The 42,682-nt window shown below is 41.8% G+C and carries 35 protein-coding genes and 1 pseudogene; 13 read left to right on the forward strand and 23 right to left on the reverse strand.

Features of this window, described 5'->3' with window-relative positions:
- Positions 1-225, forward strand: a pseudogene (locus tag ABDW33_RS29615) (hypothetical protein); the annotation flags it as partial.
- A gap of 112 nt (positions 226-337) precedes the next feature.
- On the opposite strand, the gene ABDW33_RS29620 reads toward ABDW33_RS29615, so the two are convergent.
- Positions 338-2,095: an ABC transporter ATP-binding protein gene (locus ABDW33_RS29620; protein WP_343693713.1), complete on the reverse strand. Its 1,758-nt coding sequence runs from the start codon at positions 2,093-2,095 to the stop codon at positions 338-340.
- Between the two features lie 231 nt (positions 2,096-2,326).
- On the opposite strand from ABDW33_RS29620, the gene ABDW33_RS29625 reads away from it, so the two are divergent.
- Positions 2,327-4,453 (forward strand): elongation factor G, encoded by a 2,127-nt coding sequence (locus ABDW33_RS29625; RefSeq protein ID WP_343693714.1) that lies wholly within the window; start codon positions 2,327-2,329, stop codon positions 4,451-4,453.
- Between the two features lie 194 nt (positions 4,454-4,647).
- Here the strand turns inward: ABDW33_RS29625 and ABDW33_RS29630 are convergent, their stop codons facing one another.
- The 4 genes from ABDW33_RS29630 to ABDW33_RS29645 form a co-directional block, all read right to left on the reverse strand.
- A complete protein-coding gene (locus ABDW33_RS29630; protein ID WP_343693715.1) occupies positions 4,648-6,285 on the reverse strand; it encodes a RagB/SusD family nutrient uptake outer membrane protein in 1,638 nt (545 codons plus the stop codon).
- A gap of 27 nt (positions 6,286-6,312) precedes the next feature.
- The gene (locus tag ABDW33_RS29635) at positions 6,313-9,375 is read right to left on the reverse strand and encodes a TonB-dependent receptor (protein ID WP_343693716.1); all 3,063 of its coding nucleotides are present in this window, start codon (positions 9,373-9,375) and stop codon (positions 6,313-6,315) included.
- A gap of 532 nt (positions 9,376-9,907) precedes the next feature.
- Positions 9,908-10,477, reverse strand: coding sequence for a Crp/Fnr family transcriptional regulator (locus ABDW33_RS29640; RefSeq protein ID WP_343693717.1), 570 nt, complete (start codon positions 10,475-10,477; stop codon positions 9,908-9,910).
- Positions 10,478-10,499: 22 nt separating this feature from the next.
- The gene (locus ABDW33_RS29645; RefSeq protein WP_343693718.1) at positions 10,500-10,724 is read right to left on the reverse strand and encodes a DUF2798 domain-containing protein; all 225 of its coding nucleotides are present in this window, start codon (positions 10,722-10,724) and stop codon (positions 10,500-10,502) included.
- A 194-nt stretch (positions 10,725-10,918) separates the two neighbouring features.
- Here ABDW33_RS29645 and ABDW33_RS29650 point away from each other — a divergent pair, with 194 nt between their 5' ends.
- Entirely contained in the window at positions 10,919-11,869 is a 951-nt protein-coding gene (locus tag ABDW33_RS29650) for a glycosyl hydrolase (RefSeq protein ID WP_343693719.1), read from the forward strand.
- Positions 11,870-11,915: 46 nt separating this feature from the next.
- Here the strand turns inward: ABDW33_RS29650 and ABDW33_RS29655 are convergent, their stop codons facing one another.
- Entirely contained in the window at positions 11,916-12,185 is a 270-nt protein-coding gene (locus tag ABDW33_RS29655) for a hypothetical protein (protein ID WP_343693720.1), read from the reverse strand.
- Positions 12,186-12,191: 6 nt separating this feature from the next.
- Between ABDW33_RS29655 and ABDW33_RS29660 the strand changes: the two genes are divergently transcribed.
- Together ABDW33_RS29660 and ABDW33_RS29665 are read left to right on the forward strand one after the other, a co-directional pair.
- Positions 12,192-12,722, forward strand: coding sequence for a hypothetical protein (locus ABDW33_RS29660; RefSeq protein ID WP_343693721.1), 531 nt, complete (start codon positions 12,192-12,194; stop codon positions 12,720-12,722).
- Between the two features lie 59 nt (positions 12,723-12,781).
- Entirely contained in the window at positions 12,782-13,192 is a 411-nt protein-coding gene (locus ABDW33_RS29665; RefSeq protein ID WP_343693722.1) for a hypothetical protein, read from the forward strand.
- A gap of 148 nt (positions 13,193-13,340) precedes the next feature.
- On the opposite strand, the gene ABDW33_RS29670 is transcribed toward ABDW33_RS29665, so the two are convergent.
- Entirely contained in the window at positions 13,341-13,850 is a 510-nt protein-coding gene (locus ABDW33_RS29670; RefSeq protein ID WP_343693723.1) for an ATP-binding protein, read from the reverse strand.
- On the opposite strand from ABDW33_RS29670, the gene ABDW33_RS29675 reads away from it, so the two are divergent.
- A complete protein-coding gene (locus ABDW33_RS29675) occupies positions 13,826-14,272 on the forward strand; it encodes a helix-turn-helix transcriptional regulator (protein WP_343693724.1) in 447 nt (148 codons plus the stop codon). The genes ABDW33_RS29670 and ABDW33_RS29675 overlap by 25 nt on opposite strands.
- Positions 14,273-14,594: 322 nt before the next feature.
- Here the strand turns inward: ABDW33_RS29675 and ABDW33_RS29680 are convergent, their stop codons facing one another.
- The gene (locus ABDW33_RS29680; protein WP_343693725.1) at positions 14,595-14,933 is read right to left on the reverse strand and encodes a hypothetical protein; all 339 of its coding nucleotides are present in this window, start codon (positions 14,931-14,933) and stop codon (positions 14,595-14,597) included.
- A 277-nt stretch (positions 14,934-15,210) separates the two neighbouring features.
- Here ABDW33_RS29680 and ABDW33_RS29685 point away from each other — a divergent pair, with 277 nt between their 5' ends.
- Together ABDW33_RS29685 and ABDW33_RS29690 are read left to right on the forward strand one after the other, a co-directional pair.
- Entirely contained in the window at positions 15,211-15,375 is a 165-nt protein-coding gene (locus ABDW33_RS29685) for a hypothetical protein (RefSeq protein WP_343693726.1), read from the forward strand.
- Between the two features lie 216 nt (positions 15,376-15,591).
- Positions 15,592-17,361, forward strand: coding sequence for a hypothetical protein (locus ABDW33_RS29690; RefSeq protein ID WP_343693727.1), 1,770 nt, complete (start codon positions 15,592-15,594; stop codon positions 17,359-17,361).
- Between the two features lie 328 nt (positions 17,362-17,689).
- On the opposite strand, the gene ABDW33_RS29695 is transcribed toward ABDW33_RS29690, so the two are convergent.
- The 4 genes from ABDW33_RS29695 to ABDW33_RS29710 all read right to left on the reverse strand — a co-directional run bounded on the left by ABDW33_RS29695 (position 17,690) and on the right by ABDW33_RS29710 (position 23,065).
- Complete coding sequence (locus ABDW33_RS29695; protein ID WP_343693728.1) at positions 17,690-19,678, reverse strand: AAA family ATPase; 1,989 nt, start codon at positions 19,676-19,678, stop codon at positions 17,690-17,692.
- On the reverse strand, positions 19,668-20,171 hold the full coding sequence (locus tag ABDW33_RS29700; RefSeq protein ID WP_343693729.1) for an ABC-three component system middle component 4: 504 nt from the start codon (positions 20,169-20,171) through the stop codon (positions 19,668-19,670). The genes ABDW33_RS29695 and ABDW33_RS29700 overlap by 11 nt, the downstream gene beginning before the upstream one ends.
- A 1-nt stretch (position 20,172) precedes the next feature.
- Positions 20,173-21,411, reverse strand: a complete 1,239-nt coding sequence (locus ABDW33_RS29705; RefSeq protein ID WP_343693730.1) for an ABC-three component system protein — start codon at positions 21,409-21,411, stop codon at positions 20,173-20,175.
- Between the two features lie 763 nt (positions 21,412-22,174).
- Positions 22,175-23,065 carry a hypothetical protein gene (locus tag ABDW33_RS29710; protein WP_343693731.1) on the reverse strand — a complete coding sequence of 297 codons (891 nt, stop codon included), beginning with the start codon at positions 23,063-23,065 and terminating at the stop codon, positions 22,175-22,177.
- A 353-nt stretch (positions 23,066-23,418) separates the two neighbouring features.
- Between ABDW33_RS29710 and ABDW33_RS29715 the strand changes: the two genes are divergently transcribed.
- Entirely contained in the window at positions 23,419-27,327 is a 3,909-nt protein-coding gene (locus ABDW33_RS29715; RefSeq protein ID WP_343693732.1) for an SEC-C domain-containing protein, read from the forward strand.
- Positions 27,328-27,489: 162 nt separating this feature from the next.
- Here the strand turns inward: ABDW33_RS29715 and ABDW33_RS29720 are convergent, their stop codons facing one another.
- On the reverse strand, positions 27,490-27,699 hold the full coding sequence (locus ABDW33_RS29720) for a hypothetical protein (RefSeq protein WP_343693733.1): 210 nt from the start codon (positions 27,697-27,699) through the stop codon (positions 27,490-27,492).
- Between the two features lie 403 nt (positions 27,700-28,102).
- On the opposite strand from ABDW33_RS29720, the gene ABDW33_RS29725 reads away from it, so the two are divergent.
- Positions 28,103-30,046: a recombinase family protein gene (locus ABDW33_RS29725; protein WP_343693734.1), complete on the forward strand. Its 1,944-nt coding sequence runs from the start codon at positions 28,103-28,105 to the stop codon at positions 30,044-30,046.
- Positions 30,047-30,130: 84 nt separating this feature from the next.
- Here ABDW33_RS29725 and ABDW33_RS29730 read toward each other — a convergent pair whose 3' ends face one another.
- Complete coding sequence (locus ABDW33_RS29730; protein WP_343693735.1) at positions 30,131-31,318, reverse strand: YifB family Mg chelatase-like AAA ATPase; 1,188 nt, start codon at positions 31,316-31,318, stop codon at positions 30,131-30,133.
- Positions 31,319-31,792: 474 nt separating this feature from the next.
- Here ABDW33_RS29730 and ABDW33_RS29735 point away from each other — a divergent pair, with 474 nt between their 5' ends.
- Positions 31,793-32,608, forward strand: a complete 816-nt coding sequence (locus ABDW33_RS29735) for a helix-turn-helix transcriptional regulator (protein WP_343693736.1) — start codon at positions 31,793-31,795, stop codon at positions 32,606-32,608.
- Positions 32,609-32,673: 65 nt separating this feature from the next.
- Positions 32,674-33,168 (forward strand): DUF6265 family protein, encoded by a 495-nt coding sequence (locus tag ABDW33_RS29740; protein ID WP_343693737.1) that lies wholly within the window; start codon positions 32,674-32,676, stop codon positions 33,166-33,168.
- A gap of 79 nt (positions 33,169-33,247) precedes the next feature.
- Here the strand turns inward: ABDW33_RS29740 and ABDW33_RS29745 are convergent, their stop codons facing one another.
- From ABDW33_RS29745 to ubiE, 4 genes are all read right to left on the reverse strand, one after another.
- On the reverse strand, positions 33,248-34,576 hold the full coding sequence (locus tag ABDW33_RS29745) for a DNA mismatch repair protein MutS (RefSeq protein ID WP_343693738.1): 1,329 nt from the start codon (positions 34,574-34,576) through the stop codon (positions 33,248-33,250).
- A 474-nt stretch (positions 34,577-35,050) separates the two neighbouring features.
- The gene (locus ABDW33_RS29750) at positions 35,051-36,397 is read right to left on the reverse strand and encodes a dihydroorotase (protein WP_343693739.1); all 1,347 of its coding nucleotides are present in this window, start codon (positions 36,395-36,397) and stop codon (positions 35,051-35,053) included.
- A 54-nt stretch (positions 36,398-36,451) separates the two neighbouring features.
- On the reverse strand, positions 36,452-37,069 hold the full coding sequence (locus ABDW33_RS29755; RefSeq protein WP_343693740.1) for an outer membrane beta-barrel protein: 618 nt from the start codon (positions 37,067-37,069) through the stop codon (positions 36,452-36,454).
- 59 nt (positions 37,070-37,128) lie between these two features.
- On the reverse strand, positions 37,129-37,863 hold the full coding sequence (gene ubiE / locus ABDW33_RS29760; protein ID WP_343693741.1) for a bifunctional demethylmenaquinone methyltransferase/2-methoxy-6-polyprenyl-1,4-benzoquinol methylase UbiE: 735 nt from the start codon (positions 37,861-37,863) through the stop codon (positions 37,129-37,131).
- Positions 37,864-37,963: 100 nt separating this feature from the next.
- Here ubiE and yihA point away from each other — a divergent pair, with 100 nt between their 5' ends.
- Positions 37,964-38,572, forward strand: coding sequence for a ribosome biogenesis GTP-binding protein YihA/YsxC (gene yihA / locus ABDW33_RS29765; protein WP_343693742.1), 609 nt, complete (start codon positions 37,964-37,966; stop codon positions 38,570-38,572).
- Between the two features lie 335 nt (positions 38,573-38,907).
- Here yihA and ABDW33_RS29770 read toward each other — a convergent pair whose 3' ends face one another.
- The 5 genes from ABDW33_RS29770 to ABDW33_RS29790 all read right to left on the reverse strand — a co-directional run bounded on the left by ABDW33_RS29770 (position 38,908) and on the right by ABDW33_RS29790 (position 42,399).
- Positions 38,908-39,324, reverse strand: a complete 417-nt coding sequence (locus ABDW33_RS29770) for a hypothetical protein (protein WP_343693743.1) — start codon at positions 39,322-39,324, stop codon at positions 38,908-38,910.
- Positions 39,325-39,548: 224 nt separating this feature from the next.
- Positions 39,549-40,022, reverse strand: a complete 474-nt coding sequence (locus ABDW33_RS29775) for a ribonuclease H-like YkuK family protein (RefSeq protein ID WP_146965268.1) — start codon at positions 40,020-40,022, stop codon at positions 39,549-39,551.
- A 183-nt stretch (positions 40,023-40,205) separates the two neighbouring features.
- Positions 40,206-40,574 carry a CoA-binding protein gene (locus tag ABDW33_RS29780; RefSeq protein ID WP_343693744.1) on the reverse strand — a complete coding sequence of 123 codons (369 nt, stop codon included), beginning with the start codon at positions 40,572-40,574 and terminating at the stop codon, positions 40,206-40,208.
- Positions 40,575-40,606: 32 nt separating this feature from the next.
- Positions 40,607-41,578, reverse strand: a complete 972-nt coding sequence (locus ABDW33_RS29785; protein ID WP_343693745.1) for a TIGR01777 family oxidoreductase — start codon at positions 41,576-41,578, stop codon at positions 40,607-40,609.
- A 314-nt stretch (positions 41,579-41,892) separates the two neighbouring features.
- Entirely contained in the window at positions 41,893-42,399 is a 507-nt protein-coding gene (locus ABDW33_RS29790; protein WP_343693746.1) for a MarR family transcriptional regulator, read from the reverse strand.
- Between the last annotated feature and the right edge of the window lie 283 nt (positions 42,400-42,682).

Below are 42,682 nucleotides of genomic sequence, written 5' to 3' on the forward strand. Positions count from 1 at the left end.
GGAGGCGATGGAGCGGCTGAATGGGGAATGTTTGGGGGAGAGAGTGGTGAGCGAGGAGGAGAGGATGGTGTGGCTGGACGGGGAGTGTTTGCGGGAGAAGTTGGTGCGAGAGGAGGAGAGGATGGTGCGGCTGAATGGGGAATGTTTGGGGGAGAGAGTGGTGAGCGAGGAGGAGAGGATGGTGCGGCTGGATGGGGAGTGTTTGGAGGAGAAGGTGGTGAGTGAGGGGAAATCTGCTAAATTGCCTGAAAATCAAAAATTTATACTAAAGAATTTACCTGAAAAAGAAAAGGGGTGTGTTATTACACATCCCCTTTCCACTATAAAAAAGACAAAACTATCTTTCTCCGATCTGCTGCCTCCACATGGCATAATACAGCCCTTTTTCAGCCAGCAGGTCAATATGATTACCAGTTTCAATGATCCTGCCTTTTTCCAGCACAAAGATCTTATCCGCGTGCATAATCGTGGACAACCTATGTGCGATCATCACCGTAATGTGTTCACGGGTAGAGGTAATTTCCCGCACAGTATTCGAAATCGCTTCTTCTGTGATAGAGTCCAATGCAGAAGTGGCTTCATCAAATACCAGCAAACGAGGATGGCGCAGCAATGCACGGGCAATGGAGAGGCGTTGTTTTTCGCCGCCTGATACTTTCATACCTCCTTCGCCGATCATGGTATCCAGTCCGTTTTCACCGCGGGCCAACAGGGTGTCGCAGCTTGCCTGTTTCAGTACACGCAGCATATCTTCATCTGTCGCACGTGGATTTACGAACAGCAGGTTTTCCCTGATTGTTCCGGAGAACAATTGTGTGTCCTGTGTTACGAACCCAATCTGTGAGCGTAATTCTTCAATATCAATCTCGGTACTTTTAATGCCATTGTAGGAGATACTACCTTCAGGAGGATTGTATAAACCTACCAGCAATTTCACCAGGGTGGTTTTACCAGAGCCGGAGGGGCCTACAAAAGCCACTGTTTCGCCTGTTTTTACGGTGAAATTGATCTGATCCAGTGCTTTGGTATTCGCGGTCAGGTGCTGGAATCCTACATTCTCGAAAGTGAGGGATTCGATATCGCTGATCCGGACAGGGTTGTTCGGAGTTTCCTCTACAGGCGTTTCCAGGATACGCTGGAAATTCAGGAGAGATACCTGTGCTTCCCGGTAGGCGAGAATGATATTGCCCAATTCCTGTAGCGGACCGAAGATAAAGAAGGAATACAGCTGTAAGGTAAACAGCTGGCCTACCGTTACGGTATCACCATAAATCAGGTACAATAGCAGGAAGAGAATAGCCTGGCGCAGGAAGTTGACAAAGGTACCCTGGATAAAACTGATACTTCTGATGCTACGCACCTTTTTCAGTTCCAGCATGAGGATCCGGATAGTGGTTGAATTGAGACGACGGATCTCCTGGTGAGTCAACCCAAGGCTTTTTACTAATTCGATGTTACGCAGGGACTCTGTGGTCGCGCCTGCCAGCATGGTAGTTTCCTTTACAATCGTTTTCTGGATGGTCTTGATCTTGCGGCTGAGTACGTTCATCATCCACGCCAGTAACAGGCATCCACCGGTATAAACGAACACCAGGCTTGGGTGTACAGAATAAGCATACACCATGACAAACACCACACCTACCAACGCGACGAAAAGTACATTCACAAAGGCAGTGATAAACTTTTCGCTGTCTGTACGTACTTTCTGTAATACAGCGAGGGTTTCACCGCTACGCTGGTCTTCAAATTGCTGGTAAGGCAGGCGGAGGGAGTGTTTCAGGCCGTCGGTGTAAACACTGGCGCCAAACTTCTGGATGATCACATTGGTGAAATAATCCTGGAAGGCTTTGGCAATGCGGGAGACCATGGCTACACCCATAGAGGCTAGTAGTAACAGAATAACACCGGTAATATAATCGCTTTGAACGCGTGGCAGGCCAGAATCAGTCGTCCTGGGGTGATTCGCGAAGCGGTCAATCAGCTTGCCGAATATATACGGATCAAGCAGGGAAAAGACCTGGTTAATAGTTGCCAGTAATAAAGCCAATCCGATTAACCATTTATATCTTTTCAGATAATGTAAGAACAATTTCATGATGCAAAGAACAATCTAGATCGCAAATATACGATATTATCAATGTTGCAACATCTTTGACTGTGCCACAGGTCATAAAAATTGAGTAACTTACTACTCAAAGAAGGGATTCTATAGCTTATCAAGGGTTATAAATCGACAGCAACGCTTCGGCAGCAGCGCCGCTACGGCCACAATTCACCAAAACGGCTTTCCACGTTTACTTCACAATTTCCTCTTAATTAAATTTTTATGAAGACCTATGATGAGAAACACATCAGGAACATTGTTCTATTAGGAGCAGCGAAAAGCGGTAAAACCACACTTTGTGAAACGATGTTATTCGAAGCCGGCATCATTCCCCGACGAGGCAGGGTCGAGGATGGCAGCACGGTTTCTGATTATCATGAAATAGAGCATGACAGGGGTAGCTCGGTTTACGCCACCTGTATGCACACAGAGTGGCGTGATTACAAGATCAATATCATTGATACCCCGGGACTGGAAGACTTTATCGGGGAAGTAATTGCATCTATCCGCATCTGTGACACTGCACTCCTGTTGCTCAACGCACAGCATGGGGTAGAGATCGGGACTGAACTGATCTGGGATTATGTGGATAAATACCGCAAGCCTACTATCCTGGCTGTAAACCAGCTTGATACAGAACAGGCAAATTTTAACCGTACTGTTGACGAAGCCAGGCGGGTACTGGGGCCTGCTGTTACTGTGATGCAATACCCTGTTAACCAGGGACCGGGTTTTAACAGCGTGATTGACCTGTTGAAGATGACCCTGTACCGGTTCCCGGAAAAAGGAGGGAAGCCTGAAAAACTGCCTATTCCCGACAGTGAAAAAGAGCGGGCCGAAAAGTTACACAATGAGCTGGTTGAAAAAGCGGCTGAAAATGATGATACCCTTATGGAGCAATACTTTGAAAAAGGGAATCTGGATGAGGATGAACTGCGGCAGGGATTGAAGATCGGGATGTTGAAACACGACGTATTTCCTGTGTTTTGTTTATCTGCTTTGAATGATATGGGAAGTGGAAGGCTGATGGGATTTATTGACAATGTAGCGCCATCGGCTGTGGATATGCCTGCAGAAAAAGGTGAGGCAGGCGAAACAATTGTTTGTGATCCGGCGGGTCCTCCGGTGTTGTTTGTATTCAAGACTTTGCTGGAACCGCATATCGGGAAGTTATCGTTTTTTAAGGTGCTGTCGGGGGAAGTGAAGGCGGGAGCTGAGTTGTACAATGAGAAGGGGAACACGGCGGAGCGGTTGAACCAGCTATTCATTGCAGATGGAAAGAACCGTAATAATGTGGATGTACTGCGTACAGGAGATATTGGCTGTACTTTGAAACTGAAAAATACTTTGACGAATCATACATTAGGAGAGAGGGGAGGTGTGCAGGTGGAAGCGATCCGGTTTCCTGCGCCGAATGTGCGGATAGCGATTGAACCTGTGAATAAAGGGGATGATGAGAAGCTCAGCGAGGTATTGGCGGAGATTCATATGGAGGATCCTACGCTGGAAATAGAATATAATCGAGAATTGAAGCAGGTGATCTTGCATGGGCAGGGGGAATTGCACCTGACGCTCACAAAATGGCGGCTGGAGCATATTTATAAAATGCCTATTGTGTTTATTCCGGCAAAGATTCCCTACCGGGAAACGATCCGGCAGGCGGCGCAATCTGCTTACAGGCATAAAAAGCAATCAGGTGGTGCAGGGCAGTTTGCAGAGGTGTATATCAAGATAGAGCCTTATTTTGATGGCATGCCTGCATTTAAGGAATACCCGGTACGTGATACAGAAACGGTTGATTTAAACTGGGGAGGAAAACTGGTATTCAACAACTGTATTGTGGGAGGAGCGATTGATACGCGTTTCCTGCCTTCTATCATGAAAGGGATCATGGAGAAAATGAATGAGGGTCCATTGACGGGGTCTTATGTGAGAGATATCAGGGTAAGTGTGTATGATGGTAAAATGCATCCGGTAGATAGCAATGATATATCATTTAAGATAGCTGGAATGATGGCATTTAAGGATGCTTTCCATCAGGCAGCACCGTTATTGCTGGAGCCGGTATATGATGTGGAAACGATGGTGCCGGATGAGATGGCGGGTGATGTGATGGGAGAGATGCAGAGCAGGCGGAGTGTTATTACCGGCATGGATACAGCAAATGGCTACCAGGTGATAAAGGCGAGAACGCCGCAGGCAGAGTTGGATAAGTTGTATGCCGCATTGCGGAATGTGACGCAGGGGAAGGCGAGGGTGAAGGCGGTGTTTGCGGAGTATGCAGCTGTGCCGGGTGAGTTGCAGAAGAAGTTGATGGAAGCGTATAAGGGGGTAGAACTGGTGGGGTGATTGATGGAAAGGAATGGAAGTGGTGGGAGTAGTGGGCTTCGTGCGGGTATAAAGAAAGCGGACGTATCAGCGAGAAGAATACGTTCAGGGAATTTATGAAACGGTATCTGTTTCCTTGAGGGGATACAAAGCAAAAGAGTCTGTATCAAAGTAGATACAGACTCTTTTTTTCTTAGTCATCAACCTAAACACTATCAATAACCCGGGTTCTGCACCAGGTTAGGATTTAATTTTATTGCATTTGTTGGGATTGGGAATATCCGGTGATTTACATCATGATCCGTTTTGAAACCCCATGAATTTTCAAATTTACCAAAGCGGATCATATCATTTCTGTGCCATGCTTCCATTGCGAACTCCCTGGTTCTTTCGTTGTAAACAGAATCCAAAGTGATATTAGACCATCCCGGGCTGGTGGTACGTTGTGCTCTGAGCTGGTTGACCAGGCTCAGTGCGGTAGCACCATTGGTAGGGCTACCACCGCGGAGGATAGCTTCAGCTTTCGTCATCAGGATATCAGCATATCTGAACACCGGAATATCGTTATTCTGGTTACGGTTAGGAGAAGTAGGATCAGGATAGAACTTGATGTTACGATAACCCATGTTCCATGCTACTTCGTCGTTTCCGCAGTCAAAGAGCTCCGTGCTTTGTCTCAGTATAACATCCGGTGTGATATCTAACTGGTAGGTGTAAGGAGCGTTGTTACCAGCATAGGTAATAGCGTCATAACCTGCATAAGTAGTAGTGATGGTGATAGGTGTACCATCCTGTTTGAATTGTTTACCATGTAGCCATTGGCCATTACGTACGTCATTCGCATCGTAGAAATAGGCGTAGAAAGAAGGTATAGTACTTCTTGGTGCGCCTGGTACAAATGGGATGTGGAAGTAGTTGTAACCTGCACCGGGAGCAACATTACCCATAGAGCGTGGCACATCGTAACGGCTGTTGAGACTTACGCCTCTGAAAGGCCATGAACCATTATTGAAATTCGGATCGTAAGGAACGGCGAAGATAAATTCAGGTGTAGCAGGACCGTTGTTATACTTGAACATATCCAGGTAGTTACCCATTCCGGCTAATGTATACATGTTTGAATTAATGATACTATCGCAGGCGGTGATACAATCATTGTAACGTTGGGTGCCGGTATAATATTCAGCATTCAGGTATAATTTAGCCAGCAGGGCAAATGCCATGAACTTATTGGCTCTGCCGTAGGTAGAGACACCTGTTGCTCTACTGAGGTAGGGCAATGCATTAAGGATTTCTCTTTCGATGAAGCTGAAGGTGACGGTGCGGTCTACGTTAGAATGCGGGGTATAATCACCAGCCACGGTATCGAGGGGAACCCGTCCGTAGTTGTCCATCATCCAGAAGTAAGCCAGTGCCCGCACCATTTTGATTTCAGCGAGGTGCCTGCTTTTGGTAGCGCCTTCACTTTCAGTTTTACCGAGGATGTCGAGGGTCTGGTTGGATACACCAATGATGGTAGAGAGCCATGTCCAGTTACCGTTTACATATCCATTGTCTCTGGTCCAGGTGTGGTAGTGCATCTGCACGTTTTGTCCACCATCGTACCAGTTACCGCCGCGGGCGGGGAAGATGGTTTCATCTGTACTTAAGGAGTTTTGCATTGCCCATTCAACGGCAAAGTTACCTCTCAGCACGACATATACGGGACCGGCTGCGGTAATAAAGGAGGCAGAATCCTGTGGGTAGGTATCTGTGGTCAATTCGGTAGTAATGGGTACGTCTAACTTATGACACGCAAAGCTTGCAGCGACCAGTACTGATGAAAGAAAATATTTTATGATTGAGCGTTTCATACTTCTCATTTGTTTAATTGATAAATATTAGAGGGCCAGGTTTGCGCCGATTAGGAAGGTGCGTGTTTTGGGGTAGAAGTTATTATAGTCTACGCCAGGTGCGATACCTCCCTGATTCACTTCAGGATCTACGCCTTTATATTTAGTAATTACGAAGAGGTTGTTTACAGAAAAGTACAATCTCAGTTTTTTGATAGTAGGATTGATATTTCCGAAAGTATAAGCTAAGGTAGCGTTATCAAATCTCAGGTAGCTACCAGGTTCGATAAAGCGGGAAGAGTATTTGTAAGAGTTAGCATCGCTGGTAGATTCATCTTTTGCATCTTTCAGGATGTTGGAGTACTGTGCAGTAGAGGGACGGAACAGGTCAGCGCGGGTAGCGTTGAAGATCTTGTTGCCATACACACCTCTTACGAACACGTTCAGATCCCAGTGTTTGTATTTAAAGGTGTTTGCCCATCCGTAGAGCAGTTTAGGCTGTGCATTGCCCAGGTAATGGTAGTCGGTACCATTGATCGGAGTTGTGGTGGTAGAACCGTCAGCAGCTACGAATTGTGACATACCGCTGGAGTTTTTACCAGCATATTCGAAGGTAAAGAACTGGCCCAGTGGGTGACCTGTTTTCAATAACTGGAGGCTAGCACCGGATTGGGAAGCACCTTCAGGGTAGGCAACAGCTACTGAGTCACCTCCGGAGAACAGTGGATTTCTCAGGCTGGTGATTTTGTTTTTGTTGCTGGCGAGGTTCAGGGTAGAGTTCCAGGTGAAGTCGTGACCTTCCACGATAGCGGCGGACAGGCTTAACTCAATACCTCTGTTGTTCATGCTACCACCGTTTGCCACGATAGAACCGGTTGGCACCAGTGCAGGGTTTACGGCATAGGACCAGATCATACCGGTGGTGTTTTTGTTATACACTTCCAGTGAACCTGTTAACCTGCTTTTCAGGATAGCGAAGTCCAGACCGATGTTGGTAGTGGCTGTTTTTTCCCATTGCAGGTCAGCATTTTGTGCCTGAGTAGGACCGAATGCGCCGAGGGTGGAACCATTATAGTAGAAGCTACCGTTGCTACCGATGATATATTGAGCGGAGAACGCGCTGAAACCACTTGAGTTACCGGTAACACCGTAGCTGGCCCTGAATTTCAGGTCATTGAACAGTTGTTGGTTTTTCATGAATGGTTCCTGTGAGATGCGCCAGCCGATACCTACAGAAGGGAAGTAACCCCATCTGTAGTTAGCACCGAATACGGAGCTACCATCATGACGGATGGAACCTTGCAGCAAGTATTTTTCTTTGTAGTCGTAGTTCACGCGTGCAAAGTCGGAGATCAGTTTTGTTTCCTGGTATACGCCATCGGAGCCGAGGTTGATTTGTGTAGAGTAAGCGTAAGGATTGCTCAGTGCGAGGTTCCTGAAGCTGGTGTTGTCAACAGCGAAGTTGTAGGTAGTAGTAGAGAAACCGTCACCGATTACGTTGCTCTGCCAGGAGTAACCTGCTACAGCGTTGATGTTATGGTTACCGAAGTGTCTGTTCCAGGTGAGGAAGCTTTCCAGGATTTTATACGTGTTGGTATAAGAAGACCTGGTAGCCTGACCGTTTGTACCGAAGGTTTGCTGACTGTGGCCATATCCGGCTGGATCTGGGTTGTCGTACATTCCATTGTACTTACTGGTGTAGTATTTAGTAAGATATTGACCACCCAGTGTAGATACATTCATGTAAGACGCGCTGATGTCGTATGAGAATCCCCAGGGGAGTTTCACATTAGTCGTAAAGTTGGCAGAGAAGTTATTGTTTTTGGTTACCATTTCGCTGTTGTTCAGCATGGCAACAGGGTTGTAGTAGTTGCTATACTGAAGGTTTTCGAAGTAGGTACCATCCGCGTTTTTCACGGGGGAAACGGGGAGGTAGAGGGCAGATTGCAGGAGGATGGTGTTTCTGTAAGGAACATCCTTTGCGTTGCTGATAGAGTTAGAGATATTCAGTCCGAACTTCACGTTATCGTTCAGTGCATATTGTTCAACGGCCAGTCTGGCGATCATACGTTCCAGGGATGTTTTCTGGATGATACCTTCTTTATTGGCGTAGTTGAGGGTAGCGACATAGTTACTATGTTCGGTACCGCCACTGAAAGCGATATTATGGTTTTGTGAAACGGCGGTTTCTCTTTCGATTTCTTTCTGCCAGTTGGTATGGGCGCCCAGGTCATCGTTGGGAGAGAATCCGGAGCCGTTTTTGGTGAGGAATGCACGGAGTTCGTCGGCGTTCATCACCTTGAGGTTGCTGGAGATTTTTTCGGCGCCTACGTAGCTGTTATAGCTAACGGTGAGGTTACCGGATTTTCCTTTGCGGGTGGTAACGATGATTACACCGGCAGAGGCTCTGTTACCATAGATAGCGGTAGCAGCGGCATCTTTCAGTACTTCGATATTGGTTATATCATCTGGTGCGATGAGGGAGATGTCCATACCGGGCACACCATCTATCACGTAGAAGGGGGTCTGAGAGGAGTTGAGGGTAGAGGTACCGCGAAGAATAACGGCAGCGGGTCTGTTAGGGTCACCGCTGGCGGTAATGTTCAGGCCTGGGACTTTACCCTGGAGGAGTTGTCCGAGGTCGGTAATGGCGCCTCTGTTAAGATCACCGGGCTTCACGGAGGTGATGGCACTGGTGAGTGCTGCTCTCTTTTGTTTACCATAACCTACGATGGCGACATCGTTCAGTTGGGTAGCGCCGGTAGAGAGAACAATGTTTAGGGTAGTATTGTTACCTACTTTAACTTCCTGAGTTTCATATCCGAGGTAGGTGACTACGAGGATATCTTCCGGGGAAGCGTTGATAGTGAATTCTCCTTTTTCGTTGGTTGAAGTTCCTTTCTTGGTAGCTTTTACCATAATGGTTACACCGATCATTGCTTCACCGTTAGCTGTGGTAACCTTACCTTTCACCGGTGGACCAAAGCGTGCATTGGTATTGATGCTCCCAGGTGTGATAGGGAGGGGAGATGCGCTGGCTTGGATCTGAATCCCGGCAGTTAACAATAAGAATGATACCATTCTTACTGTAGTCCCTGGTCTAAACTGCAATCGATTGCAATTTCTGCGAATAGCAGGCAGCTTCATAGTTTTTCCGTGTTTAGGTTTATAAATAGTTGTTTTTTGTGCGCACGACTAAATTTTGGTCTGGCCAGGATACTTATGTATTTAGGCCAATCTGGGTGGTATCCTTGGATACTTTCCAGTTGTAGTCCACATGTTTTTGTTGATAATTTTTATAGGAATTCGTCCCTCCTTGCTGGAATTCTTCAGAGTTATGATGCACATCCACTTCCTTAATTTTTTGCGGCTGTCTCAGGCATTTACCCGCTTCGTCCACTGTTGATTGGTTGTTTTTCTGTTTGTTATAATCTCCTAGATAACTATGGAATTCAGTTTGAAGATAGTGAGAATATTTAAATTCTGCATTTTTTTTTGAAAAAAAAGATTGGGGGTTAGGGGAGGGGTATGGGGGATATAACATGTCTGTTGTAGACTTAATTTCCAGTTTTTTGAAAAGGGAAATAAGGGAGAGAGAGTAATTATTAAATATGTATCCTGCCGGTGACGAAAGGCAGGAATTTTACAATTTTGATTTTAAGCGGCTGAGTGTTTCCTGGGAGATACCGAGATAAGAGGCGACTATTTTGTTGGGTAAGCGTTTTACAACGATGGGATTTTCGTCGAGTAGCTGGCGGTATTTTTTGGTGGCATCCTGTGTAAGGAAGGACATGAGCCTTTTGGTATTATTCACGTAGGCGTATTCGAGGTAATGGCGGTAAAACTTCTCCCATTGCGGGATGCGGGTTAACAAGTGATAGAAATCTTTGTGGGTAATGTAAAGCAGTTCGGCGTGTTCGGTGGCTTGTATAAATTCTTCAGAGGGTTCACCGGTGACGAAGCTAACGAGTGCTGTAGCGAACTGACTTTCGAATGCGAAGTGACGTGTGGCATCCTGTCCATCATCATTAATGAAGAATATCCGTAAACAACCTTTGCCAACGAAGAACATTCGTTGGCTGATCTGCCCGTGTGTGACGAGGTATTCATTTTTCTTTGCTTTCAGGGGTTTGAAAGAAGAAAGAATGATTTTTAGTTCATCATCACTGACGTCAATCTGGTTGTTGATGAAATGTGTAAGTTGTTCGTACATGAAGAATCTTCAGGCGCTTAAGTTAATCTTTTGCTGCTAATTTTTCCGCAATTTTTCGGGCGTTGGGAATGATGAGGAATGCGGCCAGGTAGGCTACGGGCAGCATCACGCTCCATGCTTTCAGGAATTTTACAAACCAGTTTTCACCGAAGCCGTAGTTGCGCATGAGTCCAACGAAGGCCATGATGAGTGTCATTGGAATGACCACAAGGAGGGTGTTGATGTACTTAAAGTGTTTCTTTTTCATATTGAATTTGTTTGACTTGAATGATGGTGTAAAAATGCGATGGTTTGTTCTTGTAAATTTTGATGTAGGTCAATAAAGTTATTATCCTGCTGCTGGTGGGGTGTTTATTTATACTGTCATAATAAGATGTTAATTGTACCGGGCTGTTGCAATAGGATGTTTTCAAGGTGCGTTTAGTACTAAACCATTTAACCATGAGTTATTCGAAATTTGCCAGTGCTGTTCTATTGATGGTAGCATTCATCTCCTGCAAGAAAGCTGATTCACAGGACAATTCTCCGGATACTATACCTGCTACGCCCGCTGCAATGGCCAATGTACCCCTGGTGCCTGCGAGGGGGGCATTGTTGGGGCATTACTATGGTGCAGGCACTATTACTGAAACAGATAACAGTATTGGGAAGCATCCGCAGATTCATCTTTCTTATTATGGTTGGTCGGATCATTGGGCCACTGAAAATGTGACTAAAGAGGATGTCGTACAGGGGCGGATACCTTTGATCAACTGGGAACCGTTCGATGTAAAATTTACAGATATTGTAAGTGGTAAATATGATGACCAGATCAGGCAACAGGCAGATGAAGCAAAGGCAATACAGCATCAGTTTTTTCTTGATTTTGCGGCGGAAATGAATGAGGAAGAGGGATGGGGTGGTCATAATCCGGCACTTTATATCCAGGCATATCGTCATATTCATGATATTTTTGTGCAGCGTGGGGTTACGAATGCGGTGTGGGTATGGTGCCCGAATAATGTGGATTCGCAGGGGGCGCCGACTGCTATGCAATATTATCCGGGTGATCAGTATGTGGATTGGGTAGGGGCTGATGGTTATAACTGGGGGACTTCGGAAGGGGATCATACATGGGAGAGCTTTTATGAGGTGTTCAGGGATATTTATGCGAAGATCACGGTAACGGGTAAACCAGTGATTATAGGAGAGATGGCAGCTGATGAGGTGGGGGGCGATAAAGCGGGATGGATTGCCCAGGTGGTGCCTACGTTAAAGGATAAATTCCCGGCGGTTAAGGCGGTGGTTTGGTTTGATGTGGAGAAGGAGCGTCATTGGCAGATTGGTAGTTCGCAACAGGCGTTGGAGGCTTATCGTAAGTTGGCGAAGGAGGGTTATTTTAATTTGAAGTAGGTTATTCTGGCCTCAGATGAGCGTGCAAAATGTTTGTTGGGATTTTTTATGGTAGTAAAAGGTCAATGTCTTTCTTAACTAGTGGAAGGATTTTTTCACCGAGGCGAAATACTTCTGTGGCATGTTCATCGGGCGTTGTGCCGGTCCATGAAAAATTTTGCCAGGCATTTGTAATTGCTTTTTCCAGATATTTTGGATGTTTCCTGTTGTCAAAACCACCTTTGATGCTGCCATTTAAAAACTCCTTCCAATTTCCAACATATCTGTCAGGCTTTTTATCGAAGAAATGATAATATAGCCAAACTTCAAAGCACATATTACTTTGAGCAACAAACCAGTTCTCATGTTTTGTTATATTCTTAACCTCACAACAAGTATTTATTACGGAGAAGGGCGAAATAAATACAGTTCAGCGAGTGAAGACTTTGAAGATTTACAATCAAAAGATCAGTTGAAAGAGGAATGGGCCAAACTTGGGATATGGGATCCAAATATGAGTCCGGATGAAGCTGGGAAAAATGCATTTAATTTCGGGTTTCAGGTCATAATTCCGAGCGTTTATTTTAAGGCCGGAGCGATAGCATCGAATGCTAACAAGGTTGAAAATATTTCACTTGCCAGATTACAAGCAAAGTCAAGAGCTGATTCCCCTCTCTTTAAAGAATTGTTTGGCTCCGGTAAAAAAGGAGCATTAAAGGTATTGGAGAATATTGAAAACGTTAAAATTCCTGAAGGACTGACAAAAGAATCAATTAAGGTATATCGGGAATTAATTAATAGGGTGAAAGATCCAGTTGGAACCCAGGAGGTAAGAGCAAAAATACCTGATAAGTTATTAGAACGCTTTAAATAGGCATTATGTTAATTATACATTTTCTTCAATTCTATTTTAAATTATACTACGTAACAGAAATGATTGACGCAGATCAATTTGTAATTGATAATTTATCTTTTTACAAGGAAAAGGAGTCAAAACTCAACAATGGGTTTATAGGCTTTTTTGACTGGCTAAGAGCTGATCTGACAACGATCGTAGGAATTCGAATGTGTTTTTTTTCTCATCACAAATATTTGAGTATCCTGCAATCTTTTGAATATACACAAGTAAAATCTGAAAATAACTGTTGTGAACTATTATTTGATGATAGCGAATATTTTTCAGAGATAAGCGATGATCAGGATTCGACAAATAACTTCGTTTTTGAATCAATAGACAAAAAGGAATACTTGTTTACTTTCGGATTAGATGGATTGAGCGAATCTGAACTAAATGGATTGATTGCAAAATGTCAAAAAGTGCCGAAGGAAAATCTATTGGAATAAAATAAGTATTTTTCTGTGTTGCTTCGTGAAATTTTCACAATAAAGCTGTTGTTTAAGTTTGTATTTAGAAGCGACGAATAAATTATTTAAGCGATCCTGTAATGCAGGTGGTTACCTGAGACAATCGGTTGTTTTCCTATATAATGAATCACATCCAATAATTCTCCCTGTCTAGCGAGCGAAACTGAATCGCTTCAGCAATATGATCTGACTGGATCTGTTCACTACGTGCAAGGTCAGCGATCGTGCGGGCCACTTTTAATATGCGGTCATAGGCGCGGGCAGAGAGGTGTAAAGTTTGCATGGCTTTTCTGAGCAGGTCTGCACAGTCTGTATCCAGTGGAGCGGCTTTTTTTAATAGGGATGTATGCATCTGCGCATTGTTGTAAATTCCTTTGTGCCTGGAGAATCTTTGTTTTTGAATGTTCCTGGCGGCGATCACTCTTTCCCTGATTTCGATGCTGGATTCGGATGTGGACAGTCCTGTTAATTCCGGGTAGGAAACGGGAGTTACTTCGATATGGAGATCTATCCTATCCATGAGAGGACCGGAGATCTTGCGCATGTAGCGCTGTATCATGCCCGGACCGCAGGAGCACGACCGTTCGGGATGATTGAAATAGCCGCAAGGGCATGAATGCGTTGCCTTTTTCCACATTTTCCAAAATTATACCTAAGCCATTTGGAGGCAAATATTTAGAAAGTCCTAAGACTTTAAATGAGAAAATTCTTAGTAAGCGGTTGGAAAAGAGGATGTTACAAAGGGAAGTTGCCAGTTTTATAGGGGTGACAGAAGATTGTGTGACACTGTGGGAGAATAATCGGTCAAATCCTATGGTAAAATACTATCCCAAAATCATAGAATTCTTAGGCTATTTTCCATTTCAAATTGATATTTCCAGTCTTGCTGGGAAGATTAAATATTATCGTTATATCAAAGGGTTTACCCAAGAAGATCTTGCTAAAAAATTGGGAATTAATGAATCAACAGTTTTCCATTATGAGAAAGGAACCCATAAACCTAAAGGAAGGCTGCGCCAGGTTTTGTCTTTATTTCTTTCGGACATAGATGACGTATAAAAAGGTTAATAAAAATGAGTTTGCAGTGATGAACCAGCTTGTCAAGCCGGAAAATTTGCAATACGAACCAGCCACGGCCGAATAAATATCAACACTCCTACCTCTATGTTGAAAGATTAAAGGACATTCTTGATGCTTTGACCAGATGAGGGAAAATCACATAAACAGTGCAGTCTCATTTATGGTGTAAAAGAATTTGTGATAGAAGTCTTTTCCTGAAACAATACTTTCACTTAGCTAGGCTTTATTCACTAATATGTATAATAAGATAAATTAATATAAAGAATTGCCAGCTTGGACGTTTGATTTCATATTAGCTCGGTTATAAATTCTCGAAAAATACCTTAACATCCGTTAGAGGTGTAACGTTGTTAAAGGTAATAACTACGGCTCCCTGAATAGACCCCTCCCTTACCTCTATGTTTCTGGTATCATGGTTATATGCGAAGCATAAAGTTCTATCATCTACTTGGAGCCACAATATGTTTTTCATTTCACCTTCGCGGGACATTACACGAATATTGTCTGTTGTTCTCCAAATTATTCCTCCTGCAATAGCAAGTGCAATTTCATTGACATTTTGGGCATGGTGGTTTGCTCTGTCCAACACCCCCGAAAGGTATGTTCTGAGAATTTCAATATTATGGATAGTTGTTGCCATATTAATTATTTAAGTATTTTAATAGTCCTTGATTAATCTCTCTCTCATTTTTGGAAGTTACATTCTGCTGGTACATCTAGTTGGCCTATACAAAATTACAGCAAAAGTTCATCCGCGACCTTGCACTTTGTGTAAAGTCCGCGTTGGGATGAAAATACCAACTAGTGGGTATTTGCCGTATATAAAATTTGCTATAAATTAGATTTAAACAGCTTATGGCTATTGTCTGGGTCCTCAAGCCTGATGTTATATCACTAAAACCCCTTAGCCTCAATGTATGAAGAAAGTCATTGCCTTTACAATTGTGATGTTATTCTTACTAAAGATTGGCTATTCACAGAAAGCGTATGCCTTTACGCTGGAATCCAAAATGTGGCATAAAACAAATATCAGTGTCATCTGGAGCAATCCCGAAACGGGAAACCTGCAGAAAATGGGTTGAGGAAGATATAAAGGACACATGGCAAAACAACTCAGCATTAAGATTACTGGATTGGTAGCAAATAATGCCAACCGGCAGACGTTCATATATGACGATATAGTCAGAGAAATCATTTTTACTGAATTGCGTCAGGTAATTCCATTGAATAAAAGTCATGTAATCTTGGTTAATTTATTTCAGCTATTAACTCATTAGTAAAAATTAATTGGTAATAAGATGTTGGATCGTTTTCAGCTATCAGAAAAGTATCAATTTTTTAAAGTAGTACGCACTTTGCCCAAAGTAGCCATCAGGAACTGCTTACGAGAAGCATCGGTTGGTAAAACCGGAAATGCGCTTGACCAGAATATACGCGTAGAAAGGAAGATAGGCAAGAAATCTTTTTATGCCTCTTTTATTGTGTTTCGCGTCGAACAGCCGCCGACTTTCCTTTCGAAAGGAAAGGAACGCGATGTGAAACATTGTTATGCGCTAATAATTGAATATGGCGATTACTTAGTCGTTACCAGAACAGGGGGAAAGAATTTTCAGGAGTGCCTAGATGATTATGTAGAGAAGGTAAATTCCGACATCCTCAATAGAGCGTTTATGGAAGCTAAATCTACTGTAAAGAAAGCCAATACCCAAAATACCTCCCCTAGCACTACGGCCATGCATAAAGTAACCTACGAAGGCAACAACATCGAAGCCGTTATGCCGGTGTATCAGATAACCGGTAAGATGCTTAATTCATTTAAGCACGAAACCAACGGTGAGCTATTTACGGTAACTGGCAACCAAGCAAAAGTAAATATTTCAAATAGTAAAGTAGCCGTTCAGCAATATTTGGCCAGAATTTTAGTTTCTATAGAAAATTTTAGTAAAAAGCGTAAGTTGAACACTTTTCTTGCGACTTTCGCAAAGTCTTTATCCTTTAAGCAGTATTCTACCAAACTCACACCGCTTGAAATTTTGTTGTTAACGAGTGAGATGCGCGATTATGTAGAAAGTAAAGATGATTCCCTGCCTAAGTTGGTTTATAAAGTAGGCAAAGTAGAACGCCCAATAAAATCTTCATTTCAAACATTCTTGCAGTCTTTTGAGAATTCATTTGAAATTAATAAGTATGGAACAGGCACTGGCCGGCAATTTTTCATCAACAATACCTTGGATGCTGGACTTGAGCTTGAGGTTACTGCCAGCGGATATAAGCTGAACTCTCAAAAATTTAAAAAACTATGGATAAAATATGACAATGGCGATAATGAAAATCTGCAGACATTGATTAATAGGAAGAACTGGTTTTCTGTTTCTTTCAAAAACGCAGATATCAACTATTCGAAAGGTAAACTTTGGCAGGATAGTAAGCTGCTGGGCAGTATCAATGGATTTCTAGAAATGTTTAAACCGGAACCGGCAATGAACGCCATCACTAGCGAGAAAGGTACCATCACTGCTACATCCACCAGTTTCCAGGCAGGCTCTACATTTGCGTACGTCGAAGCTACAATGGGGCCTAACCTCGATCATTTATTGTTGGAGGATCTTAACTATGAGTATTCAGATTATATAGGCGTGAAGAATATGGCACATGTTCAATTGATTCACTGCAAAGCCAGCGACAACGTGTTCTCTGCAACCGCCTTTCAGGAAATAGTTGGGCAGGTTTTAAAGAACCTGTACTTTTTCGCTCATCCTGAACAGATGGAAGATAGAAAGGCATATTGGTCGGGTATGTATTCCACCAGTAAAATCGATCGCAACCGGACCGGGAAAAAGAACTTTCTACAAGATCTTAAGGCTACTATGAATGCCACTAATAGTATAAAAGAGGTTCACCTGATCGTCAACTTTATTTCCAAACAGTTGCTTACCGATAATTTGAGAAAAGTGGTAACCAAGCAGAAAGCCCCGAAAGCAACATTGCCAATTTTATGGCTCCTAAATGCTTTACGCAACAACTGCCTGGAAAGAAATGTACGAGTGTTCATTACATGTAAGCCATAGAAAGCCAGTTCGGGGGAATGCCTCCAATATATACACATTTTGGAACCATATGGTCTAATTATGGACAAAATTTAATGAAATATGGAGATGAGGGAGGGGCGGTCCCCCACTTATAATCATCTTGTTGCCCTTTTTATAGGAGAACTTTAATTGTTCTGTTAAATCCGCCAGCTTACCTATTATATATTATACGAATATTGATTTTATTTATATATGACTCTGATTTAGCAAATAAAGTTAAATTTTCTCCGTGTTGGGTTAAGTCAACTTCTGAGTATTGTTTTGTGGTATATCGACTTTTCAAACGGAAATTAATATTTTTTTCAAGTTATTGTATATCAAAGGATCTAGAATCGTCAATAAATCCTATTGGTAACCCTCCTAATCCTGTATTACTAAATTCTTTTACAACATTGGCGCGAAGTTTTTCCTGGATTACAGGAGGAATATCATTGTCGACGACGATTATCTGAATATCTTCTCTGTCAGTGCAAAGATCTAGAATGTAGTTGTACATATTCAGATACTTTGTAGGATCACTTGCTCCGAAGCCCTCCCTTTTATCCTCCGATGGATTTGTATCCCCAAGGTATCTGGGTGAAGTTTTTCCAAGATATTTACCAATAGTATCAATCATAAGAAAGTTGGGATGGTTTGTTGTTGTTTCCAAACCATTTTTTAAAAGGCTTATAAAGTAACCGACAGACACAAGCGTTCTAACACCTCCAGATGTCAATCTATGATATTCCATGTTTCTCACAATCGGCATGAATGTCCTTTCATTTACCGAAATACCCGTAACATTGTTCATTTTGCATTTAGTAAGAAAGTCATTTAGGATATCAGCCAATCTCGCTGTGATTTTAGTGGTGGTCGGAGTTGATGACTTCAGCTCTTCAAGATCCTTATGAAGTTTTGCAAGTTCCAGCTCCAACTTAGCTGACTGGTTGGAGATCTCGTTGAGTTGGTTCCTTATCTTTAAAGTATATTCGATCTGATCTATCCTCTCGAGAAGCTGTGCCCTGGCAATGGTATAACCATCTCTTTGTGATAGGTAAGGGCTGATTATCTCGCTTGTGCCCGTATCGAGAAGTACATTTACCTTCTCAAGTTCACTATTAAGTTCAGCAATTTTTATCTCAGAAAGAATAATTTCGTTTCTGCTCTCATCAATAAGTTTTGCGATCCCCGACATGCGGTTCTTTACACTTTTGATTTCCTTTTCAAGAAGTTCTGTTCCAGACTGTTGAAACTTTTCCGAAATACTTGATACACGCAGTGCGTTATCGCAAACGGGACAGGGGGTTTCTAAATCATGAGGGAGACCGTTCCGTGATGCTCTTATGGCTGTATCAAGTTTGTTAATATCTTGTAGGTAATCATTTTTAAGCAATATATGTTGGCGCATCTGGATGTTTAGATTTTCTATTTTTTCTCTGTCGACCTTTATGTGCTTTTCCAAATCCCCCTTAATATTTCTTAATTCATCCAGCCCCCGGGTATCAGCTTTCATATTCTGATTGATGGACTCTATCTGTTCATCAAGTAAATTTACGCTTTCTTTCATCCTTGCCCGTTCAGCATTTAGATCCTCTTTCGTTTTTAAATTCGTTTCCCTAAAGAACGTCGAAATGGTCTTGTAGTTCTGTTCAAGTGCCTTCTGTGCCGTGCTCTTTTCAGAGATCAAGGCGTTCAATTCCGCGATGTTTATATCAAGCAGATTATGAATGAACTTAAAGGTTTCCTGGTTCTTAACGGCTACAGCGAAATTAGCGCTATCCAGTAACTGTTTGCTGCCAACGTCATCTTGGCTCAGGATATTGAACTTTAGTATATCCCTGAAACTCAACCTAATCATTTTTGAGTCCGGTTTGCTCGGTGCCTGCTTTATTTCAATCTTAGGGATGCTCAACGCATCCAGAAAAAAATCTGATATAAATCCTTCATCTGCACGTCGTGAGAAGTTTGGCGAGTACTCTTTAGGGAAAACATTGACCATATCATCTATTGTGGAGCTATAAACCTCGACATTCTGATTCGGCTCGAAAATGTCTCGTTTTATGGTATAGATCTTTCCATTTAGGCTTACTTCCAGAAGACAATATTTACCGCTGCTCCTAAGTTCATCGTACATGTCAATATCATGCCCACCTAGACAATAGTCGATTAGATCAAGTATACTAGACTTTCCAGTATCAGAATCACCATTGATAATATTGAGCCCTGTATGGAAGAAAATTGTATAGTCTTTTCTTATCCCCACCAAACGAAGTTGGTTTATAATGATTGTTGGAGATTTTGTCCCGTTATTTGCCATAGGTGTATGGTTTTATCAACGTTAATAGATCTTTGTAGCTTTCTGAGCTGAGGTGGCTAAGGTTACCAGATATAACGTGAAGTCTATCGGTATAGGAAGTCTCAATACTTTCAAGGTATTTTACACCATTTTCCGCTATGGTGTAATATGGCATGTTAGCTACCAGAGAAACATTGACAAATTTTCTAGCAATCATGAGTTTCAATACTTCCTTAGTTTCGGAAAACGAATGTAAGCCGTTAGTATTCGGGAACTCTGTAGAAATGGAGTTTTGCTCGATTTCATCAGCTACAAATGAGGACCTTTTCTCCATGTCGATAAGTATCCTGAACAATATATAAGGGTGTTCTATAAGGAAGACAAAGGCCGATATTTTGTCCAAGGAAAGTATAGGATTATTTGCCCTGTTGGTGGAATTGTATTTAAGGATAATCAACAAACGTATTATCTGTATGTCGAGTTCCTTATCGGGGTAGATAAATGATAGTGCCATTTTATGCCTGTCCCTTTTTAAATGCTTCTATAGTATCATTATTATGATCCTTACCCCACCAGATATCCTTACTTGAATTGTTGGAAAGCTGGTGCAGCATACCTGTCTTATGAATAAAAGAGATGCGTTCCAAAGTTTTCAGAACGCCATTATCCTCCTGTCTAATTTGATCATGGATGTGGGCTACAAGTTCGTTTCCATCCTTCAGTTTACCTACAGTCAAAAGTGCATAGGCATTATTATACAGTATTTCGATCCTGCCCATGAGATCGTCGAAATTGCTTTGTGAAATTACCTTTCTCTGTAGGCCAACCTTCCTAATAAACTCCGCATTATAAAATGAAGTTTTGGCTGTATGGATGCTTTTTTCATGCACGTCCGCCACTAGAAGCTTGAGTACAAAAAACTCATCATTGAAAGTATCACTATCTGGAAGTGAACGGACTGTAAGTGCATTGTCTACTTCCGCTTCTGATATTACCTCTAACAGAATTTGTTCGGCTGCTTTATAGATGGATGACTGATTTGAAGCCGGTTTTGCAATATTCTCGTGATCAGCCTCAAAAAATTTTGCGATCTGCTTTTCATTCGATACACCTAATGCGCTATTCTGTTGGACTACTCGGTCATATTTACCGTAGAAATAAATAATCTGGGGCAACTTCTCCGTTTTGTCCTGAATCCAATTATTACTCAGCTTTGTTGTTATATCGCTCAAGGGAGCAAGGTCATTTATTTGGGCATGGCGCGCGACTAACTTAACGATAGTCGCAATGCTGCTTCCGATGTGTGGTACTGCAAGCGAGATAAGCTTACTGATATTTATTGTCGACTCTTTTTCGACCAGCCTCAGTGCAGTACATTTTGCTATCAGTCCGCCTAAACTGTGGGCGATGACCACAATTTTTTTATAGTCATTACAGTGAACCTCAAGCTCGGTCACCAGAATATCGCTTATACTTTCTACATCCAGATTTAGTTCAACCTGATCACTTTTTATATTTATAAACTTATTAAACAGCTTACCCAGCAGTTTTACTGGGACTGGGTTAAAAATTTTAGAATAATAGTTGAATAAGCCTATGTCATAGTTTTTTTTCACGATACTATTAGTAAACAGTAATTCTGGAAACGTCATGCCCTTTTCATTCGTCCAAGTTGACTCGTCTCCTGTCAGGCCATGTATGAATAGTATAAGATTATTTTTCCGCTTTTTTCCGTTTTCGAGTAATTTGATCATGAGGTCCTAATTAAGCAATTGAAGCCAAGCTGTTTAATTGGCAAGATGCCGTTCAATCAAAAATAATGTTGATTTTCAGGAAGTTCAACAAATAAAGGGCTTGAACTGTAAAAGATTGCTGAGCGTCAATATTCTATAGATTTTAATTGTCGCGAAATATATCGACTTTTTGTTGATATAACAAATGGTTATTTGAAGTAATTATCTCGGTATTTGAATCAACGAATTTCCACTATGAAAAGAGAACCCATGAACCTAAAGGAGAACTGCGCTAGATTTTATCTTTGTTACTTTCTGAAGTAGTTTTCACCGGAATAGGCTCGGCAAGGACAACTAGCGTTATTTCGCTAACATCTGACCAGTAAAGAGGTAATTAAGTATCACCTCGATGTACATCGGTACTGTAAGACGTTTTAGTTTAGGTCTACTTTAGCGAGTAACCGCACCATTGGGTGTTTGATTATGAATCCGATTTTTCGTCGATCAGTGCTATACATTCTTTCATGACTTTCATATGGAAATGCGAGGGGGCCTGAGGTTACAGAAAATGGTCCTGTTTTATCATTATGCTTTACTTAGATCGTATTTCTGGGTTGGAAGAGATTCTCTGATGATTATTGTATTGAAATGGATGTGCTAGCGAACGTTCACCGGCACATCCATTTCATCCTGTTACCGGTCGTCAAAATATCCTTTTAATATGGTGGGAGTTATCTTTCTTTTACGATAATTTACTGTGACAACGGTATGTATAAGATACTATTCATTCATGTAGATAATTTTGAGATCGCTGCGTTTCCCCTCTCATATAACGTAGAATAGGATGAGTTTCTATACCTGCCTCGTTTAAGCCAACCAGAATCTGTGGTTTATAAAATTTTGCGTCAAGTTTTTTTAAAGCGTTTAATAAAGTGGGTGGATTATTATACTTCTGGTTTTCTTCAAGCATTTTGTAAGCATTTTCAAGCTCCTGTCCATACCAGTATAAAACTGGGCGCCATGTGTCATAATAAAAATCACATATTTCATAATAGTCTTTCGGTACATTTTTGAAAGACAACAGCTGGAAAAAGTTGACCAGCACATTTACTTTATCACGGTCCAGGGATTCCTGTCTTAGAAAAGCTTTCTCGTCTTCTGGTGCCTTCAAATGGGGGTGGTCCTCAGTGTAAAGAATATCTTTGAATTCCTCATAAATTTTTGGCCTTGGCGTGCGATCAATATAACGGCTTACATAGTTTTCCCTCAAAAGAAATTTTTTATAGCTTTCATGCTGTACTGTGTTTTTGAGAATGTACCAAGCAATGACTCTGACCTCCCGAAAATCAGGACTGATGAAGAACTGATATAACTCCATAAAGGATTTTACATCTGTTTCATGTTTATCATCCGTATCACGTGTTTTCTCATAGGAATACAACATGTAAGCAATGATAGCTGTTACGATCAACGTAAGTAAACTGATATAAGGATTAAGTAATCCTCCGATATAATCGCCAAAGGTTCCCCAGTCACCAGGAGTGTTCGAGAATTGTGTAGTATCAAATTGTTGCTTGTAATAATAAATGGGCCGGTACCCAATGTACCCAATTATTAGCAAAAGCGCTATTGCGTAAAAAACTTTGGCAGCTTTGGATAAAAGTACTCGTTTCATAGATGAAATAACAACTACGTTTTGTTCATGGCAATCTACGTCAATAGTCTCTAAAATGGAAGTATATATCTTTGAATATATTTTCCATCCTTCTTAGTTGCCCTAAAGTTGATTGTCCGATACTTTGTTTCACTATTACTAGGCGCTGCTTGTAGAAACATGTTATTGTTTTTTTTTCTAATTTTTCTATACAGACAAACTCAGAATGCTGCCTTTAGTCTTTTAATATCAAGGCTTCGATCCACAAATACACTACCTTATTGCCTAAATTAATGTAAATTAACCTCACCATCAGTTGAATGAGATTTTACCGGCGCGTTTAAGGGTGGTATGTAGTATATTCTATTTAAAGCATGATCGATGTGAAAGATCGCAATAGAAGTGGTCATGGCTATGAATTCAAATATTTTACTGTAAAACGATCTGGCTGTATGTCTCAAACTCCTAAAAATGCACCTTGTCCTTGTGGAAGCGGGAAAAAATATAAAAGGTGTTGTGAAAACAAACGGTTTACCAAAAAGGAAGATCAAAGCGTTAGAATACATTTTGACATCTTCACCTTTTTATGCAGGTTTAGTTTCAGGGAAACACTGGACTGGTTGCAGGCAGTGTTTTGTTATCCCGGTAATGAACTCTACGCGCGAAGGATTGAATTTGTTATTGCCAAACTTTTTACGATCCCACCGGATCAGTTTGAGGAAAAAAAGATATCAAGAGATGACGTTATCGAACTGTTTGAGCGTTTGAAAGCATATGATAAGATCTTTTATATGCACGAAGATTTTGAGGGCTTTTCACAGCTTAATCTCATTCCAATTTACTACAATACAGAAAGGTACTATTTTTTCTACGCCGGTTGGGAGAGGCCCTATGAAGACTATCTGTATTTTATTGATCGTTTTTTATTTTCACAGCCTGATGTTTTGCCGGAATTTCAGCACCTTCATAAAGTCTTTGTATCAAGTCTTTCTTTTCAAACTAAATTGTTACTGCAAATTAAAGAACTTGTCTCAGAAATTTCCGGTGTTCGACAAAATGTATATGTTCCCAATGAATTATTTACAAGTAGTATATCAGCGCTATTTGCAACTTGTTTGCCCGATAGGACGATAATTAAACAGTATGGACTACGAGTTGGTGAATTTGCTAATAGAACAACACAAGATCTGTACGAAAATTCGATAGAGCAAAAATTACTTTCATCAAAACTTTTCATTTTGCAAGGGGATGATGTAGTTTGGCTCTATCCTCAGAATCATTTAGCAGTATTGGTGGAAATTGGAAAATCGATTTTCAAATCCAAATTCGAGAGACATTTACTACAGGAGAGGCTGAAATATACGCTTGGAATAATCACGGAAAGGGCATTTACACGTTACAGAACAGCAATCAGCCTATTGGTCGGAGATAAAGAAATTATTTCCAGCCTGACGCATGTTGTTATGGCAAACGAGAACACTTTACTTCTCTATATGGTAGCAGGCTATTCCCTGGACGAAGATCTTTCTTCACCTATTATAGACGCGATTAGAAGAATGGAACAAATAGTGGAAACGATAGAGGCAGCTACAGTTATTTCCGTGAAAACCCTCATTGCAAAAAAGGTAAGCATTGGTACAGCTCAATTGCAATTAATGCCAGTCGTTATTTTTGATCCCCTGAACTTAAGCTATAAGGCGGCTATTCCAAAGACCAGTATAAAACGCGACGACTTTCACCTTCTGTCTATGAACGATTACAGATCAATAATCTCTGTTTTGAAATCCGGACAGAATGTTATAAAATTTTTGATTGAGGAGCAGAAGCTCCATAGTAAGAATCAGTTTCCTGTAGTGGGAGAATACATGGATCGTTTTGCCTTTTATGTGTCAAACGGAATGTCGTTTATAAGGTCAGCTCAATCTTTTAACGTTTTTGTATTTGAAGCCCATATATGGCACGATTTCATTCATGACAGAATGCACAAAGAACTCAAAGATGAAGATGTGCATCTGGAAATACACAGAATAGCAAAGAATTACTACAATGAACTTGAAAAGATAGAAGATGGAGTATGGAGGTTAACGCATACTGCCAATACCTGTGGTGCATTTCTTTTATTTTTGGAGTCTTCGATCGTTTGGATTAAACTCCCGGATTACGGCCAGTTACTTAGTGAGAAAGAATTTTCGATTGCTTATACCTTGGTCGGCGTTCTATTTAAAGAATATCTGAAAAAGGGTGAGACATTATACTTTGAGGTATTAAAAAGTATATCACTAAACCCAATCAGACACCTCATATTGCTTCTTCCCGAAGATCGACTGGAACAACCTGATTGGGCTTTTTTAAAGTCCCACTATAGAAAAGCATCTTCCGGTGCTAATGCTATCTCCTTTTATTTAAATGAAACTAATGAAATTAAGAGCTTTTTTGTCTTTGATGCGGACATTTTTATAGAGCATTTTGCTCATAAAGAAAATGTCGGTGAGAGGCTGTCTATGGAAATATTGATAGATAGCATGCTTTCTTTAGGTGTTGTAAATGAAGAAGTCAGAATTTCAGAAGCCCAGCAAATAGTGAATTTAATCATACCGTTGGCAGCTAAAAGGTATTCTGCTTCACTAATAGAAGTAGACAATCCTAAACTTGGGTCTTATCAATTGCCATATAGAATGAATACAAGCGATTTCGGTGTTGTAAATAGGATAATTTCTGCGTTTCTTATACAACAGAATGTTTTACCTGGCACATATAAAGATGACGAGGCCGTTAATATTTGCCAAACTCTTTACAAGGCTTTACTATTGGAGTTGGAGACTCAAATAAGTTTTTTTGATGATACATTTATTCCTTTTGCATATCGTCAGAATGAACTTGCCGAAGGAGCACGCTATCGTTCTAAAATAGTAACAGGCATGAAGTCCACTGTGAAACTTGATTATGATCTCACTGATCATTTTGCAGAGGAGCATGGAGGATTTACTGCATTAACTATGACACAACGTTTTATTCTGCATGCAGCACTTAAAGTTGCACCTGGCGGTAATAGGAGGATTTCTGAAACTGAATGGACCTCGCTGTTAGCTCTGGGCAAGATTACAATGGAGATTTCATTTGATCGCGAGAGCCTAGTACATAATTTGCAGGAAGATGTTCTCGTTATCACTTCTGACTACCTTTTGAAGATTGAGCATAGAAGTGGTGAGTTTAATGAGAATCATTATCGTGTGAAGGATGCTGATTTGATTATTGACCATTACCGCAATAGATATCAAAGCAATGGAAGAGATGAGTCCAAAGAGGATTCCCCTGCGATGGCTGCCTTTCGAACTTACGAACAAGAGTTGAATGTGGCTTTTAAAGAAGAGTTCGGATTTACGTATAAGGATCTTATGTTTGTTTTGTATGCCATTAAGGCATGTAGCTTCCAAAGCGGCTCATACCACCCAGTGGTTCAATGTAAAGTAGAGGAACTTGTTAAGGTGGTGCAGGGTATGGACACTGAAACAATGTCTAATGACTATGTTGCAGCTATAATACAGTTCCTGAGTTTGGAAGAAGGTGGGTATTCAAAGGGCCATATGCTCTTTCATTCACAAATGCTTCGCGAGAAGCAAAGACTTTTGGTGTGTCCGATAGTTCTACTTAAAACAGGTCTGTTAATTTATGGGTCTCAATGCGTAATAAATTCTTTGAACGTCTGGAATAATGTAGTTAAGGGCCATTTTTTATTCGAATTGCCAGAGGTGTCGCCCATTTTAACGGTGCTTAAGCAAATGCATAAGAAAGCCGATGTAGTATTGGAAGGATTAGTAGCAGATACATTAAAAACATGTCTGCCTGCAAAAGATGTTGAGAAGAATATTGGGAATTTTAAACGTCTATCGCCTTCATTTGCTACGCGGGAGGAATGCGGTGAAATCGACGCACTTTGCATAAATCGGGCTAACCAAACTGTTTTTGTATTTGATGCCAAGAATGTAATAAAGCGACCAAGCAATTACTTCATAAGAAACAATATTGATACTTTCTTCCTTTCTAAGAAGGCTTATTATAGGAAGCTGTTAAAGAAGAAAGATTTCATCATAAAAAATTTGCCTATTATTCTCCGGTATTTTGGCGTATCTGATCCTGAGGGCTGGATTGTTAAGGAGGCTTTTGTTACTAGCGATTTGCAGTTCGCAGCATTTTATAATCATCAAAAGGCTGATTTTATATTGGTTAATGAGATCGAAGCTTATTTAAACCAGAATCACCGTGTGAGTGATCACAATGAGTAATAAATCTTTCTTCCCGCTCCGGGTAAGCATTTATATTCGCCTTATGCAAACATATTGAGCAAAGGTTACAGATGGGACTTATTCAATCTAGAGAGATGTTGCATTAATTTCTCCTCGTTGAATGCATCTTTACATTGTACAGGGTTTGAGTGTCTTTCCAGGCTATTCGAGCCAAGTTACTTTGAAACCGTTGAATAATTGCTCAATATGGTTTTTGTTGAACATCTTCTCAATTGCATCCAATAAGTTGTTTTTAACCGCGGGGGACTTTAAACCATAACCATCCATAATATCTTCTATTAGCTTCTTTAATTTCGCAGTGTTTGGTTTGTTTACTGGCTTTCCTTTGATTAATCTTAAAGCGATTGCCATGAGCTTTGGGTGTAGGTTGCAAAATGATCGGAAGAATTTGTTCATTAAGTTAACTTTTTTTAATATCCATTTCCTTTACATAACAGACGTATTCGTACATCAATAAAAGATCTGCGAAGTCAGGTTTTAATCTTTCATTTCCTTCAATGAGTGCAATGTGAATTATTAGAACGTTCAAATGCCGAAGTACTTATTATTTCATGACTAATTACTTTGTCAAAAAAGCGTTTGCAAATAGGAAATAATAATTTTTTTCTTATATATTTCATATGAAGTTTTTCATCTAAGTAAATATTTTTTAGTAAGCAAATCCATTTTCGTTTGGTTTACGTTTATATTTTCCCAATTTATTCTATTGATTCTCCCCTTCCATTATTCTATTTAGTAATCAAATCTCAATAATTTGATCAAAAAAAATAAAAATCCCATCAAAGTAGGAATCTGGATACGTGTATCCACGGATATGCAGGTCAAGGACGAAAGTCCCGAGCATCATGAACTACGAGCGAGGCACTATATCAACGCTAAGGGTTGGGACTTGGTTAAAATCTATCGTCTTGATGGCGTAAGCGGAAAGAATGTTATGAAACATTCAGAGGCGGAACGAATGTTAAAGGATGTCAGAAGTGGAGAAATTAACGGGTTGGTATTCTCCAAGCTTTCCCGTCTTGCACGAAGTACAAAGGAACTTCTGGAGTTCGCCGACATATTCAAATCCGCAAACGCAAATCTGATTTCCATCTCTGAAAATATTGATACCAGCAGTCCTGCTGGGATGCTTTTTTTTACGGTCATATCGGCGATGGCAGAATGGGAGCGTGAAGAAATCGCTAGTAGGGTTTCCTTATCAATTCCAATCCGTGCAAAGCTTGGCAAGCCGTTGGGAGGCCAGGCAATATTGGGATATTCCTGGCAGGACAAACAATTTGTAATAAATGAGTCGGAGGCTCCCATAAGGAAGTTGATCTATGAGATATTCCTTCGGACTCTACGCAAAAAGACTACAGCCGATGAGTTGAATAAACTCGGCTATCGTACCCGAAAAGGGGCACGGTTTTCAGACACTACCGTCACAAGGCTACTAAGGGATACGACTGTTAAGGGAGAACGGATTGTCAACTATACAAAAAGCGCAGCAGACGGAAAGCGTACCGCTCTGAAGCCCAAAAGCGAATGGACTATAACAAAATGTCCCCAGATCATCTCAGAACAAATCTGGAATAAAGTAAATAGCATACTTGACGAACAGGAAAGAAGGAGTTCAGGCAATGGTAGAAAATCCGCATACTTGTTGTCTGGAATTGTGAAGTGTTCGTGTTCAAAGAAAATGTATGTTAAAAGTAATAAGGTGTACCACTGCAGGGATTGTAGGGTAAAAATTACGGTCGGGGACATTGATACTATATTTTGTGACTTTCTTTCTGATTGCATAAGCCATATCGACACAGCTAAACTCATCGAAAAATCCATCAATCTACTGGGTAGGAAGCAGGATTTATTTAAAGAAATGATAAATGAAAAAATAGCTTTAGAAAAAACAAGACAGAGGCATATGGAAATGAGGATGGCCGATGAGATTACAAGGGAAGATTTTGTCGGTAGCCTTCATACTTTAAATACACAAGTTGCCCACTTAGAAGATTTTTTACAAGGACTCCAGTCCGAAATGGATTTGGAAGTACGGCAAAACAGTTTATTGGAAGAACAAATCAAAGAAGCCAAGATTTTGGTAAAGAACTGGCCTATACTGGCATTTGAAAGGAAACGGTCTATAATCGAAACTATCACCAAACTCGTTTCAATCAGCGAAAAAGATATTAGAATTGAATTTTCCGTCAATTTGCACAACCTTCTTGGAGGTAAAAATATCCAGTACAACGACTCTAATATATCGCCCCGTTTATTTTTTGATAAAAAATTACAGATACCCGCCCCTCAAAACTATCCTAAAAATCCAACGACTATTGGGGAACATATAAGAAAGAAAAGAATTGATAGTGGTCTAACCCAGACAGAATTGGCTAAGATCCTCGATGTGAGTACCGACTGCATAACATTTTGGGAAAACAACCGGAGCAAGCCACAAATAACCTATTATCCGAGGATACATCATTTTTTGGGTTTTTATACAACTACGATTGATGAAACCAATTTTCACGGACGACTTCGAGCATACAGGTTGAAAAATGGGATTAGCTGCAAAGAGATGGCACGTCTGCTAAAAGTCGATACTTCTACTGTACGCGCCTGGGAAAAGGGATTAAATATTCCTTCTCAAAAAAGAATCGACGTGATAGACACATTACTCCAGCAGCAACATTGTACAATATGCCCCAGCAGCAAGTAAGCTTCCGTATTATTAATGCTTAAGATCAATGGATATGGATTCATCTATTTCAATAGCACAGTCAATAATTTTGAGTACCTCAAATTAGTCTCGGGAGTAACAAGTCAACACAACATGATCTCCAGTAAAGAAATTTTTTATAAAATCTGAAAAAGCGGCTCGGAATCTAATTATCAATGACTTTATCCATCTTCTTTCAGGTTGAAAGCACTCATCAGAACGACATGGGTTCATAGCTGCTATGAGCATAAAGCCTGCGGGGAAGTCGACGGTATAATTTGCTCTTGATATAGTGATCTTTCTTTCTTCTATGGGTTGACGCATGACTTCTAATACGGCACGCTGAAATTCAGGTAATTCATCGAGGAATAATACGCCGTTGTGGGCGAGGGATATTTCGCCGGGTTGGGGATGGATACCTCCGCCTACTAATGCTATGTCACTGATGGTGTGGTGTGGGGATCGGAAGGGGCGCCTGGTGATCAGATCACAATCGAGCTTTCCGGCTACGGAGTAGATCTTTGTAGTTTCTAATGCTTCGGGGAGTGTCATGGGAGGAAGGATGGAGGGGAAGCGTTTTGCAAGCATGGTTTTTCCTGCTCCGGGTGGACCGATGAACAGGATATTGTGCCCGCCGGCGGCAGCGATTTCAAGGCCACGTTTGACCCGGTATTGACCTTTTACTTCGTTGAAGTCAAGATCATTTACTTTTTGTTGAGAGAAGATAGTGAGGGCGTCTGTGTGAGTGGGAGGGAGTGTAGACGGGTTGTCGTAAAAGTCGATCACTTCTTTTAAATGAAGGGCACCGTAGACTTTGATACCATCTACCATGGCGGCTTCTTTTGCATTTTGAACAGGTAATATGATGCCCCTGAAGCCGTCTTTTTTTGCTTGTATGGTCATGGGCAGGGCACCTTTTATTGGCAGCAGCGTGCCATCTAATGAGAGTTCTCCCATGAGTGTATAGTGGTCTAAGTAGTCCGGTTTGATTTGTTCAGATGCGGCCAGTAAACCTATTGCGATAGGTAGATCGTAAGCGGCGCCTTCTTTGCGAATATTTGCGGGTGCCATATTGACGATGGTTCTGAACCGGGGAAAGAAGTAACCGATATTATGAATAGCGCTTTCGATGCGGTCTTCACTTTCTTTGACGGAGCTGCCGGGTAAACCTACGATTGAAAAACGGGTGCCTTTGGGCGAGACATTCACTTCTATAACAATGGAAATGGCACTGACGCTTTGGAGCGCACTGCCATAGGTTTTAACAATCATGGATGAAATGGTTTGTTATTGAATATAAAGAAAAAATATCATTTGCGGAGAGCAGGGAGATTTTTTGTTGTGTGATTGTTGTAGCGAAGGGGGAGGTGATTACTTGATGAATCTTTACATGTTGGAAAAAGTGACTGGATTGTTTAATTTTAGCCTATCTAGTTTTAGTGATGTGTAATTGATATTTGAAAGGTTTGTACATTCAGTCATTTCGATCGAAGGCATTAATTTTCTCAGTATTCTCCAAGTTATTTTATTTCGAACTAAAATGATCATATATATGACTCAAAAAGAAGTAATAAGGAAGATACTGAACTTACTAAATACTGAATTAGGGACATTTAATTTTAAGGCTAATCTTAAGGAGCAAGGCTTCATTCGTATGGATGAAAATGCATTTTTTTTATTTTTTTATACTTAACCTAAGGTAAAATAGTGCGTATTTTAAGGTGCAAGGATACAAATAATAAATAGATGGACTATCGAACCTACGAACCATGTGAAGATTTAGCATCACTTATCAAATGTTACTGGACTTTAGAAAGCCCAAAAGAAGATACACCCATGAGGCAAACCATTGTTCCCGATGGTTGTATGGAAATGATTTTTCATTATGGTGATTTATACAAACAATATACCCAAAGAGATAATTGTATTATACAGCCCAAATGCTTTGTGATAGGGCAGTTGACACGACCACTGGAAATTGAGTCAATGGGAGAGACGGGTATTTTTTCTGTCCGTTTTCAACCAGGTGGATTTTTCCCTTTTGCAACTATGCATGTAAAGAAAATGGAAAACACAGCTATACCATTTGGGCAACTGTTTGGAAATGCCGGAAAGGAAATCGAACAGAATATTTTAAATGCTCATACAGCTTTGGAAAGGATAAAGCTTATTGAGATTTTTTTATTGAGCAGATTGACCGAAGTTGCGACTATTGACTATGTTGTGAAATTTACTCTCGATACTATTTTGTCAGCCAGCGGGCAACTTACCATTAATGAAGTGTCCAAACAAACCAATATCAACCGCAGGCAATTGGAACGAAAATTTTCATTAGCCATTGGTTTAAGTCCAAAGCAGCTTTCAAAAATGATACGCTTGCAGTCTACACTTAAAATGCTGCTGAACAAACAATGTAAAAACCTTACTTCTTTAGCTTACGAAAATGACTACTATGACCAGTCTCATTTTACCAAAGATTTTAAAGAGTTAACGGGTTTTACACCAAAGGAATTTTACGGAGATAATTTAAAGATGTCCTCGCTTTTCTATGGAAGTGACTAGTTTTGTCGCATTTTTACAATTTTATAAGTCGGGCATTTCCCAATTTTGTGGTGTAATAATAATGTATGAGGATAAGAACAAAACTTATAGCTATCATTGCCAGTTTTCATTTGTTGTATGCCTTTACCATGAAGCAAGCCAATGATTTTAATAACGTAGAATGGCTTATCGGTACCTGGGAAAATAAAACTTCCGCAGGTAGCATCTATGAAACGTGGAGAAAGATAAGCGAAAATGAATTGTCAGGAAAAAGCTATATGGTAAAAGGAAGTGACACACTTGATTTTGAAAATGTGCGATTGATTCAGGAACAAGGTCGGCTGTTTTACATCCCAACGGTTAAGGATCAAAATAACGGGTTTCCTGTTCGGTTTGCAGCTAAAACCATTTCGGCAATTCAAATGGTTTTTGAAAATCCCAAGCACGATTTCCCGCAAATCATTTCCTATACTAAAATAAGTCCTGATAGTTTAGTCGCTGAAATTTCGGGAGTAAGAAACGGAAAGGAAAGAAAACAGGCTTTCTCGATGAAACGAATACAATTGAATAGAATAAAATAAAAAAATCTCATCTACAGTAAGCAGATGAGATTTCTAAAATGATAAAAAAGCTGTTTGTATCTGATCGTAAGAACTAGATTTATTTTATTTCGTTCAGCAAATCCAACACCTTCTCCCGTTTCAAAATTAAGTAACCGATTTTCTCCTTTGCGATCCCATCTTTCAACTGGTAAGTAAAATGCAGGTTATCCTCCGTTACTTCTGATTCAAAATACTTGAACCGTATGTTAGAGGCAGCTTTCAGCTCTTCTGCAATTTCATACAGGTGTGTGGATAAGATGAACAGGCAATTCGTACTTTTCAACAATCCATTGATTACCGCCAATGAACAATTCTTTGCATCTTCTACATTTGTTCCTTTGAACATTTCATCAATCAACACTAACCATTTTCTTCCGTCGTTAATCTTGATGATAGTATTCTTTATACGTTGTACTTCATTAAAGAAGAATGATTCTCCTTTGAAGATATTATCCTGCACCTGGATATTACTAAAGATACCGTTGAAGAAGCTACATTTCATTCCCTTTGCAGGTACGCCCATGCCGATATGAGCAAGGAATACGGCGACACCGACTGCTTTGATGAAGGTTGTTTTCCCCGCCATGTTCGCACCTGTGAGGAACATGAAGTGTGATTGTGGTGTAATCGATACATCGTAAGAAACAGGCTTGGCCAGGATAGGATGATACAGCTCTTTGATTTCTACATAAGGATGTGGGGTGTCATCAAATGTTGGAAACTGTAAATCGAAATGACGAATGGCTTTTGACATGGCGTACATCGCATCGAGCCTGCTATACAGGTCTAATAATTCCTGGATTGTCTTGCGATGTTTCTTGCGGATGTAATGATCATGGCGCAGGATCTGCATGAAGGATACGGGTCCTGCTGCATCTGCGGCAATGATATCATTGAATTCTTTCTGGTATAAAAGATGATGTGCCCTGTCTAGTAAAAGTTTCAGGTCGCGGGGGGTATGATCAGTATTATATGTATCTACTAATAAACGAAAGCCTTTGAGCAGGTTGAGCAACTGGGTGAAGGAGAACTTGATAAATCCGTAATCGGGATTATACATCAGTTTTGTCACCACTGAACTTACTATCAATGGGAGTCCTTCAGGATTGCCGATAGGTTCTATCTGTGCTTCGAGGTAGTTTTCCATCACGACGATTGTTCCATTCGTGATGTCTACCGGCCAGCGGTCTTCCTGCTGAATCAGGTAATGTAATGATTTTTGTCTGTGCTCTATGGCGGTGATATCTTTCAGCGGGTTTGCATACATCTGCCTGAGATAATGTCTGCCGCCTGTGGTCGTTGTGAAATCCAGCTTGTGAAACAGCGAGAATTCTTCTTCCCTGTTAAAGATTGATAGGTCGTAGTAGGTCGTATTGTCTAATTCCATTGCACAGGCTTTTAGGTGAATATACGTAAATATGTCGCTTTAATTACAGATGAGCAATGTGAAGAATTCCATAAAAGCGGGCGGGGAAAAATTGCCTGATGCGATGTTATCTTTTGTAGCAAGGCATCGGGTAGTGCAGTAGGGCATGTCGCTTCAATTGCAGATGAGCAATATGGAGAATTCCACAAAAGCGGGCGGTAAAAAATTGCCTGATGCGATGTTATCTTTTGTAGCAGGGCATCGGGTAGTGCAGTAGGGATGTCGCTTTAATTGCACCGGAGTAATCGGAAGAATTCCAGACAAGCGGGCGGAAAAAAGCCCGATGCGATGTTATGGTTCGTAACAAAGCATCGGGCAATGCAGTTTAGTGATGTCGCTTTTAATTACAGGTGAGTAACCGGAATAGTTCCATAAAAGCGGACAATGCAGTATTGTCAATGTGGCCGGCTAAGAAAGCTGGTCCATTTGCCGGTATTACCTGTTGAACAACAGGCGTTGTCCTTTTTCGCTTTCGTTGAAAGTACCATTCTCATACGCCAGGTGGCCGCTTACAAATGTATGTGTCACTGCTGCAGGGAAGGTATGCTCTTCCAGCGGAGACCATCCACATTTGTATTGCAGGTTGTTCTTTTCTACCATGGTGGCTTGCTGCAGGTCTACGATCACGCAGTCTGCAAAATAGCCTTCACGCAGGAAACCTCTTTCTTTGATCTGGAAACAGATAGCGGGCGCGTGTGACATTTTCTCCACTAGTTTTTCCAGGGTGAGGTTGCCTTTGGATACATGTTCCAGCATCATGAGCAGGCTATGCTGTACCAGTGGGACACCTGAAGGTGCCTGTAAGTAAGGTTGTTGTTTCTCTTCCCAGGTATGAGGGGCGTGGTCGGTGGCGATGATATCCAGTCGATCGTCCAGCAGTCCCTGCCAGAGCGCATGTTTGTTATGGGCTGCTTTGATTGCGGGATTGCACTTAATGAGGTTGCCGTAACGTGCATAATCATCGGCTGTGAAGTACAGGTGATGTACACATACTTCGGCGGTAATACGTTTTTCTGCCAGTGGCAGCATATTGCTGAACAGTTGTAATTCTTTTTCTGTAGAGATATGCAGGATGTGCAGACGTGAATTATGTTTCTTGGCAAACTGGATAGCGACCAGTGAGGATTCGAAACAACCTTCTTCGTTACGGATCAGCGGGTGATAAGCGGCTGTGAGGTGCTCTGCGCCTACTTCCTTTTTATATTTTTCAAGATTTGTTTTGATGATGTTCTCGTCTTCACAGTGAGTGGCAATGAGCACTTCACTGCCACCAAAGATGCGTTCGAGGGTCACGTAGTTATCTACCAGCATATTGCCGGTGGAAGAGCCCATGAAGATTTTCACCCCGCAGATACGGTCTTTCTTTTCGTTGGTTTTCAGCACTTCATCGACATTGTCGTTGGATACGCCCATGAAGAAGGAGTAGTTAGCCAGGGAGTGCTGTGCACCGATCTTGTATTTATCTTCCAGCAGTTCCTGCGTGAGGGCGGCGGGAACGGTGTTAGGCATTTCCATGAAACTGGTAGTACCGCCGGCTACAGCAGCACGGGATTCTGTGTAGATGGTCGCCTTGTGCGTGAGGCCTGGTTCGCGGAAGTGCACCTGGTCGTCTATAACACCGGGGAGGAGGTGTTTACCTTCACCGTTGATTTCGGTGTATTGTCCGCTGACGATGATCTGCGGTGCTATTTTTTCTATACGGCCATTGCTGATCAGGACGTCCTGGACAGTGGTACTGCCTTCGTTTACTACGGATATATTGCGGATGATATATGTCTGCATGCCGCAAATATAGTGTAAAGAAAGGTTTGTTAACAATGGATACAGTACACCTTATTAACCTTCCAGATGGATAGAGAAAACGATCATGCGGGACTTCAGGGATTGAATCACGTTGGAGTAGCGTAGATTCTTGTCTTTCACCTGCATATTGGAGAGACCATTACTGATCTTAAACTCCGGGGAGAAGATGAAGCTGGGGAAGTAAAACTCAAAACCAGCGCCGGCTTCGTAGCCATAGTCACCAGCTTTGATCTTTACCAGGTCTTCTGCACGACGGGCGCGGGCATTGGAAGCCAGGTCATAGTCGTATTTCAGGCCAGCGATCACGTATACGCGCATATTATCGATGCGGTCGGATTTGAACTTCACCTGTAATGGGAATTGCAGGAGGATGGATTCGATATTTTTAGTGGTTTCCCGGGAAGGGAAGTTTTCGCGGTAGTATAAGTTTTTCGAGGCGAACGACAATTGCGGATTCAGGCGAAGGTCGAAATATTCGCTCAGGCGTACGTTGCCCAGCAAACCGAGGTTGAATCCATAGGTTTTGAGGGGCTCTACTACCATGATAGAGTCCTGATGGAGGAAGACTGCGTCGTGCAGCAATTTAAAATAAGAGTTGTTGGCCGCGAGCGTGATACCAAAGTAATAGGGTTTGGCATCATGTTCTTCCATATTCAGTACGGTTTGGGCATGGGCGCCCCTTGTATTACATAGGATAGCTAGTATCAGTACTAGCGCGAAGCGCAATAAATAGAGCTGATGCCGAATGTGAGTTTTTTGCATGTCACTGCTTGAAAGCCGGTATTAGTTAAAATATTACACATTTGCTGACCTTGTGGGAACGCTTTCACAGATTCCGGGAGGTAGCTGTAGGCTGCCTGGCTCTTTGCAATCCATTTTCCGATCAGCGGTGTAATATAGCGAAAATACAAATTATATAATTGTTTAATAGGAAAAACTGTTGGATTTGAGAATTCCAAAATCACCAATTTCCCGCCCGGCTTCAATACACGCAACATTTCCGCCAGTCCTTTTTCCAGATTCTCGAAGTTGCGAACACCGTATGCTACCGTTATTGCATCAAACGTATTATCAGGAAAACTTATTGTTTCGCTATCCCCCAGTTGCAGGGTAATTTTGTCAGAGAGGCCCAGGTTATTAATTTTTTCCCGGCCGAAAGAGAGCATACCTTCGGAGATATCGATACCGGTGATGGTATCCGGATGGAGGATCTTGTTGGCCATGATGGCAAAGTCTCCTGTACCGGTGGCCACGTCCAGCATCTTTTTAGGTTGGAGGGATTTCAGCAGTTTAAGGGCTTTTTTACGCCACATGATATCGATCCCGAGGGACATAAAGTGGTTCAAAAAGTCATAGCGGTGGGCAATATCATTGAACATTGTCGCTATTTGTTCCTTCTTGCTTAATTTTGACGCGGCAAACGGTACTACTTTCTTGTCTGACATAGCCCGCAAAGTTAGGGTGTTCTTGTTGATAAGTAAAATGCTAAAAATCATGTACGGGGCCAATTTTTTGTTTTTTGTGTAAAAAGTGTGACTTAAGCTTATGATTATAAAATCTGCAGAGTATTTAATTAGTAATGTTGACTGGGATAAATGTCCCACTCCGAATCTGCCGGAGTATGCGTTCATTGGCAGGTCGAATGTGGGTAAGTCCTCGCTGATCAATATGTTAGCGAATAATGAGAAGTTAGCGAAGACTTCTGGTACGCCTGGTAAGACCCAGTTGATCAACCATTTTCTGATCAATAAGGATTGGTACCTGGTGGATTTGCCGGGATATGGGTTTGCAAAAGTGAGTCAATCACAGCGTAAGAGTTGGGAGCGGATGATTGAGGATTATTTGCGGAAGCGTCCGAACCTGGTGAATGTGTTTGTGTTGATTGACAGCAGGCATACGCCGCAGAAGCTGGACATTGATTTTATCAACCAGCTGGGCGAGTGGCAGATTCCGTTTAACCTGGTGTTTACGAAGGCGGATAAGAGTACGCAGGCGGAGACGAGTAAGAATGTAAAGGCGTTTTTGAATAAGCTGAGGGAGAATTGGGAGTTTTTGCCGGCAAATTTTGTGACAAGTACGGTGAAGAAGATGGGGCGTGATAAGATCCTGACTTTTATAGATGAGATGAATATGCAGTTCAGGGCGATTGCGTAGATGGAGATTTAAGGGGAGAGGAATGTATGATGAAGCAATTGGGTGTTGAAAAGAGCGGAGGTAATGGAACTATTCAATAGGTGGGGGATTGAGAAGAGCGGATGCGTGGGACCAGTCAGCAATTGGATATTGCAACAGCGGAGGTCATGGAACTGTTCAGTAGTTAGCTATTGAAAAGGAGGGGGAATGGGAATTGTCAGCAATTGGAGGTTAAAAAGAAGTGCTGACAGTTAAAGCTGGGTATCTGCTTATAAACCATTGCTATTAAAAAAAATACATACAATCCAGGTTATTCGCCTGAACTGTATGCAATATTATGTGAATAAGGAGCGCTGTTACAGTGCTCCTTTATTTTTTACCCTTACGTAAGTGGCTTTGATACCATCTGCAACGTGAACAGCAGATAGGTACAGTGTATCATTGGAAGAGCAGAAAGTACAACTGTAAATCCTGGGATTCCATGGATCTTTGTCAGAAACGAGATAAGGAAGACGTTCCGCTTTGAATGCCATGAGGAAAGATTCCCTGCTGATGAGGGTATCATGACGATAGGTGAGCATATTATTCCCACTAAAAGTAATGGTATTCAATGCGCTACTATCTATTTTGTTGAGATTCTTACCGGAAACGGTTTGTATCAGTCGCCAGCTACCCTGTAATTTGTTGGATGGGTTGTCTGCAAGATTCTCTTTTTTGCAGGCAAAGGTGGCTAATAACGCTATTAGTGTGACAGTGACAGATGTGGGTCTCATTTGATCCCTCGATTTAATTGTAGGTTGTTGTTATACTAGGTACCGTAAAAGGTACGAAGTTTTTTTGATAAAAACAGGACGCCGGTGGTGTGAAATTTTACGTGGTCGGGGAAGGGGAATAATTGATTTTCCGGCGCAGTTTTCAGCCATTAAAGGGGGATAGCTTCCCTGGATGTGCGGGCGCACATCCTAATCATATTGACAGTGGGTGGCGACGTCGTTTATCAGTTGACTACCTTATCGGCGCAGCAACTGCTGGCAAACGCGTCTGGCTTGGCTTTGAAGGCAAAGCCCATACCCAGTATGTAACCCATGGCTTCGCGTAAGGCGAGGTTACTTTTGAACTGGGGGTTGGTGTTGATGTCCGCGTGTACTTCCATGTCTACATCGTATTCGGTAAACATGTCACAGAGTTCGTAAGCGATTTCGATGCTTTTGGCTACTTCTATGAGCATGCGCTCTTTGATAGAGTAGACATCGCGGGTTTTTTCGTTGTGAATGAACATGAAACCTCCATGTCCTTCGCGCAGAAATACGATCACGGTTGCGAATTCTGTGTCGATACCTTTGACCTGGGAGTCAGTACCGATGCATACTTTGAGGTGAAAGCCTTTAGCGGTTTCGCGGATGATAGCCTGGCGGACTTCTTCCTTAATAGACAGTTGAATGGGTTCGCCGTTGAATCTTCTCCATTTCATGATATATATGATTAGAGTGAAAAGGCGGTATTGAAGGTAAAGCCAGTCGATGATGTAATGCCGTTCGGAGGGGGATATTAGGATATCCGAATATACAAATTTTTCTGATAGGTTGAGTATGGTGTATATACAAAAAGGAAAGGGTCAGCCTATGGCCGACCCTTTCCTTTCTGAAAAAAGCAATCAATATTGTCCGGTACTAAGGAGTACCAATGTGCAGGCTTCCATGGTATCAATCCCTTTGTCTTCCGCCATCTTCGCCAGTTCGTCATTCTCAGTGCCAGGATTGAAGATGATGCGTTTAGGGTGCAGATTCATAATGTAATCGTAATACTCCTTCTGGTTGCCAGGGTTCATGTAGAGGGTGACTGTATCCACATCATCCTGTGTAGCGTGATCGGTGGTAATGGGAATACTTCCGATCTGCGCGGCTCTTTTACCGATCGCTACTACCGGGTGCCCATGGGCCGCCAATCTGTTCACAGCCAGAAAGCTATATCTGTCAGGGTTAGGTGATGCACCTAACACCACTGTTTTTTTCTTGTCGCTCATACTTACCTGATTGCAAACTTTACACCAGAACACTAATGGAAGAGGTGATACCGACTTCCTGGCAGGGCATGTACAATGTTTTCAATGGCAGGTTTCAGATGGGGGTACTGAAACGTAAAACCAGCCTGCATAGCGCGGGTTGGGAGTACCCACCTGCTTTTCAGCAGCAGTTCTGTTTCAGTGCCAATGAGGCAGGCGCCGATCTTTAACATCCAGGCAGGTGCAGGCAGGCCAATGACATGCCCCGTTACCTGCCGTATTGTATGCATGAATTCACGGTTAGTGGTAGGATGGGGAGCACTGCAATTGAAGGTGCCGGATAGTGCTGGATTGTCATAAATCCATTCCATCATGCGGATAAGGTCTGTGACATGTACCCAGCTGAAGCGCTGGCTGCCCGGGCCCTGATGGCCGCCGAGGCCCAGTTTGGCCAGGTTCAGGAAGGGGAACATAACGCCGCCTTCTGAACCTAAAGTAATGGCGATGCGTAGGATGGCTTTGCGAACACCGGGAACGTGGGCGTTATTGAAGGATGCTTCCCATTTTTTGCAGACCTGGACGGAAAAGTCGTTGGCTATTTCGCCATTGAATTCATCCATGGGGCGATCTTCTGCATGGCGATAGATGGTGGCAGAGCCGGCGTTGATCCAGACTTTTGGAGGATGAGGGATGGACCGGATAGCGGCGGCAAGGATTTCGGTAGCGTTAATACGGCTGTCGAAGATGGCTTGTTTGTTTTTGGGGGTGTAGCGGCAGTTGACGGATTTGCCGGTGAGGTTGATGAGCAGATCGGCATTTTCAAGGTGGTGCGCCCAGGCCCCGAGCGTGGTGGCATCCCAGTGGGCATAAGTCACAGGCGCATGGGTATTGTTGATAACAGCTTCATTTTGGGCTGGGGAATTCCTGGTGAGGATGACGATGTTGTTGTCCTTTCCGAAATAATTGATCAGGGCTGTGCCAATGAAGCCTGTACCTCCTGCTATGATTATCTTTTTGTTTTTCATGTTCAGAACTTTCAGTAATTATTGAAAATTTTTTCGAAAAATAAAGGCGGGGGGCCGCCTTATGTTATATATTAATGAGATTTCTTTGGGATCATTGGATGAAAGGGCTCATTTAATTGAAGTGTGGGTTCGATTAAAGGAGCTGGTTCTTAAGAGGTTGAAAACCGGGTTGTATTTTGTTGATAGTGTGTTCAACTATTTAAACAGTTTCATATAGGTTGAAACCCAATTGCCTTTGTTTTAATGTGGGTTCAACTATTTGAACAGATTCGTACAGGGTAACCCCCAACTATCTTTGTTTTTAGTAGGTACAACTATTTAAAGAGTTTCAACAAGGTCGATGTAAACCAATTTTCATCTGCTTTCACAAATGTATTGAGGGCACCGTCTACCTGGTGAGCGAACCTGTTGATACCAGTGATGGATTCTTTAAAAGCCTTCACGTGTTTATCTTTTGGATCTCCTTCCAATTCCTGTAATTGCTCCAGCGATTTGAGAATGGGATCCAGTTCCCTGCGTTTTCTTTCCCTGGTGATTTCCCTGGCAACTTTGTAAATGTCTTTTTCGGCGGTGAAGTATTCCTTTCTTTCGCCTGGGACAAGTACGCGGTCTACGAGGCCCCAATTGATCAGTTCACGGACATTCATATTGGTGTTTCCCCTGGAAATGTTTAGCTCTGCCATGATTTCGTCTGCACTTAGTGGATCAGGCATGATCATCAGCAAAGCATGAATCTGGGCCATGGTGCGGTTGATGCCCCATTGCGCTCCGAGTGAGCCCCATGTTTGGATGAATTGTGCTTTTGCTTCGGCTAATTTCATTGCTTCCTAATTGATGGTATAAAGGTATATTATGTTTTTGAACTTTCAAAAGTTTGTGAAAAATGGTCAGTTTCGGAGGTATAGGTGGCGGGGGCTATGAAAGAAAGTTTTTGAGGTTGAGGAGATGTATGGGGCATTAGGTGGAATTCGAAGTAGTGGTAAAATAGGGTGTTTATTGGATGGAAGTTTTTGAGTTTGAGGAGATGTATGGGGCATTAGGTGGAATTCGAAGGAGTGGTAAAAAGGGTGTTTATTGGATGGAAGTTTTTGAGGTTGAGGAGAT

This window comes from Chitinophaga sp., assembly GCF_039596155.1.
Classification (GTDB): Bacteria; Bacteroidota; Bacteroidia; order Chitinophagales; family Chitinophagaceae; genus Chitinophaga.

Coding starts and splice junctions, on each gene's coding strand:
- ABDW33_RS29690 (WP_343693727.1), top strand. CDS start 15,592: ATGTTGGATCGTTTTCAGCTATCAGAAAAGTATCAATTTTTTAAAGTA.
- ABDW33_RS29680 (WP_343693725.1), bottom strand. CDS start 14,933: ATGGCAACAACTATCCATAATATTGAAATTCTCAGAACATACCTTTCG.
- ABDW33_RS29630 (WP_343693715.1), bottom strand. CDS start 6,285: ATGAAACGCTCAATCATAAAATATTTTCTTTCATCAGTACTGGTCGCT.
- ABDW33_RS29775 (WP_146965268.1), bottom strand. CDS start 40,022: ATGAAATGGAGAAGATTCAACGGCGAACCCATTCAACTGTCTATTAAG.
- ABDW33_RS29625 (WP_343693714.1), top strand. CDS start 2,327: ATGAAGACCTATGATGAGAAACACATCAGGAACATTGTTCTATTAGGA.
- ABDW33_RS29745 (WP_343693738.1), bottom strand. CDS start 34,576: ATGGAATTAGACAATACGACCTACTACGACCTATCAATCTTTAACAGG.
- ABDW33_RS29720 (WP_343693733.1), bottom strand. CDS start 27,699: ATGGCAATCGCTTTAAGATTAATCAAAGGAAAGCCAGTAAACAAACCA.
- ABDW33_RS29740 (WP_343693737.1), top strand. CDS start 32,674: ATGAGGATAAGAACAAAACTTATAGCTATCATTGCCAGTTTTCATTTG.
- ABDW33_RS29695 (WP_343693728.1), bottom strand. CDS start 19,678: ATGGCAAATAACGGGACAAAATCTCCAACAATCATTATAAACCAACTT.
- ABDW33_RS29705 (WP_343693730.1), bottom strand. CDS start 21,411: ATGATCAAATTACTCGAAAACGGAAAAAAGCGGAAAAATAATCTTATA.
- ABDW33_RS29665 (WP_343693722.1), top strand. CDS start 12,782: ATGATTGACGCAGATCAATTTGTAATTGATAATTTATCTTTTTACAAG.
- ABDW33_RS29780 (WP_343693744.1), bottom strand. CDS start 40,574: ATGAGCGACAAGAAAAAAACAGTGGTGTTAGGTGCATCACCTAACCCT.
- ABDW33_RS29650 (WP_343693719.1), top strand. CDS start 10,919: ATGAGTTATTCGAAATTTGCCAGTGCTGTTCTATTGATGGTAGCATTC.
- ABDW33_RS29750 (WP_343693739.1), bottom strand. CDS start 36,397: ATGCAGACATATATCATCCGCAATATATCCGTAGTAAACGAAGGCAGT.
- ABDW33_RS29735 (WP_343693736.1), top strand. CDS start 31,793: ATGGACTATCGAACCTACGAACCATGTGAAGATTTAGCATCACTTATC.
- ABDW33_RS29620 (WP_343693713.1), bottom strand. CDS start 2,095: ATGAAATTGTTCTTACATTATCTGAAAAGATATAAATGGTTAATCGGA.
- ABDW33_RS29675 (WP_343693724.1), top strand. CDS start 13,826: ATGAATGCGTTGCCTTTTTCCACATTTTCCAAAATTATACCTAAGCCA.
- ABDW33_RS29790 (WP_343693746.1), bottom strand. CDS start 42,399: ATGAAATTAGCCGAAGCAAAAGCACAATTCATCCAAACATGGGGCTCA.
- ABDW33_RS29655 (WP_343693720.1), bottom strand. CDS start 12,185: ATGTGCTTTGAAGTTTGGCTATATTATCATTTCTTCGATAAAAAGCCT.
- ABDW33_RS29645 (WP_343693718.1), bottom strand. CDS start 10,724: ATGAAAAAGAAACACTTTAAGTACATCAACACCCTCCTTGTGGTCATT.
- yihA (WP_343693742.1), top strand. CDS start 37,964: ATGATTATAAAATCTGCAGAGTATTTAATTAGTAATGTTGACTGGGAT.
- ubiE (WP_343693741.1), bottom strand. CDS start 37,863: ATGTCAGACAAGAAAGTAGTACCGTTTGCCGCGTCAAAATTAAGCAAG.
- ABDW33_RS29730 (WP_343693735.1), bottom strand. CDS start 31,318: ATGATTGTTAAAACCTATGGCAGTGCGCTCCAAAGCGTCAGTGCCATT.
- ABDW33_RS29770 (WP_343693743.1), bottom strand. CDS start 39,324: ATGAGACCCACATCTGTCACTGTCACACTAATAGCGTTATTAGCCACC.
- ABDW33_RS29755 (WP_343693740.1), bottom strand. CDS start 37,069: ATGGAAGAACATGATGCCAAACCCTATTACTTTGGTATCACGCTCGCG.
- ABDW33_RS29640 (WP_343693717.1), bottom strand. CDS start 10,477: ATGTACGAACAACTTACACATTTCATCAACAACCAGATTGACGTCAGT.
- ABDW33_RS29710 (WP_343693731.1), bottom strand. CDS start 23,065: ATGAAACGAGTACTTTTATCCAAAGCTGCCAAAGTTTTTTACGCAATA.
- ABDW33_RS29785 (WP_343693745.1), bottom strand. CDS start 41,578: ATGAAAAACAAAAAGATAATCATAGCAGGAGGTACAGGCTTCATTGGC.
- ABDW33_RS29670 (WP_343693723.1), bottom strand. CDS start 13,850: ATGTGGAAAAAGGCAACGCATTCATGCCCTTGCGGCTATTTCAATCAT.
- ABDW33_RS29685 (WP_343693726.1), top strand. CDS start 15,211: ATGAAGAAAGTCATTGCCTTTACAATTGTGATGTTATTCTTACTAAAG.
- ABDW33_RS29700 (WP_343693729.1), bottom strand. CDS start 20,171: ATGGCACTATCATTTATCTACCCCGATAAGGAACTCGACATACAGATA.
- ABDW33_RS29715 (WP_343693732.1), top strand. CDS start 23,419: ATGATCGATGTGAAAGATCGCAATAGAAGTGGTCATGGCTATGAATTC.